At 58.5% G+C, this 49,991-nt stretch carries 47 protein-coding genes and 3 pseudogenes (1 of these 50 cut by a window edge); 21 read left to right on the forward strand and 29 right to left on the reverse strand.

Annotated features, from left to right (window positions below):
• A protein-coding gene (locus FP026_RS25490) for an APC family permease (RefSeq protein ID WP_149637369.1) crosses the window boundary here: on the reverse strand, positions 1–736 show its 5' portion. It extends 713 nt beyond the left edge of the window; the window shows 736 of its 1,449 coding nt (coding positions 1–736); the start codon lies at positions 734–736; its stop codon lies beyond the left edge, outside the window.
• 119 nt (positions 737–855) lie between these two features.
• Here FP026_RS25490 and FP026_RS25495 point away from each other — a divergent pair, with 119 nt between their 5' ends.
• The gene (locus FP026_RS25495) at positions 856–1,866 is read left to right on the forward strand and encodes an AraC family transcriptional regulator (protein WP_149637370.1); all 1,011 of its coding nucleotides are present in this window, start codon (positions 856–858) and stop codon (positions 1,864–1,866) included.
• A 169-nt stretch (positions 1,867–2,035) separates the two neighbouring features.
• On the opposite strand, the gene FP026_RS25500 is transcribed toward FP026_RS25495, so the two are convergent.
• The 3 genes from FP026_RS25500 to FP026_RS25510 form a co-directional block, all read right to left on the reverse strand.
• Positions 2,036–3,337, reverse strand: a complete 1,302-nt coding sequence (locus tag FP026_RS25500; RefSeq protein WP_149637371.1) for a hypothetical protein — start codon at positions 3,335–3,337, stop codon at positions 2,036–2,038.
• A gap of 18 nt (positions 3,338–3,355) precedes the next feature.
• On the reverse strand, positions 3,356–5,320 hold the full coding sequence (locus tag FP026_RS25505; protein WP_149637372.1) for a glycosyltransferase family 2 protein: 1,965 nt from the start codon (positions 5,318–5,320) through the stop codon (positions 3,356–3,358).
• Between the two features lie 163 nt (positions 5,321–5,483).
• Positions 5,484–6,800, reverse strand: coding sequence for an HlyD family efflux transporter periplasmic adaptor subunit (locus tag FP026_RS25510; protein WP_246665448.1), 1,317 nt, complete (start codon positions 6,798–6,800; stop codon positions 5,484–5,486).
• A 662-nt stretch (positions 6,801–7,462) separates the two neighbouring features.
• On the opposite strand from FP026_RS25510, the pseudogene FP026_RS30880 reads away from it, so the two are divergent.
• The 3 genes and pseudogenes from FP026_RS30880 to FP026_RS25520 form a co-directional block, all read left to right on the forward strand.
• A pseudogene (locus FP026_RS30880) lies at positions 7,463–7,573 on the forward strand (short-chain dehydrogenase); the annotation flags it as partial.
• Positions 7,574–7,994: 421 nt separating this feature from the next.
• Complete coding sequence (fdxA, locus tag FP026_RS25515; protein ID WP_149637374.1) at positions 7,995–8,336, forward strand: ferredoxin; 342 nt, start codon at positions 7,995–7,997, stop codon at positions 8,334–8,336.
• A gap of 21 nt (positions 8,337–8,357) precedes the next feature.
• Positions 8,358–9,248, forward strand: a pseudogene (locus tag FP026_RS25520) (dihydrodipicolinate synthase family protein).
• Positions 9,249–9,266: 18 nt separating this feature from the next.
• On the opposite strand, the gene FP026_RS25525 reads toward FP026_RS25520, so the two are convergent.
• From FP026_RS25525 to FP026_RS25560, 8 genes are read right to left on the reverse strand one after another with little or no spacing between them, the layout of a single operon-like run.
• Positions 9,267–10,664 (reverse strand): amidohydrolase family protein, encoded by a 1,398-nt coding sequence (locus tag FP026_RS25525; protein WP_149637375.1) that lies wholly within the window; start codon positions 10,662–10,664, stop codon positions 9,267–9,269.
• A gap of 7 nt (positions 10,665–10,671) precedes the next feature.
• On the reverse strand, positions 10,672–11,595 hold the full coding sequence (locus FP026_RS25530; protein ID WP_149637376.1) for a LysR family transcriptional regulator: 924 nt from the start codon (positions 11,593–11,595) through the stop codon (positions 10,672–10,674).
• A 35-nt stretch (positions 11,596–11,630) separates the two neighbouring features.
• Positions 11,631–12,407 (reverse strand): enoyl-CoA hydratase-related protein, encoded by a 777-nt coding sequence (locus tag FP026_RS25535; RefSeq protein WP_149637377.1) that lies wholly within the window; start codon positions 12,405–12,407, stop codon positions 11,631–11,633.
• Positions 12,404–13,561: a CaiB/BaiF CoA transferase family protein gene (locus FP026_RS25540; RefSeq protein ID WP_149637378.1), complete on the reverse strand. Its 1,158-nt coding sequence runs from the start codon at positions 13,559–13,561 to the stop codon at positions 12,404–12,406. The genes FP026_RS25535 and FP026_RS25540 overlap by 4 nt, the downstream gene beginning before the upstream one ends.
• On the reverse strand, positions 13,558–14,916 hold the full coding sequence (locus tag FP026_RS25545) for an FAD-dependent oxidoreductase (protein ID WP_149637379.1): 1,359 nt from the start codon (positions 14,914–14,916) through the stop codon (positions 13,558–13,560). The genes FP026_RS25540 and FP026_RS25545 overlap by 4 nt, the downstream gene beginning before the upstream one ends.
• Before the next feature lie 27 nt (positions 14,917–14,943).
• Entirely contained in the window at positions 14,944–15,777 is an 834-nt protein-coding gene (locus FP026_RS25550) for an ABC transporter permease (protein ID WP_149637380.1), read from the reverse strand.
• Positions 15,774–16,586 carry an ABC transporter ATP-binding protein gene (locus FP026_RS25555; RefSeq protein ID WP_149637381.1) on the reverse strand — a complete coding sequence of 271 codons (813 nt, stop codon included), beginning with the start codon at positions 16,584–16,586 and terminating at the stop codon, positions 15,774–15,776. Before FP026_RS25555 ends, FP026_RS25550 begins: the two co-directional genes overlap by 4 nt.
• 5 nt (positions 16,587–16,591) lie before the next feature.
• Positions 16,592–17,626, reverse strand: a complete 1,035-nt coding sequence (locus FP026_RS25560) for an ABC transporter substrate-binding protein (RefSeq protein WP_149637382.1) — start codon at positions 17,624–17,626, stop codon at positions 16,592–16,594.
• 674 nt (positions 17,627–18,300) lie between these two features.
• Here FP026_RS25560 and FP026_RS25565 point away from each other — a divergent pair.
• On the forward strand, positions 18,301–21,039 hold the full coding sequence (locus FP026_RS25565; protein WP_149637383.1) for an ATP-binding protein: 2,739 nt from the start codon (positions 18,301–18,303) through the stop codon (positions 21,037–21,039).
• A 38-nt stretch (positions 21,040–21,077) separates the two neighbouring features.
• Here the strand turns inward: FP026_RS25565 and FP026_RS25570 are convergent, their stop codons facing one another.
• From FP026_RS25570 to FP026_RS25605, 8 genes and pseudogenes are all read right to left on the reverse strand, one after another.
• Positions 21,078–21,704: a pyridoxamine 5'-phosphate oxidase family protein gene (locus FP026_RS25570; RefSeq protein ID WP_149637384.1), complete on the reverse strand. Its 627-nt coding sequence runs from the start codon at positions 21,702–21,704 to the stop codon at positions 21,078–21,080.
• Positions 21,705–21,726: 22 nt separating this feature from the next.
• Positions 21,727–22,434, reverse strand: coding sequence for an isochorismatase family protein (locus FP026_RS25575; RefSeq protein WP_149637385.1), 708 nt, complete (start codon positions 22,432–22,434; stop codon positions 21,727–21,729).
• Positions 22,435–22,504: 70 nt separating this feature from the next.
• On the reverse strand, positions 22,505–23,332 hold the full coding sequence (locus FP026_RS25580) for an alpha/beta fold hydrolase (protein ID WP_246665449.1): 828 nt from the start codon (positions 23,330–23,332) through the stop codon (positions 22,505–22,507).
• Positions 23,329–24,074: pseudogene (locus FP026_RS25585) on the reverse strand (alpha/beta hydrolase). Before FP026_RS25585 ends, FP026_RS25580 begins: the two are co-directional and overlap by 4 nt.
• Before the next feature lie 52 nt (positions 24,075–24,126).
• Positions 24,127–25,098 carry an alpha/beta fold hydrolase gene (locus FP026_RS25590; RefSeq protein ID WP_149637386.1) on the reverse strand — a complete coding sequence of 324 codons (972 nt, stop codon included), beginning with the start codon at positions 25,096–25,098 and terminating at the stop codon, positions 24,127–24,129.
• Positions 25,099–25,480: 382 nt separating this feature from the next.
• Positions 25,481–25,699, reverse strand: coding sequence for a hypothetical protein (locus FP026_RS25595; RefSeq protein ID WP_149637387.1), 219 nt, complete (start codon positions 25,697–25,699; stop codon positions 25,481–25,483).
• Positions 25,700–25,729: 30 nt separating this feature from the next.
• Positions 25,730–27,664 (reverse strand): hypothetical protein, encoded by a 1,935-nt coding sequence (locus tag FP026_RS25600; RefSeq protein WP_149637388.1) that lies wholly within the window; start codon positions 27,662–27,664, stop codon positions 25,730–25,732.
• Between the two features lie 383 nt (positions 27,665–28,047).
• Positions 28,048–28,773: a hypothetical protein gene (locus FP026_RS25605; protein ID WP_246665450.1), complete on the reverse strand. Its 726-nt coding sequence runs from the start codon at positions 28,771–28,773 to the stop codon at positions 28,048–28,050.
• A gap of 205 nt (positions 28,774–28,978) precedes the next feature.
• Here FP026_RS25605 and FP026_RS25610 point away from each other — a divergent pair, with 205 nt between their 5' ends.
• On the forward strand, positions 28,979–29,599 hold the full coding sequence (locus FP026_RS25610; RefSeq protein WP_188112687.1) for a DUF1684 domain-containing protein: 621 nt from the start codon (positions 28,979–28,981) through the stop codon (positions 29,597–29,599).
• Between the two features lie 486 nt (positions 29,600–30,085).
• Positions 30,086–30,580 carry a histidine kinase gene (locus FP026_RS25615; protein WP_149637389.1) on the forward strand — a complete coding sequence of 165 codons (495 nt, stop codon included), beginning with the start codon at positions 30,086–30,088 and terminating at the stop codon, positions 30,578–30,580.
• 528 nt (positions 30,581–31,108) lie between these two features.
• On the opposite strand, the gene FP026_RS25620 is transcribed toward FP026_RS25615, so the two are convergent.
• The 4 genes from FP026_RS25620 to FP026_RS25635 all read right to left on the reverse strand — a co-directional run bounded on the left by FP026_RS25620 (position 31,109) and on the right by FP026_RS25635 (position 34,408).
• Positions 31,109–31,729 carry a GGDEF domain-containing protein gene (locus FP026_RS25620; RefSeq protein WP_246665451.1) on the reverse strand — a complete coding sequence of 207 codons (621 nt, stop codon included), beginning with the start codon at positions 31,727–31,729 and terminating at the stop codon, positions 31,109–31,111.
• Between the two features lie 730 nt (positions 31,730–32,459).
• A complete protein-coding gene (locus FP026_RS25625) occupies positions 32,460–32,726 on the reverse strand; it encodes a hypothetical protein (protein WP_149637391.1) in 267 nt (88 codons plus the stop codon).
• 54 nt (positions 32,727–32,780) lie between these two features.
• Positions 32,781–33,557, reverse strand: coding sequence for a molybdopterin-binding protein (locus tag FP026_RS25630; protein WP_149637392.1), 777 nt, complete (start codon positions 33,555–33,557; stop codon positions 32,781–32,783).
• A complete protein-coding gene (locus FP026_RS25635; protein WP_149637393.1) occupies positions 33,554–34,408 on the reverse strand; it encodes a cytochrome b/b6 domain-containing protein in 855 nt (284 codons plus the stop codon). The genes FP026_RS25630 and FP026_RS25635 overlap by 4 nt, the downstream gene beginning before the upstream one ends.
• 232 nt (positions 34,409–34,640) lie before the next feature.
• Here FP026_RS25635 and FP026_RS25640 point away from each other — a divergent pair, with 232 nt between their 5' ends.
• Positions 34,641–35,342: a DUF1223 domain-containing protein gene (locus FP026_RS25640; protein WP_149637394.1), complete on the forward strand. Its 702-nt coding sequence runs from the start codon at positions 34,641–34,643 to the stop codon at positions 35,340–35,342.
• A 296-nt stretch (positions 35,343–35,638) separates the two neighbouring features.
• Positions 35,639–36,772, forward strand: a complete 1,134-nt coding sequence (locus tag FP026_RS25645; protein WP_149637395.1) for a flavin-containing monooxygenase — start codon at positions 35,639–35,641, stop codon at positions 36,770–36,772.
• Positions 36,773–36,893: 121 nt separating this feature from the next.
• Here the strand turns inward: FP026_RS25645 and FP026_RS25650 are convergent, their stop codons facing one another.
• The 4 genes from FP026_RS25650 to FP026_RS25665 all read right to left on the reverse strand — a co-directional run bounded on the left by FP026_RS25650 (position 36,894) and on the right by FP026_RS25665 (position 40,219).
• Positions 36,894–37,631 carry a transporter substrate-binding domain-containing protein gene (locus FP026_RS25650; RefSeq protein ID WP_149637396.1) on the reverse strand — a complete coding sequence of 246 codons (738 nt, stop codon included), beginning with the start codon at positions 37,629–37,631 and terminating at the stop codon, positions 36,894–36,896.
• A gap of 119 nt (positions 37,632–37,750) precedes the next feature.
• Positions 37,751–38,515, reverse strand: coding sequence for a 4-hydroxy-2-oxoheptanedioate aldolase (gene hpaI / locus FP026_RS25655; protein WP_149637397.1), 765 nt, complete (start codon positions 38,513–38,515; stop codon positions 37,751–37,753).
• A gap of 7 nt (positions 38,516–38,522) precedes the next feature.
• The gene (hpaH, locus tag FP026_RS25660; RefSeq protein ID WP_112398868.1) at positions 38,523–39,305 is read right to left on the reverse strand and encodes a 2-oxo-hept-4-ene-1,7-dioate hydratase; all 783 of its coding nucleotides are present in this window, start codon (positions 39,303–39,305) and stop codon (positions 38,523–38,525) included.
• Between the two features lie 20 nt (positions 39,306–39,325).
• On the reverse strand, positions 39,326–40,219 hold the full coding sequence (locus FP026_RS25665) for an intradiol ring-cleavage dioxygenase (RefSeq protein WP_149637398.1): 894 nt from the start codon (positions 40,217–40,219) through the stop codon (positions 39,326–39,328).
• Between the two features lie 246 nt (positions 40,220–40,465).
• Between FP026_RS25665 and FP026_RS25670 the strand changes: the two genes are divergently transcribed.
• The 10 genes from FP026_RS25670 to FP026_RS25715 are packed head-to-tail and all read left to right on the forward strand — an operon-like array spanning position 40,466 to position 47,829.
• Complete coding sequence (locus tag FP026_RS25670; RefSeq protein WP_149637399.1) at positions 40,466–41,203, forward strand: GntR family transcriptional regulator; 738 nt, start codon at positions 40,466–40,468, stop codon at positions 41,201–41,203.
• Complete coding sequence (locus tag FP026_RS25675; RefSeq protein WP_149637423.1) at positions 41,203–42,024, forward strand: sugar phosphate isomerase/epimerase family protein; 822 nt, start codon at positions 41,203–41,205, stop codon at positions 42,022–42,024. Before FP026_RS25670 ends, FP026_RS25675 begins: the two co-directional genes overlap by 1 nt.
• A 49-nt stretch (positions 42,025–42,073) precedes the next feature.
• A complete protein-coding gene (locus FP026_RS25680; protein ID WP_149637400.1) occupies positions 42,074–42,742 on the forward strand; it encodes an amino acid ABC transporter permease in 669 nt (222 codons plus the stop codon).
• 9 nt (positions 42,743–42,751) lie between these two features.
• Positions 42,752–43,402 (forward strand): amino acid ABC transporter permease, encoded by a 651-nt coding sequence (locus FP026_RS25685; RefSeq protein WP_149637401.1) that lies wholly within the window; start codon positions 42,752–42,754, stop codon positions 43,400–43,402.
• A 44-nt stretch (positions 43,403–43,446) separates the two neighbouring features.
• Positions 43,447–44,271 (forward strand): transporter substrate-binding domain-containing protein, encoded by an 825-nt coding sequence (locus tag FP026_RS25690; RefSeq protein ID WP_149637402.1) that lies wholly within the window; start codon positions 43,447–43,449, stop codon positions 44,269–44,271.
• A gap of 19 nt (positions 44,272–44,290) precedes the next feature.
• Complete coding sequence (locus FP026_RS25695) at positions 44,291–45,052, forward strand: amino acid ABC transporter ATP-binding protein (RefSeq protein ID WP_149637403.1); 762 nt, start codon at positions 44,291–44,293, stop codon at positions 45,050–45,052.
• A 12-nt stretch (positions 45,053–45,064) separates the two neighbouring features.
• Entirely contained in the window at positions 45,065–45,925 is an 861-nt protein-coding gene (locus FP026_RS25700; protein ID WP_149637404.1) for a shikimate dehydrogenase, read from the forward strand.
• 15 nt (positions 45,926–45,940) lie between these two features.
• Positions 45,941–46,309: a 5-carboxymethyl-2-hydroxymuconate Delta-isomerase gene (locus FP026_RS25705; RefSeq protein WP_149637405.1), complete on the forward strand. Its 369-nt coding sequence runs from the start codon at positions 45,941–45,943 to the stop codon at positions 46,307–46,309.
• Between the two features lie 30 nt (positions 46,310–46,339).
• Positions 46,340–46,789, forward strand: a complete 450-nt coding sequence (aroQ, locus tag FP026_RS25710) for a type II 3-dehydroquinate dehydratase (RefSeq protein WP_149637406.1) — start codon at positions 46,340–46,342, stop codon at positions 46,787–46,789.
• 5 nt (positions 46,790–46,794) lie between these two features.
• Complete coding sequence (locus FP026_RS25715; protein WP_149637407.1) at positions 46,795–47,829, forward strand: Gfo/Idh/MocA family protein; 1,035 nt, start codon at positions 46,795–46,797, stop codon at positions 47,827–47,829.
• A 148-nt stretch (positions 47,830–47,977) separates the two neighbouring features.
• Here FP026_RS25715 and FP026_RS25720 read toward each other — a convergent pair whose 3' ends face one another.
• Complete coding sequence (locus FP026_RS25720; protein ID WP_149637408.1) at positions 47,978–48,589, reverse strand: TetR/AcrR family transcriptional regulator; 612 nt, start codon at positions 48,587–48,589, stop codon at positions 47,978–47,980.
• Positions 48,590–48,677: 88 nt separating this feature from the next.
• Here FP026_RS25720 and FP026_RS25725 point away from each other — a divergent pair, with 88 nt between their 5' ends.
• Both FP026_RS25725 and FP026_RS30790 read left to right on the forward strand, forming a co-directional pair.
• Positions 48,678–49,451, forward strand: a complete 774-nt coding sequence (locus FP026_RS25725) for an SDR family oxidoreductase (RefSeq protein ID WP_149637409.1) — start codon at positions 48,678–48,680, stop codon at positions 49,449–49,451.
• Positions 49,452–49,571: 120 nt separating this feature from the next.
• On the forward strand, positions 49,572–49,706 hold the full coding sequence (locus FP026_RS30790) for a hypothetical protein (RefSeq protein WP_281408620.1): 135 nt from the start codon (positions 49,572–49,574) through the stop codon (positions 49,704–49,706).
• Positions 49,707–49,991: the final 285 nt, after the last annotated feature.

Below are 49,991 nucleotides of genomic sequence, written 5' to 3' on the forward strand. Positions count from 1 at the left end.
CGACATAGGTTGCGCGTGGTATTGTCTTTTCGGGATTTTGGGCCTCCTCACCGAAGATGGCTGTCGCTTCGAAGCCGATGAAGGAGCCTATCACGAAGACCAGCGCGACGCCGAGGCCGGGGGCGAACACCGACGTGGGGGCGAAGGACGAGAGGCTCATGCCTTCCTGGCCGCCTCCGGTGAAGACGATCGCCAAGTCGAGCAGGAGCAAGATCGCGATCTCGGCAATCATGCAGACGCCGAGGATTGTGCCTGAAAACGCTATGTTGCGCTGACCGCAGATCAGCACGATCATCAGTGCGGCAAATGACCACGCCCACCAAGGCAATACAAGGCCCAAAGGTGCAACAGCGCCTGCCATGAAGAATCCGAACAGGCCGTAGATGGCGATCTGCACGGCACTATAAGTCACTAGCGCCATAAACGCGCCGCCGACGCCGGCCGGCTTTCCGATGCCGTTTGTGATGTAGGTATAGAAGGCGCCCGCACCGCCGACATGCCGGCTCATTGCAGTGAAGCCCACGGAGAAGATCAAATAGAGCAGGCCAGCCAGCACAAAAGCACCCGGGACGCCGGCGCCGTTGCCGAAAGCGAAGGCTGCAGGCGACGCTCCGACGACCGCAGTCAGCGGAGCGGCAGCGGCCACCACGAAAAACACGATGTGGGCAAGACCGACAGAATTTTTGGCCAGCCGATCCGGTGGTGTGGCTGCCGGCATAATTGCTTCCGGTGTCATTGGAGAACCCCTTCCTTATCATTTGCAAGGAAGCTACGCGCCGGTTTCTGGCATTGAAATTGCAAGTTACGCTGATGAATCGATAATCTGCGCCACACTAGCTGCCACGGATGCTTGAAATGGCAACTGCACCGCATTTAGTCAGCAAGATGCCGGCCTTTGCCTCAATTCGCGCCTCTGTGCTCATTCCTCTGGTGCAGGAAATTGACAGGAGATCTCGAAAGACCGATCTTCTTCTAGCATCGCATGGCATTTTGAGGTCGCAGCTCGAGGACCCTTATGCGGTTTTGCCGATGGCGCGATACGTCGCGCTATTTGAGGATGCAGCGCTTGTCACGGGCGAGCCGTGCCTCGGAGCCAGGATGGGTGTCGGCTTCAAGCCCGCGGATATCGGGCCGATCGGTATGCTATTCGCCTTGTCTCCGACTATTCGCTCTGCCTTCGAGCGCCTGTCGCGGTATGTTAACGCTGTACAGGGGGCCACCAGTTCCGGCGTTTTCGAAGAGAACGGTGACTTTGTGTGGAGCTACCGCGTCGATGACCCTTCCATGTGGCCGCGTCGGCAGGACAGCGAGTTTACGATTGCTGCGTCGTGCCAACTCGTGCGTTCGTGCTTCCGCCGCGGCTGGCGGCCAATTGAAATTCACTTCGAGCATCGGGCCCCCCGGGACACAAGCTCTCTCTCGCGGATTTACGCTGCGCCAATCCTGTTCGGGCAATCCGGCAATCGCATCATCATGTCGAAGATGGAAGCAGACCGCGTCCATCGTGCTGAAGACAAGGGCCTGATCGAAATCTTGCTGCGGCACATTGCCGATCTACTCGATCGACCTGGATCGGAAGCAACCTTCACTGAAAAGGTTCAGAGCCTTATCGGAATCTATCTTGGTCACAGACAGATCACGATTGCGGCCTTCGCCAGCGAATTGCAGATGTCGCCACGCAGCCTCCAGCGAAAGCTTTCGCTAGAGGGAACCTCTTTGCGTATTCTCATTCAAGAGTATCGCCAAGCACTTGTCTCGCTTCATCTGAAAAGAGAGAACGGTAGCTCGATGACCGAGATAGCTCGTATCGCGGGTTATGCCGATAACACTGTTCTTTGGCGTGCACGGCGCACCTGGGGTAAGTGATCGTTGTGTCTCGAAATCTGTCTGGGCCATCTATAGTATTGATGTATCGAACATTCACTTTTCTTCGAGAGTCAAAAGGCCATGCTGGTTGGCGGATGATATCGGCATCGCACATCGGAAAACAACACAATACGGGTCCTGCTGTAACCGATTGCAGGACCTCTCCTGCTCACCGGTTGGCCCGCTGGTCGGCCATGCCGATGAAGGGATTGTGGCCAAGAGCGGCGAGCACGGCCCATGCCGTCGCGGCGATATGCGGCAGACGAAAGTACCTGAAATCGCCGGGTGCGGAATTGGGGCCGACCTGAAGCCCGGTCGACAGCTCGTCCTTCACCGTCGCATAAACGAGGCCGTCCGGCGCCACTTGCGCAGAGATGGTGGCGAGCAACGGCTCGGCCTCGGTTGCCCGGCCGGAAAGGCGAAAGACAAGCGCGGCCTGTGCGGTCCCTTCGAGCCAGATGCCGTCGCGATCGTCGTTGAAGTCGAAGCCGCCGTCGACACCATGATGGCGCTCCGTCCATTCCAGAACGCGTCCCGCCCTGGCCGCATAGGCCGGCACGGCAATGAGCGGCCATAGTTCCGCGTCCAGACCCGACATAGTCGTATTCGGCGCGTTGCTGCCAGGCATGCTGCCGATGAAAAAGCGCCCCTCCTTCTCGTCCCACATCGCGTCCAGAAACAGGCGTGCATGATCGCCGAGATGCTTCCAGTCGCTCTGGGCATGGAGGCGGGCGAGCCAGCCATCGGCGGCATAAACATCGAGATTGTGTTCCGTGGATTTCCACGTCACGCGATCGGGTGCGGGTTCAGGCCCGACAAAGCCGCCGAAATAGCCGGGATTTTGCGGGTCTGCCGCGGCGATATGGATCCATTCCATGATCTTGCCGGCAGCGTCGAGATAAGCCGGAAGGTCCGTCTGCTCGTAGGCCGCAAGCAGCGCGAGCGCTGCCCAAGCCGTGCTGCCCGTCGCACTGCCCACCTGATATCCGTCTTCCTCCCAGGAATTGGCGGTGGAATTCCAATAGCCGGGCAGCAACATTCCCTCCTTGCCGGTTACAACGGGGCCAGAACGGTAGGCGTTGCGCAGCCGTCCGTCGTGATAATATCGATCCGTGTTCAGCGCGAGCACGAGCGCGTCGGCAACGCGATCGGCTTCGGCCTTTCGGCCGCAGGCATAGAGCGCTATCGCTGCAAGTGCGTTGTCGTAGGTGAAGCCGGTGTTTTCAAGTGTGGAATGCAGCCGTGAACCGCCGTTCGCGGGCTCGAAGCTTCGAAAGATGAAGGGTTGCGCCGGATCGCCGTTCATATGGGAGATCAGCCCATCGCAGAGCCTTGAGGCGAGCTGTGCCTCGCGCCCTCCGCTCAACGCCGCGGCGCCGTCGGCCGACAAAGCGATAGTCACGACGACGGCCAGGAAGGTCCCAAACAGATCGACCACGGCCTTCTTTCCGATGCTGCGCAAAAGATGCATCTCAGCCCCTTTTGTTCATCAGGATAAAGCGCGCGATAGGAGCATCCGCATCGATTTGCCAAGATCGCCCTTTTCGGCCACGTTGCCGGGCGCGGTTCTAAACAGCAGCCGCAAGATCGCATCATGTTGCTCCGGTGTCGGAAATAGTGCAAACGGCGTGGCCGACGGCGCGGAACTGGCGCCTGCCGAAACCCAGCCGACTTCGGGGATGAACAAGGCCTCGTCTTGAGAACCAACCGGGGCCAATCGTGCAATGGTGGCGCCTTCTGTGGACAAGGCCGTTATCGTCGTATCGGCAATCTTGCCGTCTGCTTTGTGTTTCGCGTTGAGACTGATCTCGATGGGCTCTTCCTGGCCGAGGCGTGGCAATTCGATGCAGCAAAGCAGGCTAGTGAAGGCGATGACCATCGCAACTGCGGACCAGACGAGATTGAGGCACTCGCGCCCCGAAAATTCGACCGGCGCATCCCAGCCGTAAACCACCCGGATGACGGAGAGCGCCGACATCGCCGCGACGAAGCTGAAGAACAGCGCCGTCGGCCGATGGACCCGGATTGCGGACCTGTCGCCGCCCTTTTCCGTCACCTTGAATGGGCGGCCGAACGGCTTACGGATCGCCTGGAGAAGGGTGATCGTGATCGGCACGGCCGTCAGCGCGTGTGTGACCTCGGTGAAGAGGGGTAGCGTGCGCCTTTCGGAGATCCACGCCGAATAGGCCCAGAACAGGAAAAGCGAGCTGAGGCCGTATTTCATGAAGAGCAACTCATCGGCCTGCAGTGCGGGCATGCCGGTCAGCCAATAGATGGAAGGCGCCAGCAGGAGGCAGAGAATGAATGGCTTGGACAGCCAGCAAAACAGGCCGTGCAAGTAGTGAAGCCGCTGAGTGAGCGTGAAATTGCCGCGCCAGAGCGGTCCATCGCGCAAGAGGCCGATCTGGATGGTGCCGAGACACCAGCGGGTCCTTTGCGTGATGTATTCGGGAATGCCTTCGGCCGACAGCCCGACGCTCAGCTTCTCATTGAGCCAGCGGGTCACATAACCTCGCTCCATCAGGCGATAGGTCAGCAGCATGTCTTCCGAGAGTGCTTCATGAGGAAAGCGGCCGATTTCATTGACCGCCGCCCGGCGGACGACGAAGCTGGTTCCGACGCAGAATGCGCATCCGGCCGCGTCCTTTGCTGGTTGGAACGTATCGAAAAAGACCCTTTGGTCATCGACGAAAGAGTGGCGGATACCAAGATTGTGCTGAATGGGATCGCTGTTGAAGTAGAATTGCGGTGTCTGGACAACAGCGACCTTGCCGTCCTTAAAGAGGCCGACGACGCGATTGAGGAAGTTCGCCTGAGGCGCGAAATCAGCATCAAGAACCATGATGAAATCGGAGACGTCGGCGAGCATGTTGGTGTGGCGCAGCGCGTTGTTGAGGTTGCCGGCCTTGGCGTGTTTGTTATCTGGGCGCGTCAGGTAGTTGACCCCGACGCGTTCACAATATTGGCGAACCTCCGGCCGGCGCGTGTCATCACAGACAAAGACCCGCAGCCGATGATAATCCATTGCTTGAGCGGCGATGACGGACTTTTCCAGGATATTCAGCGGCTCATTGTAAGTGCAAATGAACACATCGACCGAGGGAAGGTTTGCTGCTGCCGTCAGCTCCTGCTCGCTGCGGTCGGCCTGCTCAGTCCAATCCGTCCTCCGCAGCAAAATCAGCACCGAGCCCATGGCATAAAGCACCGACACGGCTTCGAAGAGGAAATAGATGTAGTTCCAGATCGTCTCAGCAGAAAGCTCGAACGGCGGCAGCGTGTCGAGCGCGCGCCATGAAATGTAGAGCCCGAGCGATAAAAGCATGAGCAGGCTGAAGGCAGCCCGCTCGAACATCCGTTTCGGATCGCCGAGTATTGCGAAAAGGAGTGCGCAAATCGCGATGAGAAGGTCGAAGGCCAGCACACTGAAGACGTCGTCGTTGGAATTGAAAAACATGATCCCTTCCTTCGTTACTTTAGCGCAACCACGAGCCTCGCCGCGCAGTCGCGTGTCCGCGCGGCTTTCGACGGGGGATGGCGGCTCATCGAGCAAGGCTGGCGTCTGCTTTCATTCGCCGGTTGGTATGTGAATGTTTTCCGTTACCGCACGATTGCCCGCGTCAGCTCTTGGCCGGGAGAATGGCCATCCTCTCGTTCAGCAGGTCGACGGCTCGGGACGACTGGACAGCCGGCCTCTCTTCCGGGGCCGAGATGTCCCGAGGGCCTTTCATGCCGCGGCCGATACCTTTCGCCGCGCCGAGCCGTACGGCGGGCCGCTGCTCAAGTCCGTTCAGCTCTGTTTCGGCAGCGGGCCACTGCGCCGCGGATGCCTGTGCAATGCCGATAAGGGATGTCGATGCCTCGCGGATATATTCCTGCGTTTTCTGCAGCCACTGCTCGGGCATTGTCACATCTACCCATGTTCCGACGGAGCAGAATTGGTTGTCGCGAAACACGGCCTGATCCGGCTCGGTCAGCCGGATATAGACATATAGCTCGCGACGCTCCGTCGGCGGGAACGGCACGGCATAATCGAGGTCGACCCTGTCCGTCGTGCGGGGAACCAACCGTGTGATTGTCCCGTCTGCCACGCGCGCCCAGCCGTCGGCTCTGACTTGAACCTTCGAACCGACGGCAAGCGCCTGAGCTTGCCGTTCGGAGAAAATCGCCACGACGAACGCATCGCGGCAGTCGAGCATCTCCGCCAATGTGTCGCCGGCAGTAACCTCACGCCCAGATGCGGCTACCGGCTTGTAAAGTTGGCTCGTCTGGGGAATGTGGAGTTCGGCGCGGGCCAGCCTTTGGACCCGTTCGCCCTCCGTCACAACGAGAGAGCTTAACTCGGCTTCCTTCGAGCGCATCGTGGCGATCTGCATCTTGATCTGCAGCAGATCGGCCTTGCGGGTGCGGATTTCCTGCTGAAGATTTTGCAGCGACTGCAAGTCGGCGCCCACATAGATGCCTTGGCGCGCGAAATCGACTTCCGCCTTAAGCTTGGCGACCGAGAGCCCGGCTGCCTCAAGCTTCGCATCCTCCAGGCGGACGGTGTCGGCAACCTCGTCCTGGGTGCCTGCGGCTATTCCCCGAGCCATGAGTTTGAGCTTGCGCGCCGCTTCAGCCTTTGCAATGCGGGACGAATAGGTCACCATCTCCAAAGCGGCCTCCGCCGCCTTGAGATCGGCATTACTCCTGGCCAGCAGTGCTGCTTGTTGGCCCGCCAGGTCGTTTTCGAAATCCTTGATGCGCTGTGCATAGTCTGCGACGATGCCGTTCTTCTGCGCCAGCTCGTCGTGCAAAGCCACAAGCTGGACCTTCAGGCCGATCAAAGTGGAATTGTCGACTCGATCGTTCTCCACGGTGATCTGGTCAGCGGAGCCAAGCGACGCCACCTTGCCGCTGATCGGCGTCGTCAACGGCACAAGTGGCGCGTTTATCACGGCGCGGCTCGATGTCGAGGTGAAGAAGGGCGGAAATGCAGACGAGGCAAATACTGTTCCGATGACACCAAGTACAGCATAAGACGACAATCTAACGGACGCGCCATTTTTTTGATTATAATTGCTTTTGAGAAGGGAAAACATAGCTACAGTTCCTTTAATGAAGCTGCCTATATTCTTCCTCCCGAAAGAATGCGTGGATCGTTACATGATTTGTTGTGCGCCGCAACATCCTTAAAATTGTGCTAATGCGATGAGCCTCGAATGCTCAAGAATTGGTCAGAACACTTTTAAAGCAGCCCTCGAAACGAGATCAGAATTTCCTTCTATCTTCCTGTGAAGACGGCGATCATAGAAGCTGCGGCGGATATCCGAACGAACGCACAAAAGGGAGGCATATGCTGTCACCGGTGCTGTTTGATGTCTGACACGCTTCTGCCTGCTAGATGATTTGCAACCGCCGCGATATTATTTTTACGAAAATACTACCAAATATACTTCTCATGGAACCTTGGATACTCATAAAGAGGTAGATGTAAGGCTTGAAGTGGCCCCCGAAAGGCCCGGACACACTCCCCCACTTAGCTAAGTGGGGAGGAGTAATGTTGGTCATTTGACTAGCAGCCATTTCAAGATGGAAGTCCTCTCCGGGCCGGAATGTCGGGATTACGGTCAATGCCGTGCTGTCGGGTGTGACGGAGACGGATATGAATGCCGAGTGGCTGGCATCGCCGGACGCGCGCGCCGGCGCCGAAGCACTCTCGGCCTTTTCGCATCCCGAACAGCTCGTCACGCCGACATCAACTCAGCGACCAGACGCTGTCTGATCTCGTCCTTTAGTGCTGGATCGTCCTTTCCCCAAAGGCGGCCGCCCACCGCGAATCTGTTTCGCTGGAGATTGAATGACGTGCCATCGCCCACGAGCTGCTTCACGACTTTTTCCCGCTCCCCATCTTCTGCTTCTTGCGAAAGAAAAGGCGATTGTCGGATGATATTGCAGCGGATGAGTAGACCGGCAAGCGGCTACTGCATGCCGGCTGAAAGACCTGCATCATCTGCGTTTCGAACCCACTCGCTCGACCCGAGCATTGCCGTTTCGGCAAGGAGAGAACCGAAAATCGGCGCTTCTTAAGAACGCTCTAGTTTGTCATAGTTTGCTAAAGGCGCAGTTCCGAGCGCCGTAAGGCGAAGGTCATGGCTTACGTAATTACCGAACCCTGCATCGATACGAAGGATGGGGCCTGCACGGTCGCCTGTCCGGTCGATTGCATCTATGAGGGCGGAAGGATGTTCTACATTCAGCCGGAGGAATGCATCAATTGCGGGCTCTGTCTTTCTGTCTGTCCAGTCGACGCTATCTTGTGGGACGAGGAAATGCCAACGGAGCGGCTGTTCCTGCGCGAGGTCAATCGCGATTTCTTTGCCGATGACGTCACTGGATGGGGCGCCCCCGGTGGTTGGGACAAGAGCCGCGTCACCAGACTCGATCATCCTTTCGTGGCAGCCTATCGCAGCCCGACCGAAAGCGGAATCTGATAGAATGCTTGGAGCCTTTTCGTGACGCAGATCCGGATTTCCGGCGTGATCGCCGCCGTGCCCACACCTTTCGACGATCATGGCGATATCGATGATGCCGCCTTCATCGAACACGCCCGCTGGTGCCTTAATAATGGCTGCGATTTCCTGAACGTGTTGGGCACGACGGGTGAGGCCAACACTCTTTCCGCAACCCAACGCAGCGCTCTCATGATGACCGCGGCGCGGGAATTGGATGGTAGCAGGCTGATGGTCGGGACCGGCACGCCGGATCTGGAAACGACGGTTGCATTGACGCGCCGTGCCTTCGATCTTGGGTTTGCGGCAGCCCTCGTGCTGCCGCCCTATTACTAAAAGCCGGTTGAGGAAGAGGGCTTGTTTGCCTGGTTTGCCGAGCTTGTGAGAATGACGGCGGAGACGCCGATCGCGATCTACCTCTATAACTTCCCGCAATTGACCGGCATCGAGTTTTCACCCGCCTTGTCGGCGCGGCTTTCGCAGGCCTTTCCAAAGCGGATTCTTGGGGAGAAGGATAGTTCCGGCAATCTTGCCTATGCGCGCGAGCTTGCCAAGATCGCCGGCTTCGGCGTCTTCCCGAGTAGCGAGGCGGCGCTTGCCGATGCCGGTCGCGATGGCTATGCGGGCTGCATCTCGGCGACAGTCAACATCGACCCTTCCTCGTCGCAACGACTATGGCACGATCAGGGGAATGCCCAGCTGCTGGATCAGGTGCGTGGTCTACGGCAGGCCATCGCCACTCATCCCCTCATTCCGGCGGTCAAGTACCTGGTTGGCAAGCGCACCGGAAATGCAGTTTGGAACAGGGTGTTGCCGCCGCAATTGCCGATCAGCGACAAGAAAAGGCTCGAAAGCCTCGAAGCATTGCGGCTTGTCGCGCTGGTCGACGCATGATCTCCGCCTGGCTCGAAATCACGAGATCCCAGGCCAGGTCGCATAATAGGCACGCGTGGCTTCCGACAAAGCTCGAACAAGAGGACGTTGCTTCTTAAGCCTTGGCAGATCGGCTCTGGCCTGTGCCAGGAGCTCGAACAAGGCTGCGTCAAAGTCGGGGCCTGCCAGTTTTCCCTGGTGCATCACCTCCCGGCCCGCAATGACAAGCCCCTTTGCGTGTTTGGCGCTCATACGGGTCAGCAGGATTTCCGCCTCATCGAGGTCGTCGAACAGCGAGTCGGCGATCAAGGCCTGATAGTCAATGATGGTGAAATCTTCGGCTTCGTCTGCATTGATCACTTGGCCGCCCACGCGGATGACGGCATCGAACACATTCTGCGCCGTCAATCGTCGCGTCAGGCCGCGACCGCTCTGCAGGAGGTAGAGGAGCCGCATCTCCCGCCAGAGATCCTGATCGTCATCCAGTCCGGTGCCGTCGAGACCAATGGCGAAGGCCGGGCCGCCGATCTCTAGAGCGGAGGCGATCGGGGCGACGCCTGAGCGGAGGCGAAGATTGGCTGAGGGATTGCTGACGAGCTGCACGCCACGCTCGGCGAGCAATTCGAGTTCATCGGGGCGCAACTGGACGCCATGGGCAATGGCGAGCCGCGGCGACAGGAAGCCGATTTTGTCGAGATAGGTGATGACGCCCTCGGGGAAACGTCGATCGAGCCAGGCGCGCTGGCGCGGGCTCTCGAGCAGATGCATGTGGATACGCCGGCCACGCAGCGCGGAAGCCTCGGCAATCGCCTCCAGAAGCGCGTTCGAACACCATTGCGGGCCGATCGGGCCATACTGCACATCGATCAACGGATTGGTATTTGCGGCGGCGACAGCCTCGACGGCATCAAACTGTATGTGAATGGGAGCATAATTCGGAATCGTGCCGGCGAGCGCATCCCAATCGCCCTCGGAGAGAAACGGGCGTAATCGCTGCGGGCCGCCATCATAGGCCCAGGCATCGTGGTCGAGTAGTGGGCAGGAGAGGCCAAGTCGAATGCCGACATCGCCTGCGGCCCGCATAACCGCGCTCGCCTCATCGACCAGACGATCAACGTTGAGCGAGTTGTGGCAATGCATGGTCGCGCCGACGCCAGTTTTGGCAAGGCGGCCGAAGGCGACGAGCGCTTCGAGATAGGCATCCGTTCGCGGCCGCAGCCTGAGGCCCGGTATCCAGGCTTCCAGTGCGTCGTCGGCCGCGCCGAAATCGAGGGTGCGGATGCCGTAGCCATGATCGTGGGCATTGACAGGTGACGGCATGATCAGATCGCCGGGCAGCGCAGTCACAGCGTCGAATTGCGATGGCAGGTCTGCCAATCTGTCAAAGCACGTGGCCGGGCCATAGCCAGGACGTTTTAGCAGGCGGATCTTTTTCATGCTTTTCTCATCTGCTGACGATGGCTCTCAAATCCTCGCCGAACCGGCGCAACTCGGTATTCAGCAGCTCGATGACTGCTTGGCTAGCATGAGTTAGATGCCGATCGCGCGGTACGAAAATAGCGATATCGACAGTGCTGAGCTTGAAGTCCCTGATCGGGATGGCAACGATTTCGCCGGTTTGGATTTCCGGCCAGAGTCCAACCGGGGTAAAAAAACCAATGCCGTCACCCGACATGATCAATGGTTTGAGGAGGATTGGATTGTTGGATGCGACCAACGTTCGCCCCACACGATTGAGGCCCGCAAGTTCGACTGCTATCGCTGAGCTGACGACTTCGCTGTCGAGCGCCAGAAGCAGCTTATATTGGGCGCACTCTGGCAACGTCACCGATTTCGCCCGCGCCAATGGATGCGATGATGCGACCATGGCCATGAAGGCTGTGCGGATCGAACCCACAAGCTTGAGGTCATGTGGGGTCGCAAGGTCAAAGCTGATGCCGATATCAATGTCGCCAGCCGCCATGAAATGGAAAATATTGTTGTAGGCTCCTGCTCGCACGCGAAAGTCGACCGCAGGATGCAGCTTATGAAACCTCTTAATGAAATTAGGAAGAAATGTGACGAGCAGGCTGTCGAGAGCGGCGATATGGACGCGGCCCGTATTCTTTCCCTGAAGGTCGCCGAGATTGGACTTCATTACCTCGAAGTCCTGCAGCGTCTCCTTGGCATGGCGCAGCACGATTTCGCCGGCAGACGTTAGGCGCAAACCGTCGGAAAAGCGCTCGAACAACGGTGTCCCAAGCTCGTCTTCCAGTTTCTTGATCTGGCGGCTGACGGCGGAGGTTGCCACATGCAGCTCTTCGGACGCCTTGCGGATCGATCCCGAGCGTGCGACCTCGGTGAAATATTTCAGGATGCTGGCATGCATAGAAAGCCCTCGGCAATCTCGAAGCTATAGCATGCCTATCTGCCGCGCCAAATGGGCGCACGCTTCTCGCGGAAGGCCGCCACACCCTCCATGGCATCCTCGCTTTTCAGCGCCTTGATGAGGGCTGGCGTCCGCAATGCCTGCGCCTCGGCCGGGCTCAAATGCGCCGTGCGATTGACCGTCTGCTTGATCGCACGCAGCGACAGCGGCGCACAGGCAATGATATCGGAGACCCAGCCCTCAACAGCAGCATCAAGCTCGCCGGCCGAGACGACTTCGTTGACGATGCCGTAGCTCGCCATTTCCTGTGCGTCGAACTGCCGCCCTGTCAGCATCACGGCCATGGCACGATTGAACGGAATCTTGCGTTGCAGGAGCACCATACCGCCATCGAGCGGCATGCGGCCGACGCGTGCTTCTGGCAAGCCGAAGCGTGCCGTTTCCACCGCAATGACGATGTCGCAGCCGAGCACCATCTCGAAACCGCCGCCCAGCGCGTAGCCGTTGACTCGGGCGATGACGGGCACGTCGAGCGAGCGGCGGAAGGCAAGGCCGCCAAAGCCGTTTTCTCGCCCGACGGTCCAATAATCGACGCCGGAACTGCCGTTGCCGCCCTTGAGGTCGGCGCCTGCGCAAAAAGCCTTTTCGCCTGAGCCTGTCAGGACGACACAACTGATGTCGTCGCGTCTCTCGATCTCGGTCCAGATCGACTCCAGCCTTGCCTCGGTCTCCGCATCAACCGCATTCATCCGGTCGGGCCGGTCAAGCGTCACGCGGGCGACGCGGTCTTCTACAGTGAAGGAAACGCTCATGCGGCGTTTCCCTGCACCTCGGAAAGCGAGGCCAGAATTTCCTCATTGTGCTGGCCGAGCTGTGGCGGCGCGATCCGCACGGTGACCGGTGCGGCCGACATGTCGATCGGCGAACCGATCAAGCGGATCGGACCGGCGGCGGTCTCGCCTGCCTCCAGGATCATCTTGTTGATGATCGTCTGCTCGTCCTTCAGCGCCTCGGGGAGCGAACGCACCGGCGCGCAGAGGATATCGACGCCTTCCAGCCGGGCGATCCAGTGCGCGGTACTGTTCTTGGCGAAATTCTCACGGAAGATTGCCTGTAGCTCCGGCCGCCGGGCCATCTGCGCGTCGAAATCCTTGTACTGCGGATATTGCGAGAGATCCTCGATCTCAAGCGCTTCACAGATGTCGCGCAAGGGGTTCGGCTTGAAGGCGCCGACCATGACGATCGCGCTGTCCGTTGTCTCGAAAACACCCGTTAGCGGGAAGGCACCCCAGTTCAGGTCCTTCTGCCGCATCAGATGCGTCGTGCCTTCCTGCATCTGCATGGCGATCATGGAGTTGTAGAGGCTGACGGCGACCTGTTGACCTTCGCCGGTCTTGTCGCGTTGCAGCAGGGCGAGCAGGATGCCCTGGACGAGATGCATGCCGGCCGAATAGTCAGCAAGCGGCGTGGCATAGATTGAGGTCGGGTGGCTGTTGTCCGACTTACGGCGCATCACGCCGGAGACGGCCTGCGCCAGCACATCCTGACCGCCCTTGTGCTGATAGGGGCCGGTCAGCCCGAAGCCGGTGCCAACGGCATAGATCAGGCCGGGATTGATCTTTTTCAGGTCTTCATAGCCGAAGCCCATGCGTTCCATCACGCCAGGCCGGAAGTTGTTGACGACGACATCCGCGGTTTCGAGCAGCGCCTGGACGGTCTTGCGGGCGCCGGCCTCTTTCAGATCCAACGCCAGGCTCTTCTTGTTGCGGTTGAGCGAGCAGAAGACCGGATTGTTGAGCCCGTCTGGATCGGAGCCAAGTGACCAGCGCGAGAGATCGCCGATCTTGACCTTTTCGATCTTGATGACTTCGGCGCCGTAATCGGCCAGGACCTGCGTGCAGGAAGGTCCGAGCATGACCTGCGTGAAATCGATCGCGCGGATTCCGTCGAGTGGCAAAGTCGTCATTCTGCAGCCTCCAAATATGTCGCGTTCTCCGAGGGAGTGTCGCCTGGATCGGCTCCCTGAGCCCGCATCTGTTTCTGAATTGCCTTGATATCGGCCTTGCGAACGGTCGTGCCGGCATTGAGGGCAACCGTTGCTGCGACACCCGCCGCTTCGCCCATCGCCATGCAGGGCGGGATTTCGCGGCTGGATTTCTGCGCCTGCGGCGTTGCCGAATAATGCCGGCCGGCAACGATCAGCTGGTCGATCTCCTTGGGCAGCATGGCGCGGTAGGGCGTGTAGTAGTCACGGCCACGGCAAACCGTGTCGGCAAAATGGCGGCGGGTCATGACGTCGTCCTTCGTCACGACATAATCTCCCTGCAACAGCCGCGTTTGGCGTACGCCGGTCTGGGGCGCGAAATCGACAACGTAGGCATTCTCGAAGCCCGGCATTTTTTCGCGCGCGAAATCGAGCAGCTTTGCGATCCGCGAGCGGCCTTCCATCTCCGCTTTGGTCAGGTCATCGACCTTCAGACCACTCAGCGTCGGCATATGCGGGCAGTTCAACCAGACGACGCCGGGCAGCGGCGTTTTCAGCCACCAAAAGGACCAGCAGCCGCCGATCAGCCGCTTGGCTTCGTGATCGAGCGCCTTGAAGGTTTCCGGCTCCTGCAGTTCGAAACGTTCCGCCGCTTCCGTATCGACGCCACCCCAGCGCGAGACCGTCGTCAGAATGAAGTTGGATTCGACATGGGAAGCACCCGCGCTTGCAGCGACATCGAGATCGCCCGTCGTGTCGATGACGACATCACCGAGGATCGCCTGCATGCCTTCCTTGGTCTGGCAGATCACGCCCTTGAGCGCACCGCCATCGATGATCGCCGAGGAGAACCAGCTATGGGTTCTGAGCTTGATCTTCGCTTCGGCGATCATATCATAGGCGGCGCGCTTGAAGGCATCTGGATCGAAGGCGGCCGAAAAGCAGATCGGATGCGGCATCGACTGGGTGTGGAAGTCGAAGAGGCCCCAGCGTGCCCAACGCTGCCAAGCCTCCGGCGTGTCGCGGAACTCGATCAAGCGATCGCGATCGGTCGGCGTCACGCACAGACCCCAACGCTTCATGCGTTCGATCATCTCCATGCAGATGCCGCGCACCGTGATTTCGAGCTCGTTGATCATGTCGTCGAGCACCAGCACCATGCCACCGGCAGCAAGGCCGCCGACATAGGGATAGCGTTCGAGAAGCGTGACGCTGGCGCCGTTGCGTGCGGCCGAGACGGCTGCGGCAATCCCTGCCGGGCCTCCGCCGACCACGACCACATCGGAGCGATCGACGACACGGATATCCCGTGCAGGCTGGTGAATAACCTGTTCCATTGGTGTTCCCTCGATGTTTTCTAAGCTTTAGTGCTGTCCAGCCGGCTTCCAGCGGATCATCTTTGCCTCGGCGACCGAGACGATGAAGAAGAGAATCACGGCCAGCAGCGCGGCAATGACCACCGTCGCGTAAAGCAGCGGCGAGCGGAAATTATAGGTCGCCTCGATTATGAGGGCGCCGAGCCCGAAGCTGGAGCCGATCCATTCCGCCACGATCGCGCCCATGACGCTGCTCGTTGCGGCGATCTTCAGGGCAGCGAACAAGAATGGAAGCGAGCTTGGCAGGCGAACCTTCCAGAGGATCTCCGAATTGCTGGCCGAAAGCACCCGCATCAGGTCGAGCATGGCAGGGCTCGCGGAGCGTAGCCCCTGGACCATGTTGACCAGCGTCGGGAAGAAGCAGATCAGGCCGGCGATGATGATCTTCGGGGCGACGCCATTGCCGAAGATCAGGACGAGGATCGGCGCGAGCGCGATGATCGGGATCGCCTTGACGAAGACGGCGATTGGATAGAAGGCCTTCTCGGCAGTCGCGCTGTGGACGAACCAGATCGCCAGCAGGATGGCGACGAGATTGCCGAAGACGAAGCCGAGAACGGCCTCGAGCACGGTCGGCAGGAAGTTTCTGGTCAGTGTCGCGGCATTGTCGCGAAAGGCGTAGAGAACATCGAGTGGGCTCGGCGCCATGAAGGTCGGGATCTTGAAGATCCAGATGACCGCCTGCCAAAGCACGATGCAGCCGAGTGCCGCAAGGATCGCCGGCATATGGGAGGAGAGGACGCCGACGGTTGCGTCGAGAATGGCGACCTTGCGCGGCGCCTTGGCGATGTGGCCGATGTCAGAGTGCACTGCGTTGCTCATATGCATTCCTCCAGCAGTGCGCGCAGATGCGCGGTCACTTTGATGAAGTCGACCGTGTCGCGCATCGCAAGGGCGCGGGGAAAGGGAAGATCGACCTTCATGAACTCCTTCACCCGGCCGGGATGCGCCTGCAGCATCAGCACGTGCTGACCGAGGAAGACAGCCTCCGGAATGGAATGGGTGACGAAAACGATGGTCGTGCCCGTTTCGCGCCAGATGCGTAAGAGTTCCTCATTGAGCTTGTCACGGGTAATCTCGTCAAGAGCGCCGAAGGGCTCGTCCATCAGCAGGATACGCGGCTTGGTTATCAGGGCGCGGGCGATGGCGACGCGCTGGCGCATGCCGCCCGACAATTCGTGCGGCAGGGCATTTTCGCGACCCTTGAGGCCGACGAGGGCGAGCAGCTCCATGGGATCGGCGTAGGAGCTTTTGTCGTGCCTGCCGACTTCCAGCGGCAGGCGGACATTGTCGATGACGCTCCGCCACGGCAAAAGCGTTGCCTCCTGGAAGACGAAGGCAAAATCGCGACCCTGGCGTGCCTCTCGTGGCGGTCGGCCGAAAACCGAAACCGAACCGTCGCTGATGTCAACGAGATCGGCAATGCAGCGCAGCAAGGTCGACTTGCCGCAGCCGGATGGTCCGAGCATGGTGACGAACGACCGCTCCGGAATATCGACGGACACCTTGGAGAGGGCGGTGAACTCGCTGCCCTTGTCTCCGAAGCGGATGTCGAGGTTGCGAGTGGAGACTGCAAGCCTTGCTGTTTCGGCAACCGGCAGCGGCTGTTTGATGGTGGCGGCGCTCATCATGGCGTTCACCCGATCTGTTTGCGGATTTCGGTCGTCGCATCGAGGATCGCCATAGTGGCAACGTCGTCGACAGTCGGAACCGTGCCTTTAAACTGCTTCAGGTCGGCATAGGCCTTGATCTGAGCCGCCCAATTATCCTTGTTCATGGCGCCCCAGCCGGTCTGCTTGGTGCTGTCGCCGAAGGAGAAATCGATGACCGAACGAACGGCTTCGAGTTCGCTTGCCTTGTCGAGGTTCGGATAAGCGTCCACCAGCATGTCTACGGCTTCTTCCGGATGGTCGCGGACATAGCCCCAGCCCTTGGCGGCGGCCGTGGTAAAGCGAACCAGCACGTCGGAATGTTTGTCGAGCTGTTCATCGGTCGTATAATAGACGTTGGCGTAGAGCTGCAGGCCGGCGTCCCACAACATCATGTCGACGCGGTCGTCTCCGAGCACCTTCAGCGCATTCGTGTTCGTCACCCAACCGGTGACAGCATCGGCCTGCCCGGTCATCAGTTGGTTCATGTCGGAGCCCATGTTGACCATCTTCACCTTGTCCTCCGGAATGCCGTTCTGGGCGAGGAGGGCGCGCAGCAGGATGAAGGCTGTCGGCTGGGTGGCAATCGTCTTGCCGATCATGTCCTTCGGCTCGCGGATCGGCGCCTTTTTCAGCGAGAAATATGTAAAGGGATGCTTACGGTATCCGGCCAGGAACGCCTTGACCGGCATGCCGGCCGATCGCGCGAGCATGACGGACGGACTGGAGGAAATCTGCCCGATGGTGGATTGGCCTGCTGCAACGCCGGCGACGCCATCGACATTCGGGCCGCCGGGGACGATGGTTAGGTCGATTCCCTGCTCGGTGAAGAAGCCTTTCTTCTGTGCCGCGACTTCGCCGATGAGTCCGTTGGAAGCAAGCCAGCCGAGCTGCATGCGCACTTCGGCAACATCCGCGGCCTTGCCCGCACGGATGCCGACGAAGGTCTGGGTCGCAGCGAGACCTCCGACCAAGGCAGCATTGGACAGGAAACGGCGACGATTCATCATGAATTGAGACATGCTGATAGTTCCCCTGTTGATTGGGCGATCGGACTTTTCGTCTCGTTATCCACCAATGGCAGGGATGATGGGGGAATTCAGCGTTCTAATAAAGAACAATTATGCGTACTATCGATTGCCGAAAAGGCAACAGCGCCTGGGGTTCGTTTTGGCCGATGCGGGAGGTTATCCGCCGGTCGTGGACTCCCGGTGAGATGCCGGGGGAAGCGGGAGCCTATGCGGAAGTGATGGCGGATAACGGATACTCATATCGCGTAGCCTGCGGCGCAACGAGGGCGTCTTCGAGCCTTGGGTCTGTGACGCCTTTGATCGGGTTGAGCGTAAAATTGAAGCGTTCTGCCGGCGCTCTGTTTTCGGTTGTAATTAGCGAGCCGCGTAAGGAACGCCCCGAAGCCCGATAGTATCCACATGGCTCAAGCAGGAAGTCCCCCCGTGACGAGAAATTGCACCTGGGACATTGGCAAGTCTGTAGCTGGATCTCGCGAACCGTAAATCACATGTGTCTTTCATTCGGCATTCGGTGCCCTGCTCAGGTTTGCGTCGAACCAGACGATCTTCAAATATTCTCCAAGGGCTTGAGAAGCTTCACGCAAGTTTTACGAGCGTCGCGGGGTCCGTCTTGCAAATGGGCTGGTGCAATGTAACGTCCAGCTTTTCTGAATGTGTGAGGGTAAATGTCGAACGATCGCGGGTCCCGTGCCTTGTTGAAGCAAAAAGCTTACCGGTTCGGCGATTTCCGAGTGCTGCCAGAGGGCCAAGCTCTCCTGCATAAGGAACAGCCCGTCGCGCTCGGCGGGCGAGGTTTCGATATATTGACCCTGCTCGTAGGACGGGCTGGCGAGGTGGTCAGCAAAGCAGAGTTGTTCGCCCATGTATGGCCGGACTATATCGTTCACGATCATAACCTGAAGGTCAATGTCGGCAACCTTCGACGTACGCTCGCCAAACTTGATCCCGCCACGGAATACATCGCAACAATCGCTGGCCGCGGCTATAAGTTCGTCGCCGTAGTGGAGAGCGATCACCCGGCGGCGGCACGGCACATTGCTTCAATCAACAGTCATCGTACCGCTCCACCCCAGGTGCGACGGCTCCTTGGCCGTGATGACGCAATCCGGAAAATCTCCGAGCAGCTCGATCAACCGGGTTACGTCACAATCGTAGGTCCAGGCGGGGCCGGAAAAACGTCACTTGCCGTCACGGTTGCTCAGCATTGCTGCGGCGCAGCGGAAGCCATCGCCTTTGTCGATCTCTCGACGGTCAGCGATCCCCGGTTTGTGGTGCCCGCGATAGCCTCCGCCCTCGGTATTTCGCTGGGATTTGACGATCCGATTGCAGGCGTGATCGACGTGCTTCGCAGCAGCAACCTGCTTCTGATCATCGATAATTGTGAGCACGTCATTGCGATGGCCGCGACGATCGTCGAGCGGATATCATCAGAGGTTCCTGCGGCCCGTATTCTAGCAACCAGCCGCGAGCCGCTGCGAACACGGCACGAGCAGATCCATTTTCTCTCCGGGCTCGCCTACCCAGACCAGTCGAAGGCGCTCTCCGCGAGTGACGCGCTGCAGTTTCCGGCGGTCCAGCTCTTTATCACCAAGGCGCACGGCTCTGGCCTTACAGAACCAACCGACGATTATGTCCGCAGTGTCGTATCGATCTGCACACGATTGGAAGGCTTGGCACTAGCGATCGAATTGGCCGCCGGCACGGCCGGTGTCCTCGCCCCCGAGGCAATCGAAGACCTCTTCAAAGATGGCTTCGATTCGATGAGCCGGGGAGCAAGGGATGCGCCTTTGCGCCACCAGACTCTGGAGGCCACCCTCGACTGGAGCTATAGGCTTCTGCCCGACCGCGAGGCTGTCTTGCTTGATCTGCTTTCCGTGTTTTCGGGCCGTTTTAATGCCGACGACGTGGAGGCAATGTATTCCGCGGGTGCTCTCGAACCTATGACGGGACGCGACGCCCTGTCTCAACTTGTGGCAAAATCCCTCGTCTCCTCGGATTACGATGGCGGTACTGTGAACTACAGGCTGGCCGAGAGCACCGGCACCTATGCTGCGCGGCGTCTCTTTGGTTCACCCTACAGGGAGAAAGCAAGGCGACAATTTGCTGTCCGGATAAGAGATAAGCTGCAGATCGCCGAACGGGAATGGTCGTCACAGACGTCGCGCGAATGGTTACGGAGATATCGCAGGCAGATCGACGACGTTCGTGCTGCGATCGGCTGGGCGTTCGATCCTGCAGGCGACGCAGAGTTGGGCGTCGAACTGGTGGTCGCTGCATTGCCGCTGTGGCAGGAGCTTTCGGCGTTCAGGGAAATGCTGGCGGCCATCGACCTTGTAGGCGAACACAGCGCTGCGCTATCAGGGCTGGCACCTCTGGGCCGAACCAAGCTTTCCACGGCGCAGGCCTGGGCCATGACGCTGGCGCGCCACATGCATCCGCAAACCGACAACGCCTGGCGCGAAAGCATTCTTCATGCGACTGGATCGCGCGACTCAGAATTTCAGATACGCTCGGTCTGCGGGCAGGCAGTCTTTCTTGCCTATTCTGGTCGGCCGCGCACGGCATTGCGCAGCATGAACGATTTTGCGGCGGCAAAGGGTCTGAACTGGGCGACTGCGCCTGACGGCAAGCGCCTGTTGGCGCATATCCAGATCTACGCAGGCGAGCTGACTTCTGCATCGGGCCATTTAGGGGCGCTGATGGACGACTGGGGTGAATTGGAGGATGGTTATGGATTGTCTCGATTTCAGGTCGATTTGCCCGTTGCCATTCGTCTGTCTCAAGCATTTTTGTCTTGGTTACAGGGTGACACTGACCGTGCCTCCAATCTGGTCGGCCGTGCCATCGATCGAGCCGCCGATCTCGATCACATGATATCCCTCGGCAATGCGATCTCGCTGGCGGCCCTGCCGATCGCTTTCGTGGAGGGCGACCTGGAAGCTGCTGCGCAGCTTCAGCAACAACTTGCCGAAGTCAGCCGGCGTGAAAGTGTCGGCATTTACGAGGGAACAGCCAAGTTCTTTGCAGGCGCCATCCAGTCGGCCCGAGGGGACGATGCCGGTTTCACCTTCATGCAAGACAGTATCACCGGATTGCTCCGGGGAAGCTGGCGTGTTCGCGTTCCCTTCTACCGTAGCCTGATGGCGGAAGCCTATATTAAGGCAGGTGAGATGCAACTTGCGGAGGATAGTCTGCGTGCCGTGCTTGGAGAAATCGGGATCCGTGAGGAACGTTGGTGTCATCCGGATCTTTGGCGCGTCGCCGGAATGATCGAAGCCGGAAACGCCCGTCCGCACCAAGCAATGCGCTATTTTCAGAAGTCTTTGGATTGCGCGCGCGCCATGGGTGCAGGTGCCGCAACCAAGCGGACCCAGCATGCCATGGCTGCAATGGACCTGCGCTGACCTGGCGCTCCAATCTTAGATTTGTGGATTGCCACCGCTCAGACTTTTCGTGAGTCGAGGCGCTCCCGAAGAGACGCATTTTCCTGCTCGAGCAGAGCGACCTTGTTCATAAGGTGTTGCGAGGCTGCCAGAAATTCGGCTTCTGTATATCGCGGCACGATATGCTGCGGACAGTTCCAGTCGAACGCCTCAAGCTTCAGTCTGAAAATGCGCTCGGCCGTGGCGCCATAATCACCGTTAGTGACTGTCGCCGTGAGCGCCGGATCCGCGTCGAGTGCCAGCTTCTCCGCACGGGCATAGATCTTCAGACGCGCACGGGCCGGATAGTCCATTAGAAACAAGCATGTCCGGTCGTTCTCAGCCAGATTGCCGGTGCTGATATACTGGCGATTGCCGCGGTAATCGACAAAGGCGAGCGTGCGATCGTCGAGGACCTTTAGGAAGCCCGGAGGCCCGCCGCGATGCTGGACGTAAGGCCAACCCGTTTCCGAAACCGAGGCCATGTAGAAGCTGTCTCGCTCTGCGATGAACGCGGTTTCTCTGGTCGAAAACCGGTCGAATTCGCGGTGCCCTTTGAAGTCGGACCAAAGGTGATCCGCTCCCATTTCCGCTTGTGCCCTGCGAACTGCAGGAGTGACTGCGATATCCATGAAACCATATGACATGTCGTGTCTCGCTCTTGTTTGGTCAGTTTCGCGGGCTGCAGGTCGAATGCGAGCCTAGCTCGCCTCCCTCGCGGCCTGCTGCGCGCGCGTAGCTCTCGGCGACGGCTACATAGTTGGGTGCTGCAAGTCCGTAGAGCTTGCCGAGTTCGGCAACTTCGGGCCGCGCCCAGGTGCGGTGAAGCTCGGACAGCAATGCGTTGGTCGATGTCGGTTTGACGCCACCCTGCACGAAGCGGGCGAGCGAAATGCGCGAGGCCATTTCGCTGGGATCCCCCGAAGCATCGACTACCGCATAGACGTCGTAGCCGGCGGCGCGGGCGTCGAGCGCCGGAAACATCACGCAGACGCTGGTCCAGACGCCCGCCATGATGAGCGTGTTGCGGCCGGTCGAGCGAACCTGGACGACGAAATCGTCATTGTCCCATGCATTCACTTCGCCCTTGCGCGGCAGATAGACGGCGTGCGGTGCATATTCGTGGATCTCGGGCATCAGCGGACCATTGGTTCCGGAAGGTTCCGAGGCGGTCGTGATGACCGGGATATTCAGGAGCGTCGCGAGCCTGGCGATCATCTCCACATTCCGGCGCAGATCCGAGACCGAGATGTCCTTGACCGTCTGGAACAGCCCGGACTGGTGATCAAGCAACAGGATCAGGGCGTCGGAGGGATCGATGAGCGTCGCGCCGCCGCCGGTCGGAAGCACGCTCGACTTGGATTTGCTATTGTACATGGTCGTTATCCCTGCTTGAGTTTCAGTTATTGAGTGAGAGTTCGCGCTAGGAAGTCGCGCATAACGGGGATCATCTCGTCCGCCTTGTCTTCGAGGGCGAAATGTCCGGTGTCGAAAAAAGAAGTTCGGCGTCGGGCAGGTCGCGCAGGAAGGCTTGCGCGCCTGCGGGGAGGAAAATGGGATCATTCTTACCCCAGAGGATCAGGGCCGGCGGCCGATGCGCGCGGAAATAGGCGTGAAAGGCTTGGTAGAGTGTGACGTTGGTGCGGTAGTCGTAGATGATGTCCAGCTGAATTTCCACGCTTCCCGGGCGGTCGAGGAAGAACTGATCGTACAGCCACGCCGCAGGATCGATCCGCGCCTCGTCCTTTGTGCCGGCGAGATAATGGAAGCGCGTGCCGTCGAGTGACAGAAAAGGCCGCACCGCGTAGCGGTTTACCGAGCCGTTGTCGGCCCAGTAAGCGCGCGTCGGCGCCCAAAAGTCCCCCATGCCATTTTCATAGGCGTTGCCGTTCTGGATGATCAGAGCGGTCACCCGCTCGGGGTGTGCAAGCCCCACGCGAAACCCCGTCGGTGCGCCATAATCCATGACGTAGAGAGCATAGCGTTCGACATCCAGTTGCTCGAGAAGGCTGGCGACGACTTTCGAGAAGGTGGCAAAGCCGTATTCGAAGTCGCTGGAAGAAGGCATTTCTGACAGACCAAACCCCGGAAGGTCGGGCGCGATCACATGATAGCGGTCGGCGAGCGCTGGAATGAGGTTGCGGTACATGTGCGACGAGCTCGGAAAGCCATGAAGCAACACCACGACAGGTGCGCCCCGCTCTCCCGCCTCGCGGTAGAATATTTTCACTCCGGCAACGCTGGTGGTTCGGTGGTAGGTCACGGGCCGCATCATTGACCGTCACCTTGGGTCGCCGTTGCGGCCGAGGCGGCGGCCGCGATGAACACGGCGACTTCCTGCGGGTGTGACATCATTACGGCGTGACTGCTGTCGATTTCGGTGATCGCTGCTCCTGCGCGCTCAGCCATCCGGCGCTGCGCACTTGGCGGCACCATCCTATCGGCGGAAGCGACGAGATAGAAGCTGGGTCTGATCTTCCATGCGGCGCGCGTGAGAGGCGCGACGACGGCCGCACGGCCCCAAGGTAACTGCGTCGCTGCCATGAACCGCGTGGTCGCGGGGCGACATCGGCTGCGAAGGCTTCGGGAAAGCGGGCGGGGTCTACAACGAGGTAGCCGTCCTGCGGGGGCAGCAACGGTGCCTTCGTCTCGCCGGGCTCTTCCGGAGCTTCGTTCAGCGCCGCGACGGACTCGCCCACATCGGGCACGAAAGCCGCAATATAAGCCAGCGCTTGGACCTTTGGGTTGGCGCCGACTTCGGTGATGACGGCCCCACCGTAGCTGTGGCCCACCAGGAGCACCGGGTGGGGAGTCTCGGCAATCAGGCGCTCGGTGGTGGCAACGTCCCCCTCAAGCGAGGTGGTTGGGTGCTGGGCGACGAGCACTTCAAATCCACGGTCGATAAGTTCGCCATGGACCTGTTGCCATCCCGAGCCGTCGACAAAGGCACCATGCACAAGGACGATCGAGAGAGATGGCGCCCCAGTTGCCTGGGTGCCCAAAGAGGGATTGGTCATGTCTCTTCCTTTCAAGATGTTGGCCGCAGGGCGAGTGGCCCCGCGGGACGCATCACTTGCAAAGCTTGCGGTCGAGGAAATCGCGAATAAGCGGCGCCATCACGTCAAGCTTGTCCTCGAGGGCGAAATGGCCGCTGTCGAGAATGTGCATCTCGGCGTTGGGCAGATCGCGAAGATAGGGGTGTGCGCCGGGTTCGGGGAAGATCTTGTCGTTCTTGCCCCAGACGATCAGTGTCGGCGGTTGGTGGTCGCGGAAGAAGGCTTGAAACTGCGGGTAGAGCGGAACATTGCTGCCGTAGTCGCCCAGAAGATCCAGCTGAATGTCCTTGTTGCCCGGTCGATCGAGCAATGCCTGATCGACGACCCAGTTGTCGGGGCTAATGTGCGCGACATCACCCATGCCATCGGTATATTGGAACTTCGTGGTTTCGAGCGTCACCAGGCCGGCAAGAGCTTCCCGGCGCTCTGGCGTCTTCTCGGCCCAGTAGGCCTTGATCGGATCCCAGAATGCGGCGAGGCCTTCGGTATAGGCGTTGCCGTTCTGCACGATCAGGGTTTCGACCCGGTCTGGATGTTTCAGCGCCAGCCGGTATCCGATCGGTGCGCCGTAATCCATGACGTACATGCTGTAGCGATCGGCACCAACCTTTTCAGTCAGCTTGTCGACGATGTTGGTCAGGTTCGCGAATGTATATTCGAACTTTGTGTGGTCGGGCGCGTCACTCTGGCCGTAGCCGGGATAGTCGGGCGCGATCACGCGGTAGCGGTCAGCCAGCAGGGGGATGAGGTTTCGGAACATGTGTGACGAGGTCGGAAATCCATGCAGGAGCAGGACGACCGGCGCGTCCTTGGGGCCTGCTTCGCGATAGAAGACCTTCACGCCGTCGATCGTCGTGTTTTTGTACTGAATGACCGGAACAGCTTTCGCGGTGATGACCGCGTTGTTCGGCCCGCAGCGGGCTTCGGCTGCAACGGGCGAGATGGCAATAAGAAGTGCGATGGCGCTGACGAGATGCTTTTTCATGATCCTCACCTTTCCAAAATGGGTGCGGATCCAACATCAGCACCTCTGAAAAGAGGACTACCATCGGCGGTCTTTGGCCTTGGGATAAATAAAGGTAAAAAGTTGAACGGCCCGGCGTCATTGGAAGCCATGCCCGTTTGCTGTACTTTTCTAGCGACCGCAATCTATGTCCATTGTAGAGGACATTTTCGCGGGAAATCAGGGTGATAGGTTCTTGGAGCGTGCTGGTTCCGGGTTCGAATCCGTTCAAGAGCATAAAATGGGACTGACTCTGCGAGGCAACCAATCATAATCTCGAGAACTGGAATAACCCGCGCGCCGATGGGCTAAGTGATTGCTGATGGCGGTGCAAACTACGCCATCAGCAACACGATTATTGGGGCTAGCCTTCGAGGAAGCCGGCGGCCACCGCTGAGGTGCTGTTGACGCCGACGGCAAGATTGACGTTCTTTACGATCACGGCGCCGCCGGCGCGGAGGTCGTCTGCTTCCTTGAGCGCGCCCGAGGCGGGTGTCGGCAATGGGGTAATGGTTCCCGCATTGATGTCTGCCACCCACAAACCTTTTTCGTCTGGAAATCCGATAACAACAACTCGTGCCATAAGTCCGTCTTCCTTTTTTGCGTTGGTGTTTCAAAATCCTGCCTTGCGCAGTCCTTCGCGGTACAGGTCCTTTTGCCACTGTTCCTTCATGACGATCATGGACAGCCATTTGTCCACATCGAAATCGGGAATGCTTGCCCTTACATTGCGAACAAAGGACCGTGCCTTCTTCATATCGCCGAGCATCGCCCAGCAGGCGGCCGACAACCGATCGGCCAGACCGCTATCATGCATCATGGCGATATAGGATAATGCCGTCTCGAATTGGTAGAGACAATAGCTGGCGCCGGCCGCCGTCCAGAGATAGGTATCGGGAGTCAATGGATTGAGATCAATTGCATTGGCGATCTTTTCCAGCGCGTCGGCCGGCCGCGAGGCATGCACCAGCGTATCGGCATAATCCGCGATGATGTCGGCATAATGCGGGCTAAGGGTTTCGGCAAGGTTCAGCGCGTTGACGCTCTCGTCGATATCGCCCTGCGCCAGCTTTACGATCCCCCGTTCGCGGTACCCGCCCGCCAGATCCTCACCGACGGAAATCGCCTTGGTGGAAAACTCCGCAGCCGAGGCCAACAGTTGCTCGTCACCTCGCATCGTCAGTAACCATTCCTTGGTATAGGTGCGCGCTAGGCCACTGAGCGCCGGCGCGAAGTGTGGATTCTTCTGTAACGCGGTGCGGAACTCCCGCCGCGCCCTGCGCAAATTGGGCAGGGTCAGTTCTTTCAGATGGCGCTGTCCCACGAGGTAGCTGTGATAGGCATCGGGGCTTGCTTCATAATAGGCACGCGACAGGCTATCGCGCTCGATGTGAGACGCAACGATCAGCGCGATTCGCTTCGAGAGTTCGCGCCTGTGTAGCGTGAGATTCGAGGAATCAAGGCTGAAGCGTTCGGCCCAGATGATCTCGTCATTGGCAAAGAAGACCAGCTGGGCGAAGAGCGATACTTCCTGAGCGTAGCTTATGCGGGTATCCAGTATGTAGGAGATACCATGCCGTTCGAAGACCGCCGCCTTGTTAGGATCGCGTGAGAACTGTCTGGCGGTATGCGGGGCAATCACTCGAACGCTCTTCAGACTGCAAAAGCCGATGGTGATATCTTCGATCAATGAAGCAGCAACAAGCGTCGCTACGATACTCTCGCTGTCGTTCTGGGGCGGCAATAACGCTAACCGTGGCACATCCAGTTTTCGGCCGCCATAGGGCGGGGCGATGGGCAGAGGACGTGCCAGAAGCGAATCGCGGGCTTGCGCGAACTGCTTGTTGAACATGCGACTGGCGAGTTGCAGGGGCAGCGGTTCCGTCTCGGCATCCGAAAGGACAACACGCGCGTCGCCAACAAGGGGCAAAGTCGTTCCATCCAGTGCGCCATCGTGAACGCCGGACTCGAGAAGAAACCTCTGCACCTCCTCGTCGTGTGGATGCAACCGGAAGATCTGCAGGGCCACCTTGCGGATCGCCATATCCGATTCTGTTGCCGATATGGTTGTCAATGCACGCTTGAAGACGCGCAAAAGCAGATTAGAAAAGGCCCCGCGCTTCTGCTTGACCCAGAGATCGAGCAGCGTGTCGATCGGCTCGAAACCCTCTAAAAAATCGCCCTTCATGGCCTCGGCCACGCGGTACAATGCCTGCAATGGCTCCTCGTCCTCCGCGATGTCAAGCAATGATAGATCCGAGGTCAGGGCCTCGACCTCAACGCGGATCGTCGTTGGTGTAAAGGTCAGAAAGTCGACGCCGAGTTCGCGCTGACAGCTTTTGACGCGAGCGATGGTCTGGCGCATATTGGCGAGCAGCCCGGCGCGATCTTCACCGCTCCATAACAAGGTCGCAATATCGGTTCGGCTGGCCTCGAACTGTTTGGTATCGAGCAGATAGCATATCGCTAACAGGCCTTTATCTGGAAACGATACATAGCCAAGTTTGTTCGTAAGGCGCAGGTGACCAAATGTGTGAAGAGTGAACAAGGTTTCCCGTTCCGCGTATGCATGATGAAAAATGACCTAAGGTCCCACATTGCAACCTGCGCGGCCCCACGTATTGACAGATTGATATCATGGATGAATCTCATTCAAGAGCAAATCTTTCGCTGCGTTCGCGGAAAATTCATCCGTTCAATGGGATGATAAGCGGCGGCGGGATGGCTTGCTCGAAACGATTAGCGGGTAGGGAATACGGCTTGCAGATAGCCGCCTGCGTCGATGCGGTGGGTTTTTCGCAATGAACTCGTTGCGTTTCCTATCAATCATCTGTCGAGATCATAGCCGCGATCGCGATAAGTCTTGCGTGACGGACGGCCTCGGCACACTTGTTCCGGTAGCATCCCGTATTGTCTATAAGCCCGGGCCGCTCAACCGCCAACTCGCCGGGCAGCGCGCTGCAAACGGGTCTCTTTCAACACGCGTTGGAAATTCACGTCGGTTTGCGCGTGCTGAGCGAGATCGTCGAGGAATTCGGCGACGTCTTGAGCGGTCTCGACAACAAGATATCGCAAGCCGCCGCCTGCATCCACGGCATCATAGCTAATGCTGACACCAAAGCCGCCAGTGACCTCCCGGAACCATGCTGATCGCCATTTCTTGAACCCTGAGGGATGCGCCCGAAACTCTGCAAGCAAAGCCTTTTGCCGTTCAATCCGTGCGAGGAATGTCGCAACGGCGTCTCCTGGGCCGGCCTTTGGCTTTTCGGCTTTCCTCGCGGCCCATTTTTCAATGAAGCGAGATCTCGGCGGCAAGGTTGCCGCATCATCGCCATCGGCAAGGACTGCGGGTTTCAATTCCGACGGAACCGGACCGGGTGCGGGAGCGGCCGAGCGGACCCGCTCTTCGTTCTCCGGTACCAAGCCATGCTTGAGATCGGAAGCGAATGCGCCCCAAATGGATTTCGGCTGCTCGACGGATCCGGTCTTTTTGCGGCGGGAGTTCTTGATTTCGAAGATGAAGGGTTTTGTCTGCTTGGCCATGATTTTCGATGGGTATTGTGTGCGGTGTGCCGCTGCTGAAGGATCAGCGTCGACGGGATTGGGCAATATCTCTAATATTTCCAGATCTATAAACTGTAGGCGTTTGCGATCCATGTAATCCGGTGATTTATATCAGGGCAGCTGATCAAGCAATATAAATGCGGAAGGCAATCGCCCTGGTGCGATCCCGGCCATCCCGGATGTTTTCTGGCGCAGGGCTTCCGAGAAGTTAGCGGAAAACAACGGAGGACGCGTGGGGGGCTTGAATTTGAAGTCTACCAGAGGGAAAGGCACGATTTTTGATATAGGAGGAAATGATTTGAACGAGACTCAACAACTGTGGGAATGGCGCGAGAAGATCGCAAATCTCTACTACGAGATACGTTCTAGCCCGGACGCGGTTGCTGCCTGGGGGCTTTGGTGCGACACCCGTTCGACCCTGTTTCGCGACCATCCTCAGTCGCCGATTGAACCGGCGGACCGCAAGGCGTTCGAAGGGCCGACTATATTTCCTTACGATCCCTCACTGCGTCTGACGGTGCAGCTCATTCCGGTAGCGCCGGAACGGATAACCGTCGCAACAGGAGCGGATGGTGACCTGTCGATGCATGCGTTCGCCCGTACCGCGGGGCTGGAGGCCAGATTGGGTGGCGAATTGACCCTTTACTGGATTGAAGGGTATGGCGGTGGCGTGTTCCTGCCGTTTGCCGACGCGACCTCGGGGACCGAGACCTACGGTGGTGGCCGATATCTCCTCGACACCATCAAGGGAGCAGATCTTGGGGTTGTCAGCCCAGACGGCACACTGGTGCTGGATTTCAACTTCTCCTATTTTCCTTCATGCGCCTATTCTTCCCGCTATGTCTGTCCATTAGCGCCATCGGGCAATCGACTAAAAGGCGCGGTGAGAGCCGGAGAACGGCTACCTATCTCGAAATGAGCCGCGGTGAAGTGGAGGTGCAGTGAGTGTGATGAGAGCACATCCCTTGCAAATAGGATTCTACTTCCTGCCAATCACTGTCGGTGCCGTAAAAGGCAGTACCGCTAACTATGTCTCGATCACTTTCAGGCGTACGTACGGCGAGGCTGACAGTTGGTAAGTAGACGGTTATAATACATAGACCTTATAACCGTCTATAAGTGGATATAAGTGATGGATCGCGAAATGTGAATTGAGATGAATTTAGTACGGAATTTAACATCCACGATCTACCCACCCTTGCTCAATTACCTAGTACGAAGATACGATCTGCGGCTATAGATTGATATCTGACCGAGCGTGCCAGTAACGACGGCATATTTCGGTTGGACTTATCCTCTTTAATCTTGCTCTTTTGTGCGCCAAGTGATCACGATCTTAATATGTTGTATTTAGAAGTCTCATTGCCGCCCTGCATATCGGCTTTAAATTCTAAGGATTTCTATTATGAAGAAACTCATCGCATTGGCCTTGCTTGCATTAACGTCTCCTCTCACGGCGCAAGCCGCGACCTTGACTTTTCCTGGCGACAAGCCCGTCGCGAGTATCACCATTCCGGATAGCTGGAAGCCGGAGGAAACCGACGGCGGCGTCCAGGGAACCTCGGCCGATTCTGCGGTCTATCTTTCAGCTGAGGCCGCCAACGGCAAATCCATGGAGAAAGTTGTTACCGGTGCGATCGATTTTCTCGCAAAAAACAAAGTGACGATCGACCCCTCCACTCAAAAGGAAACGCCCACCACCGACGTCAACGGTATGCAAATGGCCACCCTGGAGTGGGATGGTAAGGATGAAGACGGCCCAGTTAGCGTAGGTTTGCTCATCGTCCAGGTAAGCGCTGACAACGCTCTCGTGGTGACGTATTGGGGAGACAAGGGGGAAGAAGACAAGCACGATGCTGAAGTTAAGGCAATCGTCGCCTCGATCAAGCCAGTTGAGTGACTTAGCCTGTGGCAGCGGCGAACTTATCACCTCTGGCCTTGGGTTGTTGAATTCCGCCTTGACTTGACTTTCTTTCCACCCGGCGGTGACTCGGCCGGGTGGAGGCTGGCCTATGAAATGCTTCGCTATTTTGGACCAACTGCGGGTCATCGCGACAACGCCGTGTTCGAGCATCAATTCTTCGACTTCGCGCAGGCTGCCATTGAACTGGAAATAGAGCCAGATCGCAAACGCTACAATCTCGACCGGTGTAAGGCACGACAAGGGACGCCTTAAGGAACAATCATCGTCGCCTTGCAGGGAAAGCTGCCCGTCGCGATATGGGAATATGCGACGGCGGGTATTGAAATCGAGGTTTCCGTCATGAAGGCTGTTTAACGAGACCCCACACCGACATCTCATCCTTCGATGCCTGACCAGCCTCGGCGCATCGAGAAGGCGAACCCAGATTCGAGCTGGCTTTGACGCGGCATCAAAGACGGGGCTTGCCGTTTGGGCCTATGCCGCCGCTGCCGCGTGTCACCAGCCTCATGCGGCTGGCAGCGCTCTGATGGGGATGTCGTCCTCCTCGTCGCCGCGCTCGAAGGCCATTTGGTCGGCGAGCTGGCGGAGTTGGTTGAAGTCGGCCGGGCCGTCGAAGGAGATGCCGCCGAGGCGGATGGCGACGGAAAGCGGCGCGCCGTCGGCGCTGAAGGTGGCCGCGGCGACGCCCGCGCGGATACGGGTGCCGATGTCGCAGGCGTTCTCGATCGTGGCGCCAGGCAGGAAGATGCCGAGTTCGTTGGTCGCAAGCCGCGCCACGAGATCGCCACGACGAACCGAGGATTGGATGATCGAGGCAAGCGATTGCATCACCGTGTCGGCCCATTGCAGCCCGTAGCGGCGGCCGATGTCGTCGAGCGTATCGATGATGACGGCGATGACGATGCCGCCGGCATCTGTCTCGGCATGCTTGCGCCGCTCGATAAAGTCCTCGACGGCCGCGGCAAAGGCGGTGCCGTTCAGCGTCTTCGTCACGCTGTCGTAGCGTGCCGCCTGGGTGACGTTTTCTTGCATTTTGCGCACGACGCCGTTGTTGAGCTGCAAGGCAAAAAACAGCGGAAAGGCCACAAATGCGGAAGCAAGTGCTGCACCGACAAATCCGACCAAAAATGGTCGATCCGGCATCAATAAGTTTAATATAAGTAGAAGACCAACCGAACCGACCACGGCGCATAGCGCGCCGAGCGTGGCCCTCCGCAGGGCTTTGAAAATGCTGGCGGAGGGATGTCGCTGTTGTAGAATCATATCGGAGTTATCCCCGTTCTGTAATTCAGCATATGCTAAACAGAGGCCTAACAAAACCCGCTTAAGAAATCCTGTAAAATTTGTTGCTTTGCACCGTTGTTTCCACGAACTAGCTGCCTTCGAATGAATATCCGGAACCGTTGTTTGCGCTTGGTGTCCGGTTGCGGCAGCTCCAGCGCTTTATCTCGATCCATGGTCCTCGACGTGTTTCATCTTCAGCGTGTGAATCGGCATGGTGCGTCACGATGCCGAGAGGCACAACAAGTAGTTGTTTTCGTTGCAGCGTCTGGGGTCATCACTTGATGCTTAATTACACTCTAGCGACTTTGAACCACGTTTGGAATTGGATAAGGAAACCCATCCAGGTCCCTCCATTCCCGCCGTCTTCGAAATCGGCGTTTATTCCGGTTCAGATAGCCGCGGCGAGCAACAAGTTTGACTTGGAGACACCTGCCACGGGTGATGAGAGCTGCTTCGGAAAGTAAAAAGGATTCGGCCGCTGTTCCACTCCAGCGAAGGTGAGCACGCAGGGAAATGACCGGACTTGTCAATGATGGTGGCGACCGGCGTGGCCGGTCGCCATGCATGCCTTCTACATCTTGCCGATGCTCTTCATTGCTTTGTCCATATGCATCATGCAATCGTCCATTTTTTTGGCCTTCATCGACTCCTTGGCCATCATCATTTCCTTAGATGCCATTTCCTTCTTCTCTTTCATTTTAGGCCCCGTCACCGCGTCCACGTCACTCTGCGCCTTCATCATCGATGCGTCGTCGCATTTCATCATCGTGTTCGCCGCATAGACCGGCAAGGTGAAAGCTGACATCAGCAAAGCGGTCGCAATCGCAAATTTAAGCATGTTTTCCTCCTCTTGATGGGCACAATTGCCCGCAGTCAGACGTTCTCCAGGCGATTAAATCCCCGCGTACCACTCATAGCCGCGGTCCTCCCAGAAACCGCCCTTGCCACCCCAAAGGCTGGCGAAGCTGTCTTTGATTTCAATGCGCATGAGGTATTTTGCATGCTTGTAGCCAAGATGGCGTTCAACCCGCAGTCTGAGCGGTGCGCCGTGTGCGACTTCGAGATCTTTATCGTTGAGCTGATAGGCAAGGATTGTCTGCGGATGAAAGGCGTCGATCAGATCGACGCTCTCGTAGTACGTGCCGCTGCCGTCGATCGTTTGTTCAAGCTGGTCGGCACAATAAAACACCGCATAGCGAGCTCCGGGCCTCATACCAGCTCTCTGTAGGATGAGCCCGAGCGGCACGCCCGTCCATTTCCCGATGGCGCTCCAGCCTTCCACGCAGTCATGCCGCGTAATTTGCGTTCGCGATGGCAGCATTTTTAGATCCGCCAACGAGAACTCGACCGGATGTTCCACCAAACCATCGATCTTCAGCCGCCAATCCGCAAAATCACTCTCCATCATCCGGGCATATTCTTCGCTGTCCGGCTGACTGGTGCCGTTCGATCTGAAGGTGGGTGAAATGGCCGCTTCCGAAAACTCGCGAGCCAGCTTGTCCCTCGCAACCAAAATTCGCTGGCTTTTCATTGTCAGCGTCTCTGCCATGTCCAGTACGGCTTGAACATTGGCGTTTTGGACGACGGCGTCGCAACCTGTGAGGCCGATTGCGCCAAGTCCGGCGGCCGATCCGATCAAAAGACGGCGTCGCGTGATAGAGAACGTCATTCTCCGCCCCCTTCGTTTTTGATCCTGTAGCGGCCGGTGATCATCGAGCGCATGTTGTTCCAAAGACCTGAGAGGATAACCATTGCGACATGCACCAGAACGAAGAAAACAATCGACCAGGCGCAAATGAAGTGGATCGAGCGCGCCGACTGCCGGCCGCCAAAGAAATCGAGCAGGAAGGGGAAGCCGGCATCCATACTGGGGGACATGGTCAGCCCCGTTGCGAGCATCAACGGCAGTAGAATGAAGATGACAATCAGATAACTGAGCTTCTGAAGGACATTGTAATGGCGTGCCTTTTCTCCTTTCGGAAAGTGCAGCCGTGCGTGGTCCGCGATTTCCTGTTTGAGATGAGAGGGCGAGAGCTCGTCGGGACTCGGCGCGAGATCGCGCCGGAAATGGCCGCCCAAGAAGCCGTATAGCAGATAGATCGATCCGTTGATCACGAACAGCCAGGCAAAAAATAGATGCCATCGACGGCCGGTCGCGAGATCCTGATAGCTCGGGATGGTTGCCCAGGAGGGAAAGCCGCGCTCGGTCACATCACTGCCGACACGAGAAACGCCGAGGATGCCCGTTGTCGCAACGGACAAGCTTCCAACGCGCAGGACCCCACGCGTGCTGTCACCGTCCTGGACAGTCCCGATCGAAAGCCAGGATGGATCGGCATCGGCTCCGTATTGGCCCCAGTAGAGGGAGGGATGCGCGTTGAATATCTGTAGACCGCTCATCAGAAGCAGGCTTAAGCAAAGAAGGTTGAGCCAATGCGTAATGCGCGTCGGCACCGAATGACGGTGAATGAAGGTCGTCGTCGGCGCTGCCGGCGTCTCTTGATGGTTCACGGTCGCCATGGTCGCTCCTCCAGAGCTGGCTACGGTGCGGTCCTATCGGGTACTACGAATGATAAAATACTCTTATTACAGGGCGCCGCGAAGAAAATTCTTCCAAATACGGGTTAGCTCCACGCGAAAAACCTGCATAGCTCGCTCAGGGAGACCTGTGCTTACGATCACAAAACCGTGAACTTGTAACAAGCAGCGATCTGATTGCGAAGGCGATGATGAAACCACTGGGAGAGAAGCGATGAGGCAGCTAGCGAGGTTAGTAGTCACCGGAACGGTCATGTGCGTCACGGCGGGCGCTTCTCATGGGGCACCGAGCGACAACCGTCCCCTCACGGTAGTCGAGCTCTTCACGAGCCAGGGATGCTCGTCCTGCCCGCCCGCGAACGCCAACCTGATAAATCTCAGTAAGCGCGACGCCGTCCTCACGTTGAGCTTCGCAGTGACATATTGGGACTATCTCGGCTGGAAGGACACATTCGGAAAACAGGAATTTTCGGATCGGCAGATTGCATATGAGGCACCGTTGCATCAGTCAGGACCCTTCACACCGCAGATGGTTGTCAACGGCACGAAGACTGTTGTTGGAAACAACCTCTCAGAGCTGACAGCACTTCTGTCAACGGTCTCCCACTTGAAAGGACCGGCCATTACGCTGGGCCGGAGCCGCACGGAGATTGGCCATGGTGATGTCCCAAGAACGGCTGCGGACGTCTGGTTGATCCAGTACGATCCAAATGTCATCGATGTGCCAATCGCGAGAGGCGAGAATGCCGGCAGTACTTTGCCCCACATCCACGTCGTGCATGCATTGAAGCGTCTTGGGCAATGGGACGGAAGCTCTACCGCATTCGATTTCTCGAAGGCGCCGGATGGCCTTCGCACGGCAATTCTCATTCAAGAGCCACGAGGTGGACCGATACTCGCGGCAGCGACGGACTGAAATTTTTAGCAAATGGTAGCGCCTTACCCCCTTCAACGAAGGCTCGAGCGCTGGGTGCCCGTATTGCCCTCGACGTCGTGCGCCATTTTCTTGAGCGCTGCCATCGGGGCAATCTACCGCGCCTCCCAGCATACACGTCGGGAAAGTTCAGCGCTCAGGTGACACGGAATGGCTCTTCATCGAAGTCGGCAAGACCAATCGCGCCGCCGACATCACACTTTACGGGTATGGGCGTGGAGGCCGATGATGGTGTAGGCTCAGGTGTTGAATACACGAGCTTACTCGAGGAAGCGCAGATGGCTGCTGAGGAAACAGTCATTATCGGTGCAGGCCCGGCGGGATTGGCATGCGCGGCGGCACTCCGTGCAAGAGGCTGCCGTTCCCTTATTCTTGAAGCCACGAACGAGCTCGGCGCTTCGTGGCGGCGGCACTACGATCGTCTTCATCTCCATACTGAGAAACGTCACTCAGCGCTTCCGGGGAGAGCGATGCCCGCCGGCTTTCCAAAATATCCGTCACGCCTACAGGTCATCGACTACCTCGAAAGCTATGCGCGGGCAAACAACCTTCGAATTCTCACCGACAAGACCGTCGCGTCCGTAGCCAAGAAAACAGAGTGGGTTGTTGCGACCACCGATGGCGATGTGTTCGAGGCGAGAGCTGTCGTAATCGCGACTGGTCTATCGAGGAGTCCCGTCAGACCGTATTGGACCGGTCAGAACAATTTTCCAGGACAGATTATTCACTCTTCCGAATATCGGAACGCGTCTGCCGTCGACGCAGGTCGAATCCTGGTGGTTGGCTTCGGAAACTCAGCAGGAGAGATCGCGCTGGAATGTGCCGAAGCCGGTCTTGATGTTGCCATGTCGGTCCGCGGTCCAGTCAATGTCGTCCCGAGGGAGATATTAGGTGTGTCAAGCGCGACGATCGCCATCCTTCAACAACGCTTTCCGTACAGAGTGGTTGATGCGGTTAACGCGCCTTTTCTACATCTACGCTACCGCGATATCGAGGAACTGGGTCTCAAGCGCTCCCACCAAGGTCCTCTGACCACGATGATAGAGCAAGGCCGGACTCCCTTGATCGACATTGGTACCATCGCGAAGATCAGAGATGGACGGATCAAGGTGTTCCCCGGCATCGAAAAGTCGGATGGTGCAAACGTGCGCTTCGTCAATGATCGATCCGCGGAATTCGACGCGATTGTGGTGGCGACAGGCTATAGGCCGTCTCTCGAGACATTTCTGCCAGATTTCGCGGACCGGTTTTCGAATGCCGGGAAGCCGGCCAGGGATGAGCTTCAACCAGGAAAGGCCAATCTGTACTTCTGCGGCTTCAATCCTGCCACGACCGGGCTGCTTCGCCAGATTGGGATCGAGGCATTGCAAATCGCAAAGTCAATCGCAATGACAAGCCTCACCTGCCACTGAACTTTCATCCAGCGGTAACCAGAGCCCCGGCGGAGATTGATCCGCTCCCAAACATTGGACCACCGGAGACTAGAGTTTTCCGGCTTGTTTCAGGAAGGCGGGCTGGTTGCGCCTCCCGAATTTACCAACGAGATCGGCACCTTGTTGCCGATCGCACCACTCCGTCGACGCCGCCTTTTTCTCCCCCGGCATCCGCGCCACCGAGCCGCCGTACGAAGTCCGCGAAGAAGAGCGAGGCGTTGGTGGCCCGTTTATGCACCGCGATCGTCTGCGGAATTCGCGAAAACACTCCATCCACCACCCGGAAGCCTTCCATCCGCTCCGAGGCGTTGAAGAGGAATTCGGTCAGCCCAGCCGCCGCGTCGCATTCTCGGTCCGCGAGAAAGTCGAGGGCCGCCGCGGGGCTGTCGACATGTAGCACCGTCGCTCGCTTGAGTGTTCGTTCAAGCTGCTTCGTATAGGCGGCGCTACGCGCGGAAGCGATGCGAATTCCGTTGGAATCCAGCTCGTCCGCCGTCTGGTAGGGTGAAGCCACTGGAACCAGGTAGGTGGCGTCGACCGAGATGTAGGGAGGCGAGAAGCTGAAGCGATCGGTTCTTGATGGGTCTGACGCGATGAAGGCGATGTCCCACTCGTCGCCGTCCGCAGCGGAAAGAATATCCGCGGCCGATCCGTATTGTATGAGGGAAAGCCTCTGATTAAGTTCGTGGGCGATCCTATCCGCAATGTCCGCGCTCGGACCCACTAAGGCGCCCGCGTTTTCGTCCCAGCGAATCAATGCTGCGTTCGACATGTTGACGGCGGCCCTGATGGTTCCAGCCGTCGCTATCTCCGCCCGGACCTGCTCCAAAGTGAACATGCTATGTCTCCCTAGAGCGTGATGCCGAAAAGTGTAGGCGGTTTTCGGACGACATCACGCTCTACTTCTTTGATTCTAGAGCGGAATTTTAGGTCAAACAGACCTAAAATCATCCGGCTCTAGCGCGAAAACCTGGACGCAAGTGCTTCCGATCCTCTGGCAAGGAGGGCAACGTCGACGCCAACTGCCGTGAACAGCGTTCCCTGCGCAATGCAGCGAGCCGCAAACTTCTCGTCAGCCGTCAAGATGCCCGAAGGCTTACCGACGGCTTTCAAGCGCTCAATCGCATTCTCGATTGCCGAGACTACCTCGGGATGTCCCGGCTGGCCGGGATAACCGAGGCTGGCCGCGAGGTCCGCCGGACCGATGAAGATCCCGTCGACTCCGTCGACCCCTGCAATGGCTTCAAGCTGATCGAGCGCCTCTCGCGTTTCGATCTGCAGCAAGAGGCAGATCTCCTGTTCGGCGGTCTGTGCGTAGTTCGGCACGCGCCCGAAACGGGTGGCGCGGGTGAGGGCGGATACGCCACGGATACCTCGCGGTGCGTAACGCGTGGCGGCCACGGCCGCCTTCGCCTCCTGTTCATTCTGCACATATGGAATGAGAAGCGTCTGGACGCCGATATCCAGAAAACGCTTGATCAATACGGGGTCGTTGAAGGCCGGGCGCACCACGGGGGCGACGTCGTACGGCGCGACCGCCTGCAACTGTGGAAGCACAGTGAGGACGTCGCTGGGAGAATGCTCGGTATCGAAAAGCAGCCAGTCGAAACCGGACGGTGCGACGATTTCCGCTGTATAGCTGCCCGGAAGACCGCACCACAATCCGATCTGGCTTTGACCAGCCTGGAGTTTTCGCTTGAAGCTGTTGACGGGGAGTTCCATTAGATCCTCACACGAATGAGACGCCGATTGAGCCGACGGGGCCGTAGTCGGCCTGGATCACGTCGCCCTGGGCGATGTCCACTGGGCGGGTGAAAGAGCCGGCCAGCACGATCTGCCCCTTTTTCAAACCGCCGCCCACCGCATGGAGCTTGTTTACCAACCACGCGATCCCGGCTGCCGGATGGCCCATGATCGCTGCAGAAACACCGGATTCCTCGATAATGCCGTTCTTCGAGAGGGTGGCGCCCACCCAGCGGATGTCGATGTCCATTGGGCGAATGATGCGACCCCCTACAACGATGGCCCCAAAAGCGGCATTGTCAGCGATCGTGTCGGTGATCGCCCTCGGAACCTCGGTGCGATAGTCGATGATCTCGAGAGCCGGGACTACGAATTCAGTCGCCCTCATCACGTCGTAGATCCGCGTACCGGGCCCCTCGAGATCCTCGCCCATCACAAAGGCGAGCTCGACTTCGAGGCGCGGCTTGATAAAGAGTTCCGCCTTGATCTGCGCCCCGTCGTTGTAGAGGGCGTCGTCGAGGATGACACCATAGTCGGGCTCGGTCATCTTGGACGCCATCTGCATCGCGCGCGATGTGAGGCCGATCTTGTGGCCGACGACCCGAGCACCCCTAGCGGTCCGAGCCTCCGCCCAGAGCGCTTGAATTTTGTAGGCGTCTTCAAGCTCTAGACCGGGGTAGGTTTTGCTCGGTTGAACGATTGGCTTGCGGTCGGTTTCTGCCTTCAGAAGGGCGTTGGCCGCCTCTCGGCGTTCCTGTTCTGTGATCATGGGTTAGGCTCTGTCGTTGGTTATTTGATTGGCGGGCGCGGCAGCACGGCTTCGCCGGGCTCCATGACGTAGGTATAGTCGAGCGAGAACCAGGGGCCGTCGACGCCGGGTTCGGACGGATGCGGCTCGTCATGGCGGACGAAATCGCCGGTCAGGGCTGCCGTCACTCCAAACTGAACGTCGGAATCGATGTTCGGATCGCTTGGATCGAAGACCTGGGAAATCAGTGTCTTGTATCCCTGCTTGAAGATCAGGGCGTGAAGATGCGCTGGTCGGTACGGGTGACGTCCCTGCGCCTTCAGCAGTCGGCCGACGACGCCGTCGACCGGGATCGGGTATCCGACCATCTTCACGGTCCTGAACCAGAAGCGGCCGTCGGCGTCCGTGGTGAACTTGCCCCGAAGGTTCATCTCAGCCTGATCGGGGTCCTGATTTTCATAGAGCCCAGCAGGAGAAGCATGCCAGACGTCGACCTCGGCACCCGCGATCGGCCTGCCGTCCCGGTCTACTACCCTGGCGCGGACATAGAGTGGCGTGCCTGGCGTGTCGGAGCGGATGATCGTACCGCCGTTTTCGACACGGGGAGAGTTCAGGCGCCAGAATGGGCCGAGAAGAGACTGCGACGTCTCCGTCTGGCCACTGTTGCCGTTGTTCAAAAGGCAAACCAGCGAGGACACGCCGAGAGATCCGGCCATGAGAACAAACTCGTTGTGGCTGTCCGTCTGCAGTTGTCCGATCTCGTTGAGTATCGCCGTAGCCTCGCGGAACTCGACTTCGGACAATCTCACCTCCCGCACGAATGCATGGAGATGCTTCACCATTGCTACGAGGATTTCTCGCAGACGCGGATCCTCGGTTTTGTTCATCACCGCGAGGACGGCGGGCGTCAACTCGCTTTCAGTCTTTATGGCCATAAGGGTACCTCCCATCGGCACCGACTATTAAAAATAAACGATTATCTGTCAATGAATGTTACGGCCTCTTTTTCCCGTAAGCGGGAAGGAAATTTGCTCTTTGTTGTATTAACATACTGAATTTGCTTCTTTAAATTCATAGTCTCATCTAGATTTATCTGCAAAACGAGGCTTAATCTCGCTTTCTCGTTGACAAAAATAATCGTTTATCATATCGATCATCGACAGTTGATCAAAGGAGTAGGGATGAGCTCGGCTGATGACAGCGCCTCTGCGCCAATGACAGATGAGGAGACAGCGTCGGCGGCTTTTTCCGATGATGGCAAGAACACTATCGGAAGCCAGCTGGCGTCGCGTCTGCGCGAGGCGATCATCTCTGGTGAATTGGAGGCCGGCAGCAAGATCAATCTCGACAAGGCGCGCCGCACGTTCAACGTCAGCTTAAGCCCTCTGAGGGAGGGACTTGCCCGCCTCATCTCCGATGGCCTGGTGGAGTTTCAGGACAACCGCGGCTATCGCGTAGCTCCGATCTCGCTGGCGAATCTGGAAGAAATCACGACGCTCCGCGAAGAGCTCGAAGTCTTCGCGCTGCGGGAATCCATGCGTATCGGCGATGTCGAGTGGGAGGGCAATATAATGCGCTCGCTCCATCGCCTGAACCGCACGGATCGAGATGCCTCACGGCCTGAGACGCTCGAGCAATGGGAGGCACTTCATCGGGAATTTCATCTCACGCTCATTTCCGGCTGCGGCAAGCCGCTGCTGTTGCATTTCTGCGACCTCTTGCTGAATCTGAATGACCGATACCGCCGGGTCTTCCTCATCAGGACTTCCGGCGACCGGAACGTCGGGCAGGAGCACAGCGAGATTGCGCAAGGAGCGGTCGCGCGGGATATCGAATACGCCAGCGAGAAACTGCGACAGCACATCCACCGCACTGGGACGAACCTGCGAAATCATCTCGCGACGAAAGGGATCGTGTGATGGTGGCGCCTGGATCGAAATCAGAGCAAAAGATTGGCGTCGCGCACTTCTCCGCCATCTCCCTGACGCCGAGCGATTTTGCAAAGGCCGCAGCGGGGGCGGGCTTTTCAAGGATTGGACTGAGGCTGAATCCGGCGTTTCCTGGAGCGCCGTACTACGAGCTGCCTGTAGGCGGCCACGCAGCGGAAGAATTGAAAGCCGTATTGCGCGGCGAAGCGCTCGAGGTCTTCGATATCGAGTTCTTTGTTATCGACCCGTCGTTCAACGCCTCGTCTCTGGAACCCATAGTGGCTGCGGCTGCCAACATCGGGGCCAAGCGTCTAAGCGTGTGCGGCGACGATCCGGAACAGAGCCGGCTGCAGTCGAACTTCACCGAATTCTGCGGCCTTGCAAGCGGCTACGGATTGGCGGTCGATATCGAGAACATGGGTTGGCGGACGGTCAGAACCTTCGCTGACAGTGTCAACCTCCTGAAATCGAGCGGCGCGCCCAATGCCGGCGCACTCGTCGACGGAGTACATTTCTTCAGGAACGGCGGAACGTTGACGTCGCTGCGCGCCGAGATCGACAGGGTCAAGCACGTCCAGTTGTGCGACGTCGTCGGACCCGCTCCGAGCACGGCCGAGGCCATGATCGCGGAGGCGCGAGGCAAACGTCTTGTCCCTGGCGAGGGCAAGTTGCCCTTGGGCGAACTGGTCGCAATAGCCGACGGGGCCGCATCGATCTCGGTCGAAGTACCTCTTTCAGGCTCGGCGGACGCGGAGGAGCATTTGAAACGCCTGTTCGAAGGGGCCTTAAGAATATCTAAGCCGGGTCAGTGATCGCGGCGGCGGTGAGGCGAGAGCCGCGCCGAAGGGAGGAAGCCAGCAGATGGGTTACACGTTTGATTTTGGTGCGGTCTTCGACCGCGCCCCGGAATTGTTTTGGGGGTCGCTCGGAACGTTGGGTCTCGCCTTCGCCGGGATGCTGCTCGCTCTCGTGATCGGAATCCTGGGCGTTGCAGCGAGAACGTCGAAGATCGCGTGGGTTCGTGCTCCGGTCATCGCGTTCGTCGAAGTCGTCCGCAACACGCCGTTCCTCGTGCAGATCTTCTTTATCTACTTCGCCCTTCCGCTTATGGGCATCCGCCTGAACCCGACAGTCACCGCAATCATCGCGCTGGGGATCAACGGAGGTGCCTACGCCATCGAGATCATCCGCGGGGGCGTTGAGAGCATCAGCAAGGGACAGATCGAAGCTGGTTTTGCACTCGGGCTGCATAAGGCCGACGTCTTCCGGCTCATCGTTCTCAAGCCGGCACTGCGAGCGATCTACCCGTCTTTGACCAGCCAATTCGTGATGCTGACCTTGACCACGTCGGTGTGCACCTCGATCGCCGCATATGAGCTTACATCGGCGGCGCAACGCATCGAGTCAGATACGTTCCGAAGCTTCGAAGTCTACTTCACCGTGACCGTAATCTACCTGGTCATCTCAAGCCTGATGATGGGAATCTTCGCTCTGATCTCCCGTTCCTACTTCAATTATCCGACTCGATAGGAGGCGCTCATGGGTCCCATCGGCGAAAACGAGCTGTTCTTCATCCTGCAGGGTCTGAAATGGACCGTATTGCTGGCGATTATCGGTTTCATTGGCGGAGGCGTGTTCGGTATTTTGATCGCGCTCGCGCGCACGTCGAAGTATCAGTTCGCCCGGCTTGCATCATCTGGCTACATCGCGCTCTTCCAAGGCACGCCGCTCCTGATGCAGCTCTTTGTCGTCTACTACGGCGTTGCCTTGCTTGGCATTGACGTCAACGCCTGGGTCGCTGTCGCGATCGCGTTCACTCTCCACGCAAGCGCCTTCCTCGGCGAGATATGGCGCGGTTCGATTGAAGCCGTTCCCAAAGGGCAGACCGAAGCCGCGAACGCTCTTGGCCTCCATTACGTCTCCCGAATGAAGGACGTGGTTCTGCCGCAGGCTTTGAAGATCTCGATGCCTGCGACCATCGGCTTTCTTGTGCAGCTCATCAAGGGGACGTCGCTTGCGGCGATCGTGGGCTTCATCGAGCTGACCCGGGCTGGCCAGATCATATCGAACCAGACCTACCGCCCGCTGCTCGTCTTCGGGATCATCGGAATAATCTACTTCATGATTTGCTGGCCTCTCTCCCATGTCGGGAGCGGCCTCGAAAAACGGATGGCAAAAGCCATCCGCTAAGCCTGCTTCGGGAGAAGTAAACAGCATAAGAGGAGGAAAGTGCAATGAATACCAATCGCAGGAAATTTATCGGTCTAGCGCTGGCAACCGCTACCTTCGCCGCCATCGGCGCTACGGCAGCCACCGCGGCATCTGTTGAGCAGATCAAGTCGAAGGGAACGCTCGTCGTGGGTATCCAAGGCGACAACGCACCTTGGGGCTTCGTGAACTCGAGCGGCAAACAGGATGGCTTCGACGCCGACGTGGCGACGCTGTTCGCCAAGGAGCTCGGCGTGAAAGTCCAGTTCCAACCGCTCGCGGTAGCGAACCGTATTCCCGCGCTGACGACCGGGAAGGTCGATATTCTCTTCGCCACGATGGCGATGACGGAAGAGCGCGCCAAGGCGATCCAGTACAGCAAACCTTATGCGGCCAACACGATTTCGCTTTATGCCGCCAAAGCCGACGCAGTGAAATCGCCGGCCGACGTGGCTGGTTGGGAAATAGGTGTGCCGAAGTCCAGCTCGCAGGACAAGGCGGTAACCGACGCGGTCGGATCGACGGCCACCATTCGCCGCTTCGACGATGACGCGGCCACTATCCAGGCCCTGATCTCCGGACAGGTAAAGGCAGTGGGTGGCAATCAGTTCTACGGGCAGAGGCTCGATGCAGCCAGCGCCGGCACGTATGAACGAAAGATCGACTTCCTGACGACCTACAACGGCGTGGGAACACGCCTCGGCGAGAAGGATTGGAACGAGACCGTCAACGCGTTCCTCGACAAGATCAAGGGCAACGGCGAACTCGCAGCCATCACCAAGAAGTGGATGGCAATCGATCTTCCTAAATTCCCTGAATCCATCCCCAACATCCCGTTTACGGTCAAGTAAAGCATAAATGGAGGGCGCCGTGCTCAATTCCCCCAATGATCAGTCGACCTTGATATCCCTTGATAAAGTGGAGAAATGGTACGGCGCCTTCCACGCCCTGAAGAACATCAATCTGTCGGTTCGCAAGGGAGAGAAGATCGTCCTTTGCGGACCGTCCGGTTCCGGCAAGTCCACCTTGATCCGCTGCATCAATGCTCTTGAATTGATTGAGAGCGGCAAGATCGTGGTGGAAGGTCAACTGCTGGACGGCACCGCCAAGGCGGTCGACGCCATTCGACGTGAAGTCGGAATGGTTTTCCAGAACTTCAATCTGTTCCCGCACATGACCGTCCTGCAAAACTGTGCGCTTGCACCCATGAGAGTGCGGGGCGCAAGCCGTGCCGACGCAGAGAAGTTGGCGCGAAAGTATCTCGAACGCGTCCGTATCCTCGATCAGGCGGAAAAGTATCCGGCACAACTCAGCGGCGGACAGCAGCAGCGCGTCGCTATCGCGCGCGCCCTGTGCATGGAGCCGAAAGCGATGCTTTTCGACGAGCCTACGTCCGCCTTGGATCCTGAAATGGTCAAAGAGGTTCTCGACACCATGATCGGCCTCGCAAGAGACGGCATGACTATGATCTGCGTGACCCATGAAATGGGCTTCGCCCGGCAAGTCGCTGACAGGGTCATCTTCATGGCTTCCGGAGAGATCATCGAGGAGGCGGAGCCCGAAACCTTCTTCAAGAACCCCACGCATGAACGGACGAAGGCATTTCTCGGCGAAATCCTTGCGCATCACTGATCGGGCAGAGACATGGACAACAACAAATTCCTGGTCGGCTTAATCGGCGCCGACATCCAGATGTCAAAGTCGCCGGCGCTCCATGAAACGGAAGGGCGCAACCTGGGGCTTGATTACGAGTACGAGCTCGTGGACCTGACAGTGCGCGGATTGCCTCCTTCCGCGCTGCCAGATCTTCTGAACGAACTGGAAAGCCGCGGCTTTGCGGGAACCAACATCACCCACCCATGCAAACAGACCGTGCTGCCTCACCTGACGCGCCTGTCCGAAGATGCCGAGATGCTTGGAGCTGTAAACACGGTCGTGCTTCGGAATGGCGAGCGGATCGGACACAACACCGACTGGTATGGCTTCTACAAGAATTTCGAGCGCGGCTTGCCCGATGTCGCGAAGGCTCATGCTGTTCTGCTCGGCGCTGGTGGTGCTGGGGTGGCCGTCGCGCACGCCGCCGTGAAACTCGGCATAGAAAAGCTCTCGATCTTCGATCAGGACGAGCGCCGCGCCACCACTCTCGCCGATCAGCTCAACGAGAGATTTTCAGGAGAAGTCGCAAGGCCGGTCAGAGACGTCGGTGCCGCGCTCGCCGTCGCAGATGGCCTGATCCACGCCACGCCGACTGGTATGCGAAGCCATCCGGGGCTTCCGATAGATCCCGATTGGATACAGCATCGTCACTGGGTGGCGGATATCGTCTATATGCCGTTGGTGACCGAGCTCCTTGCACTGGCAAAGCAGAAGGGGTGCCGAACGCTCCCAGGCGGAGGAATGACCGTGTTTCAGGCGGCCGCAGCCTTCGAGCTTTTCACAGGCCTGTCACCCGACACGGAACGAATGTCGCGCCATTTCGACGAACTGTGTCGAGTGGCAGCCTGATCGGGGGACTACTCCATGCCGCATATCATCATCGACTACAGCCGAGGTGCGGCGGAACGCGTCGCCATCGACGAGTTGACCCGCGCGGTTCATCGCCGGGTCCGCGACGGCGGGCTGGTCAAGCCAACCGTGGTCCGCACGTTCGCTAGAGAAGCCACCGTCTCCTGCGTCGGCGACGAGCATCCCGACAACCACTTTGTGCAGATAATTGTACGCATGGCCCCAGGCCGTCCTCCGGAGGTCAAGCGAGAGCTGCTGAAATCGGTGCTCGAAGCTGCGCGTGACGTCGCAGCTTCGGCACTGGAAACCGGCCGGCTCGGGCTCCGTGCAGATCTCTACGAATCCGACCCAAACTTCGCGTTTCAGGAAATAGCCTTCGCCTGATCCCGGCAACGCCTAACAAGGACAAATGCAATGAGCCTCATCTACGTTCTCAACGGACCAAACCTAAACCTCCTCGGCAAGCGCCAGCCACATATCTACGGGCACGAGACATTGGCTGACGTCGAGGCGGACTGCCGAAAGTTGGCGTCGGAGCTGGGGCACGAGATCCGTTTCCATCAAAGCAACCGCGAATATGAGATCATCGACTGGATCCACCAAGCGCGCGAGGACGGCGCTGGCATTGTCATCAACCCGGCCGCGTTCACTCACACTTCGCTCGCGATCCTCGACGCGCTGAATACCTTTGAAGGCCCGGTCATCGAGATCCATATCTCCAACGTCCACAAGCGCGAGAGTTTTCGCCACCACTCCTTCGTGTCCCACCGGGCCGACGGCGTCATCGCTGGTCTCGGCACCGAAGGCTATCAACTCGGCATCCGCAGAGTTGCGACCATGCTCAAGACGGAGAAGAAGGACTGATAGCGATGGCGAACCGGGTCAAGCTGGCAGTCCTTGGGGCGGGGCTAATCGGCAAGCGTCATATCAAGCACGTGATGGAAGAGCCCGCCGCAAAGCTGATGGCAGTTGTGGATCCCACGCCAGTTGGCCAGGCGATCGCGAGTGAGGCTGGTGTCAGATGGTTCCCCAGTTTTGCCGACATGATGAATTCCGAGCGCCCCGACGGAGTCATCATCGCGACACCTAACCAGTTGCATGTCCAAAATGGGTTGGAAGCCGTGGAGGCGGGCATACCGGCGCTGATCGAAAAGCCGATCGCGGACGGCATCGCTGCCGGCGAGAAGCTTGTGCAAATGGCTGAGGCCAAAGGCGTGGCGCTGCTGACGGGACATCACCGCCGGCATAATCCGATGATGCAGAAAGCGAAGGAGATCATCGACCGCGGGACGCTCGGTCGGATCCTGATCGTGAATGCGATGTTCTGGCTGTTCAAGCCGGACGAGTATTTTGACATCCCCTGGCGGCGAGAGCGTGGAGCAGGGCCGGTCTTCCTTAACTTAATTCACGACATCGACAACCTCCGTTTCCTTTGCGGCGATATAAACGCCGTGCAGGCCCGTGAATCCAACGCAGTGCGAGGCAACGTCGTTGAGGAAAGCGCGGTCATCCTCATCGAGTTCAAAAGTGGTGTTCTCGGAACTGCTTCCGTGTCCGATTCCGTTGTCGCGCCGTGGAGTTGGGAAATGACGACGGGAGAAAATCCCGCTTACCCGAAAACCGAAGAGACTTGCTACATGATCGGCGGAACACACGGATCTCTGGCCGTGCCGTCGCTAGAAATATGGAGCAATGCCGAAAAGCGAAGCTGGACCGAGGCATTTGAGCGCGACAGAGCCGCATACGAAAACGAGGATCCGCTTGTCATGCAGATCCGTCAGTTCTGCAGCGTCATTCGGGGCGAGGAAGCTCCTTTAGTCAGTGGTCGGGAAGGTCTGGAGACATTGAAAGTCATTGAGGCCGTCAAGCAGTCAGCCGCGATGGGAGGACGCGTCGTCCTCTAGCCAGGGGTCAAGGCAAACGGCAAGAGAACGCGTAGCTGTTCCATAATAGCTCCCACGCCTCAAAAGGCGTCTAAGTCTTCGTAACATCACCCGGAGCGAAAGAGGGGTGGGTTCAACCCCCTTCCACTGCAATCCGGATGCAAAATGTCTAACGTTTTCCAGGCCAGGCCGTGAGTGCAAGGTCGATCAGCCGTTTCAACAGGGCATTGCAGGCGCCGTCACAAGCCTGGGCGGACATGCCCTGGATGATCGCGCCGTAGAAGCGTGCGAGCGTATCGGTATCGGTTTGCGCCGGCAATTCGCCTTCCTCGACGGCACGGTCGAAGCGGGCTTTGAGGGTCTGCATCGACGCCTCGCGCAAGGCTGCCGTCATCCGCGCGACGGATGCATTTTCTTCCGCATGCTGCAAGACGGCGGTCGAGACCATGCAACCTGGCGGCTTGCCCGGCTGGGTGTCTCCGTCAGCGATATCGTAAAGGTAGCGGCTCAGGGCTTCATAAACCGGAAGACCCGATTGCAGGATGTCTGAGCGGCGGCTGTTTTCACGGGCAATGCTGAAGTCGAGCGCCTGACGGTACAATTCTTCCTTGGAGCCGAAGGTCGAATAGAGCGTCGGCGGATTGATCCCCATGGCCTTCGTGAGATCGGCGGTCGATGTTCCTTCGTAGCCGCGTTCCCAGAACAGCCGTGCCGCGATGTCGAGCCCAACGTCGCGATCGAGCACGCGTGGTCTGCCTCGTTTGCGGACTGGTTTCTCCATTAAAATAGCGATCCCTATTAAATTGTTGACAGACGCATCTCGCCTCTTATTGTAGGGATCACTATTTATTTTAGCAACGGAGTGATCAATGTCCAAACGACTCGCAGACAAGATAGCCCTCATCACTGGAAGTTCGCGCGGTATCGGCCGGGCGGTTGCCCTTGCTTTTGCCAGCGAGGGTGCCGCGCTAATTGGCGTGCACTATACCGCCAATGCGGATGCGGCCAATGCCACGATACGCGACATCGAGGCGCTTGGTGTCAAGGCCGTCGCTGTGAAGGCCGACCTCAGACAGGGCAAGGACGCGGCCGACAGCCTCTGGGCGCAGTTCAGCCAGGCCGCGCGTACTGAGACGGGCTCGTCTGCTCTCGACATTCTGGTGAACAATGCCGGTATCGCGCCCGCACTGCCGTTGAAGCAGACGAGCGAAGCCGCTTTCGACGAGGTGATGACGATTAACTACAAGGCGCCGTTCTTCCTGATCCAGGCAGTGGCCGACCACATTCGCGACAACGGCCGCGTCATCAATGTCTCGACCGGGTTTACACGGATCGCGGCGCCGACGCATCCCGCCTATGCTGCCTCCAAGGGGGCGCTGGAGACATTGACATTGGCGCTGGCACCTGAATTTGCGGGTCGCGGGATTACGGTCAATGCCGTGCTGCCGGGTGTGACGGAGACGGATATGAATGCCGAGTGGCTGGCATCGCCGGATGCGCGCGCCGGCGCCGAAGCACTCTCGGTCTTCTCGCGTGTCGGACGGGCGGAGGACGTCGCCGACGTCATCGCCTTCCTCGCATCGAACGATGCGCGTTGGACAACGGGGCAGATGATTGATGCGACGGGTGGCGCCCGGATCTGATCGATCCCCGAGATTCCGCTATGTTTGCGGCCATCCAAACCAAGCGGCAGAGGGCGTATTTTTGACGAGTTGCGGATTGAGGTCCGGTCCCCGTCAGTCCACCAGACTGGATCGCGCTCGTTGAGGCGCGATCTTGCCTTCATCGACCTGGCGGCGCGCTTCCGCCAAGTTGGCGGGATCATTACTCGCATCCCGAACGGCTCGTCGCGCCGACATCAACTCATCGACCAGACGCAGCCTGATCTCGTCCTTTAGTGCTGGGTCCAACATAGGCGGGAAGCAGCGCAATTCCCCTTGTCGAGGCAACGAGCGAAATCCCCATAGCGAAATTGTCGATACGGTGAGAAGGACCCGCACCCATCGAAGAGTGGCCGCGTCTTCAAGGGTTCCGATTTCGCGGCGAAGCATACGTCTGATCTGGGGCGAACCCAATATTTCCGGCAACGCCAGCCATCGCATATTGGATCGGAAACCCATCTGCCCTAGATCAGGTGAAAGGGGTGATATCGGTCATTCCCCCGCCCCGTTCAAAAGCGGAGA

The sequence above is a fragment of the Martinezella tropici genome (assembly GCF_008370325.1).
Lineage (GTDB): Bacteria > Pseudomonadota > Alphaproteobacteria > Rhizobiales > Rhizobiaceae > Rhizobium > Rhizobium tropici_B.

Excerpts from the sequence above, each read along its gene's own strand:
- FP026_RS25690 (WP_149637402.1), top strand. The coding sequence starts at position 43,447 with ATGAATACCAATCGCAGGAAATTTATCGGTCTAGCGCTGGCAACCGCT.
- FP026_RS25705 (WP_149637405.1), top strand. The coding sequence starts at position 45,941 with ATGCCGCATATCATCATCGACTACAGCCGAGGTGCGGCGGAACGCGTC.
- FP026_RS25575 (WP_149637385.1), bottom strand. The coding sequence starts at position 22,434 with ATGTACAATAGCAAATCCAAGTCGAGCGTGCTTCCGACCGGCGGCGGC.
- FP026_RS25640 (WP_149637394.1), top strand. The coding sequence starts at position 34,641 with ATGAGGCAGCTAGCGAGGTTAGTAGTCACCGGAACGGTCATGTGCGTC.
- FP026_RS25630 (WP_149637392.1), bottom strand. The coding sequence starts at position 33,557 with ATGACGTTCTCTATCACGCGACGCCGTCTTTTGATCGGATCGGCCGCC.
- FP026_RS25725 (WP_149637409.1), top strand. The coding sequence starts at position 48,678 with ATGTCCAAACGACTCGCAGACAAGATAGCCCTCATCACTGGAAGTTCG.
- FP026_RS25685 (WP_149637401.1), top strand. The coding sequence starts at position 42,752 with ATGGGTCCCATCGGCGAAAACGAGCTGTTCTTCATCCTGCAGGGTCTG.
- FP026_RS25570 (WP_149637384.1), bottom strand. The coding sequence starts at position 21,704 with ATGTCATATGGTTTCATGGATATCGCAGTCACTCCTGCAGTTCGCAGG.
- FP026_RS25530 (WP_149637376.1), bottom strand. The coding sequence starts at position 11,595 with ATGCATGCCAGCATCCTGAAATATTTCACCGAGGTCGCACGCTCGGGA.
- FP026_RS25505 (WP_149637372.1), bottom strand. The coding sequence starts at position 5,320 with ATGTTTTTCAATTCCAACGACGACGTCTTCAGTGTGCTGGCCTTCGAC.
- FP026_RS25580 (WP_246665449.1), bottom strand. The coding sequence starts at position 23,332 with ATGATGCGGCCCGTGACCTACCACCGAACCACCAGCGTTGCCGGAGTG.
- FP026_RS25720 (WP_149637408.1), bottom strand. The coding sequence starts at position 48,589 with ATGGAGAAACCAGTCCGCAAACGAGGCAGACCACGCGTGCTCGATCGC.
- FP026_RS25540 (WP_149637378.1), bottom strand. The coding sequence starts at position 13,561 with ATGACGACTTTGCCACTCGACGGAATCCGCGCGATCGATTTCACGCAG.
- FP026_RS25615 (WP_149637389.1), top strand. The coding sequence starts at position 30,086 with ATGAAGAAACTCATCGCATTGGCCTTGCTTGCATTAACGTCTCCTCTC.
- FP026_RS25680 (WP_149637400.1), top strand. The coding sequence starts at position 42,074 with ATGGGTTACACGTTTGATTTTGGTGCGGTCTTCGACCGCGCCCCGGAA.
- fdxA (WP_149637374.1), top strand. The coding sequence starts at position 7,995 with ATGGCTTACGTAATTACCGAACCCTGCATCGATACGAAGGATGGGGCC.
- FP026_RS25605 (WP_246665450.1), bottom strand. The coding sequence starts at position 28,773 with ATGGATCGCAAACGCCTACAGTTTATAGATCTGGAAATATTAGAGATA.
- aroQ (WP_149637406.1), top strand. The coding sequence starts at position 46,340 with ATGAGCCTCATCTACGTTCTCAACGGACCAAACCTAAACCTCCTCGGC.
- FP026_RS25545 (WP_149637379.1), bottom strand. The coding sequence starts at position 14,916 with ATGGAACAGGTTATTCACCAGCCTGCACGGGATATCCGTGTCGTCGAT.
- FP026_RS25665 (WP_149637398.1), bottom strand. The coding sequence starts at position 40,219 with ATGGCCATAAAGACTGAAAGCGAGTTGACGCCCGCCGTCCTCGCGGTG.
- FP026_RS25555 (WP_149637381.1), bottom strand. The coding sequence starts at position 16,586 with ATGATGAGCGCCGCCACCATCAAACAGCCGCTGCCGGTTGCCGAAACA.
- FP026_RS25715 (WP_149637407.1), top strand. The coding sequence starts at position 46,795 with ATGGCGAACCGGGTCAAGCTGGCAGTCCTTGGGGCGGGGCTAATCGGC.
- FP026_RS25670 (WP_149637399.1), top strand. The coding sequence starts at position 40,466 with ATGAGCTCGGCTGATGACAGCGCCTCTGCGCCAATGACAGATGAGGAG.
- FP026_RS25700 (WP_149637404.1), top strand. The coding sequence starts at position 45,065 with ATGGACAACAACAAATTCCTGGTCGGCTTAATCGGCGCCGACATCCAG.
- FP026_RS25560 (WP_149637382.1), bottom strand. The coding sequence starts at position 17,626 with ATGTCTCAATTCATGATGAATCGTCGCCGTTTCCTGTCCAATGCTGCC.
- FP026_RS25500 (WP_149637371.1), bottom strand. The coding sequence starts at position 3,337 with ATGCATCTTTTGCGCAGCATCGGAAAGAAGGCCGTGGTCGATCTGTTT.
- FP026_RS25650 (WP_149637396.1), bottom strand. The coding sequence starts at position 37,631 with ATGTTCACTTTGGAGCAGGTCCGGGCGGAGATAGCGACGGCTGGAACC.
- hpaH (WP_112398868.1), bottom strand. The coding sequence starts at position 39,305 with ATGATCACAGAACAGGAACGCCGAGAGGCGGCCAACGCCCTTCTGAAG.
- FP026_RS25565 (WP_149637383.1), top strand. The coding sequence starts at position 18,301 with ATGTCGAACGATCGCGGGTCCCGTGCCTTGTTGAAGCAAAAAGCTTAC.
- FP026_RS25625 (WP_149637391.1), bottom strand. The coding sequence starts at position 32,726 with ATGCTTAAATTTGCGATTGCGACCGCTTTGCTGATGTCAGCTTTCACC.
- FP026_RS25635 (WP_149637393.1), bottom strand. The coding sequence starts at position 34,408 with ATGGCGACCGTGAACCATCAAGAGACGCCGGCAGCGCCGACGACGACC.
- FP026_RS25550 (WP_149637380.1), bottom strand. The coding sequence starts at position 15,777 with ATGAGCAACGCAGTGCACTCTGACATCGGCCACATCGCCAAGGCGCCG.
- FP026_RS25525 (WP_149637375.1), bottom strand. The coding sequence starts at position 10,664 with ATGAAAAAGATCCGCCTGCTAAAACGTCCTGGCTATGGCCCGGCCACG.
- FP026_RS25590 (WP_149637386.1), bottom strand. The coding sequence starts at position 25,098 with ATGAAAAAGCATCTCGTCAGCGCCATCGCACTTCTTATTGCCATCTCG.
- FP026_RS25645 (WP_149637395.1), top strand. The coding sequence starts at position 35,639 with ATGGCTGCTGAGGAAACAGTCATTATCGGTGCAGGCCCGGCGGGATTG.
- hpaI (WP_149637397.1), bottom strand. The coding sequence starts at position 38,515 with ATGGAACTCCCCGTCAACAGCTTCAAGCGAAAACTCCAGGCTGGTCAA.
- FP026_RS25495 (WP_149637370.1), top strand. The coding sequence starts at position 856 with ATGGCAACTGCACCGCATTTAGTCAGCAAGATGCCGGCCTTTGCCTCA.
- FP026_RS25535 (WP_149637377.1), bottom strand. The coding sequence starts at position 12,407 with ATGAGCGTTTCCTTCACTGTAGAAGACCGCGTCGCCCGCGTGACGCTT.
- FP026_RS25595 (WP_149637387.1), bottom strand. The coding sequence starts at position 25,699 with ATGGCACGAGTTGTTGTTATCGGATTTCCAGACGAAAAAGGTTTGTGG.
- FP026_RS25675 (WP_149637423.1), top strand. The coding sequence starts at position 41,203 with ATGGTGGCGCCTGGATCGAAATCAGAGCAAAAGATTGGCGTCGCGCAC.